The organism is Chelativorans sp. J32, from assembly GCF_000518985.1.
GTDB lineage: Bacteria > Pseudomonadota > Alphaproteobacteria > Rhizobiales > Rhizobiaceae > Chelativorans.
On sequence record NZ_JAEQ01000018.1, the window covers coordinates 58,309 to 103,332 of the forward strand.

At 60.9% G+C, this 45,024-nt stretch carries 33 protein-coding genes (1 of these 33 only partly in view); 10 read left to right on the forward strand and 23 right to left on the reverse strand.

Annotation, left to right across the window (positions count from 1 at the left end):
* The 9 genes from CHEJ32_RS0119335 to CHEJ32_RS25340 form a co-directional block, all read right to left on the reverse strand.
* Positions 1-597, reverse strand: partial view of an alpha/beta fold hydrolase gene (locus CHEJ32_RS0119335; RefSeq protein ID WP_028035267.1) — the 5' portion only. It extends 99 nt beyond the left edge of the window; only the first 597 of its 696 coding nucleotides appear in the window; it begins with the start codon at positions 595-597; its stop codon lies off the left edge, out of view.
* Positions 598-611: 14 nt separating this feature from the next.
* Positions 612-1,916: a TRAP transporter large permease gene (locus tag CHEJ32_RS0119340; RefSeq protein WP_028035268.1), complete on the reverse strand. Its 1,305-nt coding sequence runs from the start codon at positions 1,914-1,916 to the stop codon at positions 612-614.
* Positions 1,913-2,422 (reverse strand): TRAP transporter small permease, encoded by a 510-nt coding sequence (locus CHEJ32_RS0119345; RefSeq protein WP_028035269.1) that lies wholly within the window; start codon positions 2,420-2,422, stop codon positions 1,913-1,915. The genes CHEJ32_RS0119340 and CHEJ32_RS0119345 overlap by 4 nt, the downstream gene beginning before the upstream one ends.
* Positions 2,423-2,444: 22 nt before the next feature.
* Positions 2,445-3,443, reverse strand: a complete 999-nt coding sequence (locus tag CHEJ32_RS0119350; protein WP_028035270.1) for a TRAP transporter substrate-binding protein — start codon at positions 3,441-3,443, stop codon at positions 2,445-2,447.
* Positions 3,444-3,619: 176 nt separating this feature from the next.
* On the reverse strand, positions 3,620-4,528 hold the full coding sequence (locus tag CHEJ32_RS0119355; RefSeq protein ID WP_028035271.1) for an NAD(P)-dependent oxidoreductase: 909 nt from the start codon (positions 4,526-4,528) through the stop codon (positions 3,620-3,622).
* Between the two features lie 90 nt (positions 4,529-4,618).
* Positions 4,619-5,470, reverse strand: a complete 852-nt coding sequence (gene purU, locus CHEJ32_RS0119360) for a formyltetrahydrofolate deformylase (RefSeq protein WP_028035272.1) — start codon at positions 5,468-5,470, stop codon at positions 4,619-4,621.
* 5 nt (positions 5,471-5,475) lie between these two features.
* Positions 5,476-6,381: a methylenetetrahydrofolate reductase gene (locus tag CHEJ32_RS0119365; RefSeq protein WP_084032862.1), complete on the reverse strand. Its 906-nt coding sequence runs from the start codon at positions 6,379-6,381 to the stop codon at positions 5,476-5,478.
* Positions 6,382-6,508: 127 nt separating this feature from the next.
* Positions 6,509-7,915, reverse strand: a complete 1,407-nt coding sequence (locus CHEJ32_RS0119370; RefSeq protein WP_028035274.1) for an aminomethyltransferase family protein — start codon at positions 7,913-7,915, stop codon at positions 6,509-6,511.
* A gap of 117 nt (positions 7,916-8,032) precedes the next feature.
* Entirely contained in the window at positions 8,033-8,773 is a 741-nt protein-coding gene (locus CHEJ32_RS25340; protein WP_051469770.1) for an IclR family transcriptional regulator, read from the reverse strand.
* Between the two features lie 240 nt (positions 8,774-9,013).
* Here CHEJ32_RS25340 and CHEJ32_RS0119380 point away from each other — a divergent pair, with 240 nt between their 5' ends.
* Positions 9,014-9,688: a L,D-transpeptidase gene (locus tag CHEJ32_RS0119380; RefSeq protein WP_028035275.1), complete on the forward strand. Its 675-nt coding sequence runs from the start codon at positions 9,014-9,016 to the stop codon at positions 9,686-9,688.
* On the opposite strand, the gene CHEJ32_RS0119385 is transcribed toward CHEJ32_RS0119380, so the two are convergent.
* The gene (locus CHEJ32_RS0119385; protein ID WP_028035276.1) at positions 9,685-11,280 is read right to left on the reverse strand and encodes an ABC-F family ATP-binding cassette domain-containing protein; all 1,596 of its coding nucleotides are present in this window, start codon (positions 11,278-11,280) and stop codon (positions 9,685-9,687) included. The two genes, CHEJ32_RS0119380 and CHEJ32_RS0119385, sit on opposite strands and share 4 nt — an antisense overlap.
* A 278-nt stretch (positions 11,281-11,558) precedes the next feature.
* Between CHEJ32_RS0119385 and CHEJ32_RS0119395 the strand changes: the two genes are divergently transcribed.
* Positions 11,559-12,341, forward strand: a complete 783-nt coding sequence (locus CHEJ32_RS0119395) for an MBL fold metallo-hydrolase (RefSeq protein WP_028035277.1) — start codon at positions 11,559-11,561, stop codon at positions 12,339-12,341.
* Between the two features lie 22 nt (positions 12,342-12,363).
* Here the strand turns inward: CHEJ32_RS0119395 and CHEJ32_RS0119400 are convergent, their stop codons facing one another.
* Entirely contained in the window at positions 12,364-12,864 is a 501-nt protein-coding gene (locus CHEJ32_RS0119400) for a cupin domain-containing protein (protein WP_028035278.1), read from the reverse strand.
* Positions 12,861-13,769, reverse strand: coding sequence for a helix-turn-helix domain-containing protein (locus CHEJ32_RS0119405; RefSeq protein ID WP_051469771.1), 909 nt, complete (start codon positions 13,767-13,769; stop codon positions 12,861-12,863). Before CHEJ32_RS0119405 ends, CHEJ32_RS0119400 begins: the two co-directional genes overlap by 4 nt.
* 95 nt (positions 13,770-13,864) lie before the next feature.
* Here CHEJ32_RS0119405 and pobA point away from each other — a divergent pair, with 95 nt between their 5' ends.
* A complete protein-coding gene (pobA, locus tag CHEJ32_RS0119410) occupies positions 13,865-15,034 on the forward strand; it encodes a 4-hydroxybenzoate 3-monooxygenase (protein WP_028035280.1) in 1,170 nt (389 codons plus the stop codon).
* A gap of 154 nt (positions 15,035-15,188) precedes the next feature.
* Here the strand turns inward: pobA and CHEJ32_RS0119415 are convergent, their stop codons facing one another.
* The 4 genes from CHEJ32_RS0119415 to CHEJ32_RS0119430 form a co-directional block, all read right to left on the reverse strand.
* Positions 15,189-15,947 (reverse strand): response regulator transcription factor, encoded by a 759-nt coding sequence (locus CHEJ32_RS0119415; protein ID WP_028035281.1) that lies wholly within the window; start codon positions 15,945-15,947, stop codon positions 15,189-15,191.
* A 252-nt stretch (positions 15,948-16,199) separates the two neighbouring features.
* Positions 16,200-16,850 (reverse strand): Crp/Fnr family transcriptional regulator, encoded by a 651-nt coding sequence (locus CHEJ32_RS0119420; RefSeq protein ID WP_198023886.1) that lies wholly within the window; start codon positions 16,848-16,850, stop codon positions 16,200-16,202.
* Positions 16,851-17,147: 297 nt separating this feature from the next.
* Positions 17,148-18,359 carry a polysaccharide pyruvyl transferase family protein gene (locus CHEJ32_RS25345; RefSeq protein ID WP_051469772.1) on the reverse strand — a complete coding sequence of 404 codons (1,212 nt, stop codon included), beginning with the start codon at positions 18,357-18,359 and terminating at the stop codon, positions 17,148-17,150.
* The gene (locus tag CHEJ32_RS0119430; protein WP_028035283.1) at positions 18,356-19,804 is read right to left on the reverse strand and encodes a hypothetical protein; all 1,449 of its coding nucleotides are present in this window, start codon (positions 19,802-19,804) and stop codon (positions 18,356-18,358) included. The genes CHEJ32_RS25345 and CHEJ32_RS0119430 overlap by 4 nt, the downstream gene beginning before the upstream one ends.
* Positions 19,805-19,979: 175 nt before the next feature.
* Here CHEJ32_RS0119430 and CHEJ32_RS0119435 point away from each other — a divergent pair, with 175 nt between their 5' ends.
* The 5 genes from CHEJ32_RS0119435 to CHEJ32_RS0119455 all read left to right on the forward strand — a co-directional run bounded on the left by CHEJ32_RS0119435 (position 19,980) and on the right by CHEJ32_RS0119455 (position 35,474).
* A complete protein-coding gene (locus CHEJ32_RS0119435; protein WP_245261197.1) occupies positions 19,980-20,789 on the forward strand; it encodes a glycoside hydrolase family 16 protein in 810 nt (269 codons plus the stop codon).
* A gap of 271 nt (positions 20,790-21,060) precedes the next feature.
* On the forward strand, positions 21,061-23,007 hold the full coding sequence (locus CHEJ32_RS0119440; RefSeq protein ID WP_245261199.1) for a non-ribosomal peptide synthetase: 1,947 nt from the start codon (positions 21,061-21,063) through the stop codon (positions 23,005-23,007).
* Positions 23,004-31,028: a hybrid non-ribosomal peptide synthetase/type I polyketide synthase gene (locus CHEJ32_RS0119445; RefSeq protein ID WP_028035286.1), complete on the forward strand. Its 8,025-nt coding sequence runs from the start codon at positions 23,004-23,006 to the stop codon at positions 31,026-31,028. The genes CHEJ32_RS0119440 and CHEJ32_RS0119445 overlap by 4 nt, the downstream gene beginning before the upstream one ends.
* Positions 31,025-33,826, forward strand: coding sequence for a condensation domain-containing protein (locus CHEJ32_RS0119450; protein WP_028035287.1), 2,802 nt, complete (start codon positions 31,025-31,027; stop codon positions 33,824-33,826). Before CHEJ32_RS0119445 ends, CHEJ32_RS0119450 begins: the two co-directional genes overlap by 4 nt.
* A gap of 1 nt (position 33,827) precedes the next feature.
* A complete protein-coding gene (locus CHEJ32_RS0119455; protein WP_245261201.1) occupies positions 33,828-35,474 on the forward strand; it encodes a hypothetical protein in 1,647 nt (548 codons plus the stop codon).
* Here CHEJ32_RS0119455 and CHEJ32_RS0119460 read toward each other — a convergent pair.
* Both CHEJ32_RS0119460 and CHEJ32_RS0119465 read right to left on the reverse strand, forming a co-directional pair.
* Entirely contained in the window at positions 35,444-36,253 is an 810-nt protein-coding gene (locus CHEJ32_RS0119460) for a 4'-phosphopantetheinyl transferase superfamily protein (protein ID WP_028035289.1), read from the reverse strand. The two genes, CHEJ32_RS0119455 and CHEJ32_RS0119460, sit on opposite strands and share 31 nt — an antisense overlap.
* On the reverse strand, positions 36,243-37,421 hold the full coding sequence (locus CHEJ32_RS0119465) for a DegT/DnrJ/EryC1/StrS aminotransferase family protein (protein WP_028035290.1): 1,179 nt from the start codon (positions 37,419-37,421) through the stop codon (positions 36,243-36,245). Before CHEJ32_RS0119465 ends, CHEJ32_RS0119460 begins: the two co-directional genes overlap by 11 nt.
* A gap of 265 nt (positions 37,422-37,686) precedes the next feature.
* Here CHEJ32_RS0119465 and CHEJ32_RS25350 point away from each other — a divergent pair, with 265 nt between their 5' ends.
* Positions 37,687-39,348, forward strand: a complete 1,662-nt coding sequence (locus tag CHEJ32_RS25350) for a GMC oxidoreductase (protein WP_034658787.1) — start codon at positions 37,687-37,689, stop codon at positions 39,346-39,348.
* On the opposite strand, the gene CHEJ32_RS0119475 is transcribed toward CHEJ32_RS25350, so the two are convergent.
* Together CHEJ32_RS0119475 and CHEJ32_RS0119480 are read right to left on the reverse strand one after the other, a co-directional pair.
* Positions 39,345-40,166 carry a methyltransferase, TIGR04325 family gene (locus CHEJ32_RS0119475; RefSeq protein WP_028035291.1) on the reverse strand — a complete coding sequence of 274 codons (822 nt, stop codon included), beginning with the start codon at positions 40,164-40,166 and terminating at the stop codon, positions 39,345-39,347. The genes CHEJ32_RS25350 and CHEJ32_RS0119475 overlap by 4 nt on opposite strands.
* Positions 40,153-41,679 (reverse strand): oligosaccharide flippase family protein, encoded by a 1,527-nt coding sequence (locus CHEJ32_RS0119480; RefSeq protein WP_028035292.1) that lies wholly within the window; start codon positions 41,677-41,679, stop codon positions 40,153-40,155. The genes CHEJ32_RS0119475 and CHEJ32_RS0119480 overlap by 14 nt, the downstream gene beginning before the upstream one ends.
* 243 nt (positions 41,680-41,922) lie before the next feature.
* Here CHEJ32_RS0119480 and CHEJ32_RS27230 point away from each other — a divergent pair, with 243 nt between their 5' ends.
* Positions 41,923-42,075: a hypothetical protein gene (locus CHEJ32_RS27230; protein WP_156936749.1), complete on the forward strand. Its 153-nt coding sequence runs from the start codon at positions 41,923-41,925 to the stop codon at positions 42,073-42,075.
* A 5-nt stretch (positions 42,076-42,080) separates the two neighbouring features.
* On the opposite strand, the gene CHEJ32_RS0119490 is transcribed toward CHEJ32_RS27230, so the two are convergent.
* The 3 genes from CHEJ32_RS0119490 to CHEJ32_RS25355 form a co-directional block, all read right to left on the reverse strand.
* Positions 42,081-42,758 (reverse strand): sugar transferase, encoded by a 678-nt coding sequence (locus CHEJ32_RS0119490; protein ID WP_028035293.1) that lies wholly within the window; start codon positions 42,756-42,758, stop codon positions 42,081-42,083.
* A gap of 233 nt (positions 42,759-42,991) precedes the next feature.
* Positions 42,992-44,221 (reverse strand): glycosyltransferase family 4 protein, encoded by a 1,230-nt coding sequence (locus tag CHEJ32_RS0119495; RefSeq protein ID WP_028035294.1) that lies wholly within the window; start codon positions 44,219-44,221, stop codon positions 42,992-42,994.
* A gap of 8 nt (positions 44,222-44,229) precedes the next feature.
* Entirely contained in the window at positions 44,230-45,024 is a 795-nt protein-coding gene (locus CHEJ32_RS25355; protein WP_084032864.1) for a glycosyltransferase family 2 protein, read from the reverse strand.

The following is a 45,024-nucleotide window of genomic DNA, read 5'->3' on the forward strand; positions in this document are numbered from 1 at the left end:
AGGCAGGAGCGACTGCATCTCCTCATGCTGGGCCAGCGGGCTCCAGGCATCCTGTCGCCCGACCAGGAGCAGCGTCGGGCAGCGGATATCCTGTAGGCTCGGTCTTGCATCTGGCCGATCGAGCAAAGCCCGGATCTGCCGCTCGTGCAATTCCGGTGACATCCGCTCGACCATGGCGCATAACTCGCTCATGAGGACCCGGTCCGTATGGCGCGCCGAATGAACCATCGGCGGCAGCCACTGGTCGGCCAGCGCTTTCATGCCCTCCCGGTAAGCCAGTTCCACCAGCACCTGGCGACGTGCTTCCTCCCCTTCCTTGCGGGGGTGGATGCCCGTATCGCAGAGCGCGAGCCTTTCGATGCGATCGGGAGCGAGCCGCACCATTTCGAGCGCGACACGTGCGCCCATGGAATGGCCCGCCAAATAAAGAGGCCCCGGATGCGCCGACAGCGTATCCTCGGCCATGCGCGTGATGTGGTCCTGTGTCGAAAGATCGGCCACCGCGACCGGCAGCACGGTGGAAATGCTTTCGACGGCGCGGCGCCAGACGATACCGTCCGACAAGAGCCCGGGGATCAGGACCAGGGTAGGTTTCATGCCATTTTCTCTTCTTATCCGATCATCGTGCTGGGCAGATAAAGCGCGATCTGGGGGAACAGCACGAGGATGATGACCGCCAGCAGCATCACCAGCCAGAAGGGCGCCACACCGACGAAGATGTCACGCAACGGAACGTGCGGCGCGACCGATTTGACGATGAAGACATTGACACCGACGGGCGGACTGATGAGCCCCATTTCCAACGTGATCACGACGAGCACGCCGAACCAGATCGGATCGAAACCCAACGCCATCACGGCCGGGAAGAAGATGGGCATGGTCAGTACCAGCATGGCGAAGCCCTCCAGGAACAGGCCAAGCACCATGTAGCAGGCGAGGATCAGCGCCAGGACCACGGTCGGCCCGACATCGAGGCCGGTCAGGAAGCCGGCGATTTCGTGAGGGATGCGGCTGAGCGCGAGGAAGGGGTTCAACAGATGGGCCGATATCAGGATCAGCATCACCGTCGCGGTCGTGACGATCGAATCCCGAAGCGCCCTATAGAGCCCGTCGAATTTTAGCTGTCGCGTCACTGCGCCGGAGAGGATGACCAGGCCTGCGCCGACGGCCGCAGCTTCCACAGGCGAGAAGAAGCCCAGATAGATGCCCCCGATCGTAAGCAGGACGATGACCAGGATCGGGACAGCGCCAAGAAGGGCTGCCGATTTCTCCCTCCAGCTGGTTCGCGGGCCCGGCGGACCATAATCGGGCCACAGATAGGAGAGCGCCGTGATCAGGATGATGAACATGATCAGGAGCATGATTCCTGGAAGGACTCCGGCAAGGAACAGGCGCCCGATCGACTGCTGAGTCAGGATCGCATAAACCACGAAGCCGGTGGATGGCGGGATGAGGATACCCAGCGTGCCACCTGCCGCGACCGCCCCGGTGGATAGCTTCGGGCTGTAATTGAATCGGTCCATCTCCGCGAGCGAGACCCGTCCCATGGTGAGAGCGGAGGCGACCGAGGAGCCGCAGAGCGCCGCAAAACCGCCGCAGCCGATGATGGTGGCAGACGCCAGACCGCCCTTGACCGAGCCGATGAGCGCATAGGCTGCATCGTAGAGCCTGCGGCTCATGCCGCTTTCTGTGGCGACATTGCCCATCAAGATGAACAACGGAACAACGATAAGCTCCGCGCTGGAAGCAAGCGTGAATGTTTCGCTTGCCAGAAGGTTCAAGGCGTTGCTGGGACTGGCAAGAACGGAGACGCCCACGAGCCCGACCGTAAACATGGCAAAGGCCACCGGAACGCGCAGGGCAAACAGCACAAAAAGTGCGACGAGGCCGAGAAGGCCGATCACTGTCGCGCTCACGGCATCGCCTCCTTATGCTCCGCGCGGCGATCTTCTCGGAGAATGAGTTCGAGGCCGCGCAAAAACATGCCGAGCGCGGTGAGAATGGAGAACCCGGCCAGGGCCCACTGGAACCACGCTTTGGGAAGCTGGATGATGTTCGTCGCCAGATTGAGCATCAGCGAGAGCTGGGCGGATTGGATAACCTTCCAGGCGACCGCACCAAACAGCACGACTCCGAGAAAGGCGACGCAGATATCGATCACCCGGTTCATCCTCGGTGGAAACGCATTCTCGAAGATGTCGATCGCGATATGCCCCCCATGACGACCGCAGTAGGCCATGCCGCCAAAGACGATGATCACCATGCCCATCTGGCCGATGTCCTGGGCGCCGCGAAGAGGTGCTCCGAAGTAGCGCCCGATCACATCGATCAGGATCACGATCGTGACGAGTGCGAGCGCCACGCTTCCCAGGATGTTGGACAGGCCGATGAGCCTGTCCACAACGCTGCGCAAAGATCTCATGGCGCTCGCCCCACGCTCCCGATCAGTTCTTTTTCAGCATCGCGTCCAGGACGTCCTGCGCCCCCATATCTGCGATCAGTTTGGTGCGCAGATCGTCCGCGATCTTCGTGAAGGGAGCGATCTCCTCGGCAGTCAGGTCGATAACCGTGTTGCTCGGATCCGCGCGCACCTCCTGCAGCGTGCGTTCGGCGGCGGCATTCCAGCCTTCCTCGCCCTTCTGGGAGAGGGTGCGGCCGGTATGCTTGTCGAGAATCGCCTTGTGCTCGGGGCTCAGACCGTCATAACGGGCCTGGTTCATAACCAGATAGAACATGATGTTCCCGAGCGGAGCGCCGAGCGTGTAGGAATTCGCCACCTCGTCGAGCTTGAAGTCGTTGATCGCGCTGGAGCCGGTGACGATACCGTCGATGAGCCCCGTCTGCAGGGCGTTATACATTTCACCGGCCGGCATCTGCACCGGCGTGGCGCCAAAAGCCTCGACGAGCGCGCCCGATACGGAGCCCGAGACGCGGATACGCAGGCCCTTGAGGTCACCGGGTGAACGGATCTCGTGATCCTTCATGATGAAGACGTTCGGCTCCGATATCCAAAGCGCCAGCGGATGCGTGCCGGGGAACTCGCTCTTGAGATGGTCGTCGAAGGCGTTCCAGAGCATATCGTAGCCGGTCATCCCCTCCGGCACGGCGCCCGGCATCTCGACGATCATCGATTTGGGAAATTGCGACGAGGTGTAGCCGGACAGTCCCCAAGTGATGTCGGCGACGCCCTGGACAGCGCGCACATATTGCTCCATCGGCCCGGCGCCCAATTCCCCGCCGGGATAGACACGAATCGTAAGATCGCCGTTGCTATCCGCCTTCACGCCTTCGACCAGCGGCTCCACCACCGACGCGGTCACGACGTGAGCCGGCGCCACGAAATGCGCCAGCGACAGTTCCTCTGCCTGCGTCAGCGCCGGAACGGCGACCATGCTCGACGCGAGCATCAAGGAAGCGATGGATCCTCTCAACCAAGCTTTCATGATTTTTCCTCCCTGCAAAAGCGCTCCGGCGCAGCGCTGCCAAGCCGGACATACCCCTAAACACCGTTAGACAGAGCGGCTTGTCAAAACCAATTCAAAGTCCGTCTCCGCCATAAGCTTATGCTATAATAGCTTCCCAGGTTCACCGCCCAAGCTTCTGATTGTGATAAATATTCTCAGCCTTTTCTTGTCTGTCCGGCGTCAGACTTCTGCTGAAGAGCATCCGAGGCCCGCCTTGCCACCTCCGCCGGATCAGTGACCTTGCCGAGTTTCAAGCCAAGGCCGCCGACGCTTGCCTGCAATTCGGCGATCGCCGCGGCCAGCGCGCGCCCTTCAGGAAAACCGAGCTCGCTCATCGCAACGGCGGATTCCCGCATTTCGGCAGCCCGGCGGGTGCCGTGCGTCGCGACGCGCTCGAACTGGTAAGAAAGGAACCGGTCCCATTCGAATTGCGGGAAGCTCTCGGCAAGGGAGGCCTTCACCCGTTCCAGGCAGCCTGCCCTGTGGGCCGCCATCAGCATCTGCACGCTGATCGCTTCGAGTCCTTTCACGAAGAGGCTGCGCACCATCTTGATGGTTGCCGCCATGCCGGGCTCACGCCCCACCATCTCGAAGTCGAAGCCAAGTTCCTCGAGCTGCCCGATAAGAGCCGTATCGATCGAACCGGCCACCAACACCGGTGAGCGATGGCCTCGCGGGTGCACTGGCGACATCACGGCCATATCCACGTAGCGGGCGCCCGATGGCGCCAGAAGCGCAGCGGTCTGTTGCTTCACGCCAGCAGAGACGGAATTGATGTCGAAATAGACCTGGCCGGACCGGAGTGCGGTGGCCACGAACCGGCCGGCATCGAGGCTCGATGCAGCCGTGACCGCGGCAATAACCCAATCTGCTCCCGCCACCGCTTCATTCGGCGTTTTGGCAAGCCTGACGTCCGTCTCTTCCGCGGCTTTCCTGATCGGAGCGCCGTCGCCGGTGTCCAGAAGGATATCATAGGCGGAAAAGAGGAGTCCTGGCCGCGCCTCCTTGAGGCTGTTCGCAAAAGCACGTGCGGCCTCGCCAAAACCTATGAACGAAACATGCATCCGCTACCCCCTACTGCTTCGAACACCAGCGTCTCGGCCGCGCGGGCCAGAATTTGGATAATGTCAGGGATGGCGCTGCGGGCCCGCACGCTATTCCGGAAACACGATCGTCTTGCTGCCGTTGAGCAGCACCCGATCGTCCAGATGATAGCGCACGGCACGCGCGAGCACGCGGCGCTCGATATCCCTGCCCTTGCGGATCAGCCCCTCAGGCGTATCGAGATGGCTTATCCGCTCCACATCCTGCTCGATGATCGGACCTTCGTCGAGATCGCCGGTCACGTAGTGCGCAGTTGCACCGATAAGCTTCACGCCGCGCTCGAATGCCTGATGGTAAGGCTTCGCGCCTTTGAACCCCGGCAGGAAGGAGTGATGGATGTTGATGCAGCGGCCGTAAAGATCGGAGGCGAGTTCGTCCGACAGGACCTGCATGTAGCGCGCCAGGACCACGAGATCCGCCGTCGTCTCCTCGATCACGCCCCTGAGCTCCTGCTCCTGTTTGGGCTTCGTCTCCTTGGTGATCGGCAAGTGCCAGAAGGGCAGATCGCCCATCATGATGTTACTGTAGATATCGCGCGGATAGTTGGAGACGATGCCCGCGATCTCCATCGGGAGCTCGCCCGACCGCCATCGGTAGAGGAGATCGACAAGACAATGATCGAAACGGGAGACGAGCAGAAGCACCCTGCGGCGCTCGGCCTGGTCACGTAGGGCCCATTTCATGCCGAACCGCTCAGTCACCGGCGCAACGGCTCCCCGCACGGCCTCGCCCTGTAGGTTTGGTCCCCTGAAGACAATGCGGATGAAGAACTGGCCGGTGACCGTGTCTCCGAACTGCTGCAGGTCCTGGATATCGCAGCCCAGGTGAAAGATCGTGGTGGAAAGAGCCGAAACGATACCTGGCCGGTCGGCGCAATAAGCCGTGAAGACAAAGGACTGCATCTTCCCTACCTTACCGCTTCGAGGCCAGCGAAATGGGCAACCCACTCGGCCGTGTTCTTCACTCCACCGAAAGGATAGAAATGAAGCGCGACATCGCCATGGATGCGCGGATTTAGGCCGCTTGCAAATTCCTCTATGATGCGGTCCGGCCCGGCGGTCGTAAGAAGCTTGGTAATGGACACGCCATACTTCGCCATGACCTTCGCCGAAGCCCCGACGCCGCAACGGGCCGCGAAGCGAAGCAGCGTCTTGACGCTTGCCGGGCCGGCGACCCCGACGCGCACTTTGGCTTCGATCCCTTCCTCGCGCACACGCTCCAGCCATGTGAGCACCGGCCCCGCGTCGAAGCCGAACTGGGTGGTGATCTCGCATTCGTGCCCAAGGACCTTGAGGGCGGCATGCTTGTCCTTCAGGGCGCGCCAGAGCTTCTCCTCGGAAATCTGCGGATGTCCCTCGGGATAACCGGAGATGCCGACGCGACCGATACCGTGCTTTGCCAGCAGGCCGGACTGGATGACCGCAAGTGCATCCTCGAAAGGGCCTTCAGGCTGGGCGGGATCTCCCGCCACCACGAAGGCGCTCTCCACCCCGTGCTGGGCGAGCCGCGAGAGGAATGTTTCAAGCTCCGCCGTGGATTTCAATCGTCGTGCAGAAATATGAGAAACGGGACTGAACCCCAGGCGCTTGGCAGCACCGGCGGCAGCCACACGCGCATCGACATCCTCACCCGGCAAAAACGTGACGGAGATCGACGTTCCTGCGGGCACGAGCTGTGCTGCTTCGCTCAGGCTGTTCACGTCCTTTGCGGTGATCTCGATCGAGTGGCCGCGCAGAAGTTTGCGCATCCTTTCGCCCAGACCATGTCCCGAGTCTTCGCCGATATTTCTGCTATCCTGCGTGACCAGCGCCATCGCACATTCCTCCAATTGCCCAATGCCTGCCATCGCCGCACCGCGGGAGGGTAGACGGCAGCACCCTCTCTTGCGGCCCACGCTTCTCCGCGGGCCGCAAGCCCTTGTTCAATGATTGCCCTTGCGTTCAGGCCGCTCCCTGGGCCCGCCAACCGCCTTCGACATAGGTCTTGCGAACGGTTTCCACATAGGGAACGGGGCTCACGATCGCGCGGATCTCCATCTGCCTGTGAGGCTCGACGGTGGGCTTTGCCGTCCCACCACCTTCCTCACCCCAGACGAAGATCACTTCCTGACCAGGCTGCGCGTATTCTTCCTCGAGGATCGCGAGCGTGAGCATCTTGCGCTCGTTGGAGCTGTAGCCGACCCAGGTGGAAATGCCGACCGTCTCGCCGCTGCCGACGATCACCTTGTCATAGGGATGCATCGAATAGACTGCCGATGGAAATTCCATGAACTTGCCACGGCCGTCGCCTTTTTGGAGCTGTGAGGCAAAGACGCGGATAACATCCTCGTTTTCCAGCGCGAGCGTCACCTTCTTGCGGTGCGGCTGCTTTGCCCTTTCCTCAAGCGCCTCGCGGCCGATGAAGTCGTGGTCGAACTTCAGCACATGGCCATAGCCCAGATCCCAGGGCGTGAGATAGTAATCCTCGATACTGTCGGAAACGAAGCTGCCGCCGATCGAGGCCTTCGCTTCGTAACTGTCTTCCGTCAGCCACTGGCGATAAGCTTTCATCTTCTCGCCCGTATAAACGGCCGGCAGCGGTGACGGGACCCAGCCGGACTCCAGCGTGTTGGACGAATAGGCGCGCCCGCCGACCTGGAGCAGCCCAAACTCCTCACCCGCCCTGACGATCGCCTCACGCACCGCCTCGCCTTCGGCCCAGGGACCGAAAAGCTCATAACCGGGCTGGCCGGCCATGCCGTGGCGCAGCGCGCGCACCTTCTTTCCGGCGATCTCGATGGTCGTCATGTTGAAGAATTTGAGTTCCGGCGCGGGCTTGCCGGTCAGTTTCTCCACCACCTTCACGGCATTCGGGCCCTGGATCTGGAACCGATAGGACTTCCTGTTGAAGGGGTCGGGCCGTGCGGCCGAGCGCTCGTCGAGCTCAAGCTTCACGTCATAGCGGCCGGTTTCCGCATGGAAGCGAATCCAGTTCAACACTGGAATGCGGCCCACGAGATTGAAGCTGTTCTCGGCCAGATAAAACAGGATGACGTCGCCGATCACATAGCCGTCATAGGAGCAAGGAACGAACTGCTTGGCCTTGTCGACGGCGAAATTCGCAAAGCTGTTGATGCCCAGATGCGACAGGAGCTTCAGCGCGTCCGGCCCTTCAACGGCGAGATCAGCCATGTGATAGGACTGGTTGAAGAGCACGCAAGTGTTCTGCCAGGCAGCTTGCTCGTTACGCCAATTGGTGAATTCGGCCGGAACGCCCGGATAGACGTTCGGACCAGTCTTCTGATTGCGGAGGAGCTCAACAGGATTGCCACTCTCCTGAAGCAGGTCTTCAAGGCTGCGTTTCGACATTCCAGGCTCCCTCCCTCAATTTCATTATCGTGAAATTACACACTCATGAAGCATAGGGAAGGGAGCGCTGTCAAGCGGCGCTCTTCCGTGGTCACTCGCAAAACGAGGGGCGGGGATTCAGGCGGCGCTGTTCAACTCGTCCAGGCCGCGCCTGATCTCATCCGCGATCTTCCGCTCGGTCAGGTGATCGAACCGCGGAGAAGGAATGCCTACGCTCAGACTATGCTGGTGATCGAGAGCCACGCCGATGCCCATGACTCCGATCGTATGCTCCTCGCGCGAGAGCGCGTAGCCGCGGTCCCTCGTGCGCTTCAGATCGTCCCGAAGGCTCTGCTCTTCAACAAGCGTATAAGGCGTAAAGCGGATGCGCGGCGCAGTCGCGAAATACTCATCGAGAAGATCCGGCGGAAGCGCAGCAAGCAGGGCCTTTCCCGACGCAAAGCTGTGGAGCGGGACGCGCATGCCCTTTTGCGGCGTGAAGCGAAGGGCGTGGCTGGAAGCCTCTACGTCGAGCACTTCCACATCACTGCCGCGCCTGATGAACAGGGACGCCGTTTCGGCGGTTGCCCGCGCGATGGCGCGCATCACGGCAACTCTGCGCTGGGTGATATCCAGCGGATTTCCGGCAGCAAGACGAGAGACCGCCGGCCCGATGCTGTAGGTCCTGTCGGAGGCCGGAGACAGCCACTCCCGACTGACAAGCGTCGTCAGCAGATAGGAGAGACTGCTTTCCGGGATTCCCGTCGCACGGCTGATCTCACGCGCGGTCGCTGCCCCCTTGCGGGACACCTGCTCGACGATATCCATGGCTCGGGCCGCGGACTTCACAGAGGCTGAGGGCTTATCTTTCGTCAACATGCAATTTCATATACGTGAAGAACTTGTTTCGGTCAATTCAGTTGGGTGAAGCGAGCCAGCTGCAAAACTGTAACCGTAAGACGGAGATGCCGCATCCGCTGAATCGTCAAGGCCTCACAATGAGTGACAAGTCTGCAACACTTTAAAAAGGATATTCGGAGATGAAAGCCATGGCTCCAATCTTGCCACAAGCGCGTTGGAGATCGAAGCTGTTCTTACATGTAGAAGGAGTGCTTAAAGTTGCCTGTTCTGTCCCGCCGCGTATTCCTCCTTTCGGCAGCTTCCGCGCTCGCAGGTTGCGCGTCTACCGCGCAGCGGCCCCAGCCAGCGCCAAAGCCGGCGATCCCGCCACATTACTATACGATGTACGCACCGATCCACGACGAGCAATTCCCCATCGCGGCAGCGGACCTGACAAAGATCGACCCGAAATATCTCCGTCAGGAAGTTGATTATGATACGGCCGAGATGCCCGGCACGATCGTCATCGACACGCAGGAGCGCTTTCTCTACCTCGTGCGCGAGAACGGGCGCGCGCTGCGCTACGGCATCGGCGTCGGGAAAGAAGGCCTGGCTTTCGAAGGGCGAGCCGTGATCGGTTACAAGCGCAAGTGGCCCCGCTGGACGCCGACCCGCTCGATGATCGAGCGCGAGCCTGAGCGCTACGGGCCGCTCGCCGCGGGAATGGAACCAGGGATTCACAATCCGTTGGGCCCTCGGGCGCTTTATCTGTTCAAGAATGGCGCCGACACGCTTTACCGCATTCACGGCACGACAGAGGACTGGTCCATCGGCCGCGCCGTTTCCAGCGGCTGCATACGTCTACTGAACCATGACATTATCGATCTCTATGATCGGGTTCCGACCGGCTCCCGCGTCGTGGTGCTGCAGCAGGGTTCGTCGCCAAGCGTCTAGCTCTCCGGCCGATTCCCCAGTTCAACCCATCGTCCGATGCGGATCGCTTCGAGGAACGCCGTGTCGTGGCTGACGACGATAAGCGCACCGTCATAGGCCAGGAGGCCTGCCTCCAGCGCCTGGATGGAATCCAGGTCCAGATGATTCGTCGGCTCGTCCAGAAGGAGAAGCTGGGGTGGTTTCCCACCGCCGAGGACAGCGGCCAGCCCTGCCCTCAGCACTTGCCCTCCGCTGAGCGCCCCCACGGGCTTGAGCGCGGCATCCGCCCTGAACAGGAACCGCGCCAGCGCCGCTCGGCAGGCATTTTCATCCGCGTCCGGATTGAGCCGCAGAAAATTATCGCGAACGGAGGATTGGGGGTCCAGGAGGCTCATCGTCTGGTCGAGCACGGCATGACGCACATGGATCCGCGCCTCTCCCGCGACAGGCTGAAGCTCTCCAGTGACGAGGCGCAACAGGGTGGTCTTGCCGGACCCGTTCGGTCCGACAATCGCCACCCGTTCCGGCCCGACCAAAGCGAAGCTGAAATTTTGGACGACCGCCGTCCCGTCATAGCCGCCTGAAAGCTCCTGCGCCTCGGCAACAATCTTTCCATTAGCAAGCCCGGTCGGCTGGAACGTTAGCGACAGCTCCTTCAGCTTCTCGATTCGGGAGCGCGCCTCCTCCGCTTCGGCGGCAGCAGCCTGCCTAAGCCTGCTTGCAAGCTTCGCCTGGCCACCGGCGGTGCTTTCCGCCCGCTCCTTCATGGCATCGAGCATGATCTTCGGCATGTCTCCCTTGGCGCGCTTGCGCCTTCCTGCAGCATCCCGCCTCGCCTTGCGTTCCGCGGCTGTCTGCAGGCGCCGGTCCACCTCTTCGACCTTGCGCTCCGCCGTTTCAAGCTTGTGCCGCACCGCTTCGAGCTCGATTGCCTTCTGCTCTCGGTAATGGCTCCAGTTTCCACCATAGGTCTTGGCGCCGATGGTCGACAGCTCGACGATCTCGTCCATATGCTCGAGCAGCTCCCGGTCATGGCTCACGACGATCGCACCGCGCCGCCATTTGGCGAGAAGCTGCACGAGAGCCTGCCTTCCCTCGCGGTCGAGATTGTTCGTGGGTTCGTCGAGGAGGATCACGTCGGGTTCCTGGAACAGCACACTGGCGAGCGCGACCCGCGTTCTCTGGCCACCGCTCAACTCCTGCAAAGGATAGTCCGATGGAAGCGCAGAAAGGCCGGCTTGAACCAGGCAGTCGTAAAGGCGGGGGAGCAAAGTCCAGTCGGCCTCGGCAATTTCATCGGCAACCGCCTCTCCCGCCTCGATCCTGTCGAGGAGTTCCAGCGCCCCCGTTATGCCGAACCAATCGGCAACGGTCTCCCTCTCGCCGACCTGCACTTCCTGGCGCAAGACGGCAATGCGGCTGCTTGTCGAGACCGTTCCCTTTAGCGGAACAAGCTCGCCGGCGATTATCTTGAGAAGGGTCGATTTCCCGACGCCATTGCGGCCTACGAGCCCCGTTCGGCCAGTGCCGAAGGAAAGGTCGAGACCATCGAAGAGAGTGGTGCCGTCAGGCGTGGACCAGGAGATATCCTTGAGAACGATGGAAGCGGGCATGCATGGATTCCGGATGATGATGATCGTTGCGGGCGAAAATCATCTGGAACCGCATTGGCCTCGACCTCCTGTTCAATGGATATCGCTTTAACTAAGGACGATGCCTCTCTTCGTCAACTAGGCGTGACTCCCGACCCTCGTAAGCGCGGCGGGGCGTGTGATCGGGAAAGGGCCGCCTTCACTTTTCCGTTACTTTGATCCGACATCACCCTGACTTAATTTCGCTGTCATCCGCAGCAGATGAAGATAGCCAAACGGCAACCACGGAGGAGGAGACGATGATCCTTACGAGACGGAAAACCTTGCAACTTGGGGCAGGCGGCCTGGCTGCTGCCGGAGCAACACTCATCATGCCCTTCTCCGCCATGGCACAGGAGAACGCGGGCGATCGCTATGAGAGCGACAATGGAGAAATCGCCATCTCCCCCATCGCGCATGCTTCTTTCGTCATGACGGTTCCGAACATGGTCATCTATGTCGACCCCGTCGGAGGTGCCGCTGCCTATGATGGCCACCAGCCGGCCGACCTGATCCTCATCACCCATGAACACGGGGATCATTTCGAGCCCGAGACGCTCACGGCGCTGGCAGGCGAACAGGCTCGGCTCGTCACCAGTCCGTCAGTATTCGAAAAGTTGCCTGAAGAACTGAAGGGTCGGGCGACAGCCATTCGCAACGGGGAAAAGACGACGGAAGGGGAAATCGGGATTGAAGCGATCCCGGCCTACAACACCACCGAAGACAGGCTGCAATACCATCCCAAAGGGCGGGACAATGGCTACGTCGTTACGGTCGATGGGCGGCGCGTCTACATTGCCGGGGATACGGAAGACATACCGGAAATGCGTGCCCTCAAGGACATCGATATTGCTTTCGTGCCGATGAATCTGCCCTACACCATGGATGTGGATCAGGCAGCATCAGCCGTGGCCGAGTTCGCACCAAAAGTGGTCTACCCCTATCATTACCGCGGAAGCGATCCCGAGGCCTTTGCCTCGAAGGTCGCGGAAGCAAATGGTGAGATCAAGGTCGTTCAGGGACCCTGGTATAGCGAAGGCTGAAAACCAGTTACCGCCATCATCATCACCAGGCCCGCAGCAGCGGGCCTTCCTTTCCATAAAACGGGTCGGTTTGAGGACGTGGCACGTCCGGCATCGACTTGACCTCGGCCTTGCTACGGCAGATCGTGTAATCTTCCTGTCCAGCGGGGTAAGAGCCGATCACCTGAAGGTCACCGCTGGCAGAAAGGTTCTTATGGCCGGTGCCTGCCGGCAGGACGACGAGATCGCCCGCAGTGAGCTTGAAGCGCTTTCCAGTCTCGCCGCCGATCTGCACTTCGACGCTGCCACGCGCGATTCCCAGAGCCTCATGCGCATCCGGGTGAAAGTGGTGATACGGAAAGATGCCGTTGCGCCAGGTTCCGCGCCAACCACTCTCTGAAAAGTGCCGCTCGAACGCAGCCGCCTTGTCAGGCACTTCATCACCGAGCACTTGCGGGTAGATGAGAACGGGGAGTTCCGGATTGTTGGGAATGTCCGGATCTTCCTTGAGAAAGACTGTTTGAGGCTCGACTGTTCTGCTCATGCCGGTTCCAACGGCTTGCTGGGCAAAAGGTTCTCACGCATCGCAGACGGGGAACGGAAACGGCTCGGCGGAAACCCCGTCGCGCGCTGGAAAAAGCGCGAGAAGTAAGCCGGATCGGAATAGCCGAGGATGATGCCGATTTCCTTGACGCTCAAGGTCGAGAACTGGAGGTAACGTTTCGCCTCCAGCACGATGCGGTGTTCAATAACGGAAAGCGCGGAATGGCCGAGAACCTGCCGGCAGATGCGATTGAGATGGGTAGGTGTGATGCCGAGCGCATAGGCGTAATGCGGAACGGACCTCGTCTCACGATAGTCCCGCTCCACAAGGGCCTGGAAGGCGCGCGCAAGCTGGGCCGCCCTGCCCGCCGGGCGCCGTTCGCCGGGTGCCGCGCCATGACCGAGCCGCAGCAGGCCAACGAGGAGAAGCGCCATTCTTGCGCGGATTGCGGCGCCCCGCCCCGGGGAGCGATTGTCCGTTTCGAGAACCAGACCTCGGATCGTATTGTACAACTCCGCGGCTTCGCCTTCACTCGTCTGGAGGAGGAACGGCCGCAGCAATAATCCTTCCATTTGCGGGATTTCAGCAGCAAGGCTGCGGATATCGCGCTCGAAAAAAGTGAGCACAAGGCCGTCGACATCCTCGCTAAACACAAAGCCATGGACCGAGAGGGCGGGAACGGCGATCACCGATACCGGGCCGAGCTCCAGATCTTCGCCGTCGATCGAAACGCGCGCGTGTCCGCGCCGCAGGAACAGGACCTGGAAGAATTGCTCATGGCGGTGCGGCGCAATGCGAAAACCGTGCAGCCGACTTCTTGAGGTGATCGTCTCCCAATGAAGCCAGTCGGCCTCATCCGGATAGCGGTCTTCACCATAGAGTGCGTAGATGGGGATCGAAGCCATGTTTGGATTATCCAAGTCTTTGGCTGCACTGTCCATTGGCAATTCAGCGTCGCCGGTTCACTTTCTTCGCAAGAGGAAATCGGATTTTACGATCAATGCGTGTGCAGGTTGCAATCATCGGCGCCGGCCCTGCCGGGCTTACCCTCGGCCGCCTTCTTGAGCGTGCGGGTGTCGACGCGGTCATCATCGAAAGACGTAGCGCCGAATACGTCCTGGGGCGTATCCGCGCCGGCGTGCTAGAACAGAGTTCCGTCGATCTTCTGGAGGCCATCGGCGTCGGCGGGCGCATGCGCCAGGAGGGCATTCCGCACGACGGCGTTGAATTGTCCTTCGACGGCGACATGCTGCGCATCGTTTTCCAGGATCTGGTTGGCCGCAAGGTCATGATCTACGGCCAGACCGAAGTGACGCGTGACCTGATGGATGCGCGGGCAGCCACCGGCGCCAGAACCATTTACGAAGCCGAAAACGTGAGCCTGCATGATCTTGACGGCGCTTCCCCAAAGGTCCGTTATGTGAAGGATGGCGTTTCTCACGAGATCAGCTGCGATTTCATCGCAGGCTGCGACGGCTCTCATGGCATTTCTCGCGCCAGCATCCCCGAAAGCGCAATCCAGACCTTCGAGCGGATCTACCGTTTCGGCTGGCTTGGCGTCCTGGTCGACAAACCGCCCGTCGCGGACGAGCTGATCTACGCGCATCACGAGCGAGGCTTCGCGCTCTGCTCCATGCGTTCTCACACGCGCAGCCGTTACTACATTCAGGTAGGCACCGAAGAAAAGGTGGAGGAGTGGTCGGACGACCGGTTCTGGGATGAATTGCGTGCCCGGCTCAATCCGGACGTGGCGGAGCGTTTGCAGACAGGCAAAAGCATCGAGAAATCAATCGCACCGCTGCGCAGCTTTGTCGCCGAACCATTGCGCTTCGGGCGGTTGTTCCTTGCCGGAGATGCAGCCCATATCGTGCCGCCCACCGGTGCCAAGGGGCTCAATATGGCACTCCAGGATGTGCGGGTTCTCGCGGAGGCACTGGTCGAGCACTATACCGAGCGGTCAAACGCCGGCATTGATACCTACTCGGCGCGTGTGCTCAATCGCACCTGGAAGACGGAGCGGTTTTCCTGGTGGATGACCTCCCTCCTGCACACATTCCCCGAGACAGGCCCTTTTGGAAGGCGCATCCAGCGCGCCGAGTTCGACTACCTCGCCGCGTCTCGCATTGCCCAGCAGAGCCTGGCGGAAAACTATACAGGCCTTGAAACGTAACGGGCCCCGCAGCATCCTTGCTGCGAAGCCCTCTGACGTGTCCAGCGCGAACGCTGAAATTGGATCGCCATTGAAGCGAGCCGAGCCCGGTACGATAGACTGCAATGATGAAAGGCCCGCCCCGAATACCCAACGCCTCATTCGCGATGGCCCATCAGGACATCATTTCCCTGATCTTGTAGGCCACCTCGGTGCGATTGGTCGCATTGAGCTTTTTCATGATATTCCGGATGTGCACCTTCACCGTGCTTTCGCACAGCTGCAGTTCGTAGGCGATGATCTTGTTCGCCTTGCCGCGGCGCAACGCTTCGGCCACTTCCGCCTCGCGTGCGGTGAAGAGGTTGCCGAGCCCTGCCGCGCGATTGGTCGTCGAATTGATGACGTCACGCATCGCCAGCACCCCGCTCGCGGGAACGAAGACCCCGCCAACCTGTGCAAGGTGAATTGCCTCGGCCGCGACGCTCACGCCGACATTGCTCGGAATATATCCGCGCGCACCGGAATCGAGTGCGGTCAGGATCTGGCCGAGATCGTCGGAGTCAGCGACGACAATGACCGGGCTGTCCTCGAACTCCTCGGCAAGTTCTTGAATCTCGTTTCTCACTGCGGAGTCAGCGATCTTCCGGCTGCCCACAATGAAGAGAACGGCTGAAGGCTCCCGCCCATGCCCCAAATCGCGCCACTCACTGGCCGACCCCACAGCCACAATTTCCATTTCGGGGCTTTGCGACCTCAAGCTTTGCGCCAGACATTCCCTGCCGAGCGCGCGAGGGTCAATCAAAAGGATGAGATCCTCCCTAGCCCCCCTGTTAAGTCCTGTTTCTGCCGTGAAACCACCCGCTTGCAGATCGAGTGGCAATGTAGACGCCGATTTCAGGCTAGGCGCCTGGGAAAAGCCATTTTCCAGTTCCACAATACACTCCCCTTTACTTGTGTGTACCAAAGAGCCGCAGCAGCTGACGTACGACAGCATCGTCCCGTCCCAACTGCCGCACTTCTGCGGCGGCTCCGGGTGGCCAGCAATGAAATACTTGTGCTGATCATCCGAGGGAAAGTATCTGCATAATTGGGGATAAAGCGCACTAACCTAGATTAAGCCCTTGTCAAAATATTCACCATTTGATAAAAAAAGTTAAATTCAACTTACAGTTGCAAGAATATAAACCTATCGCGCCGCTCTGAGCGCAAGATAAGACGCATCGAAAGCTACAAATTCCGCCAAGCGTAGAACATCCTGGATTTCTACGACTCCGCTTCGGAAAGAAGCAAAGCCACCTTCCCTCAGCTCTTTCAGGACCCGGTTCACGTGCACTGCCGTCAGGCCCAGGGCGTCGGCCAAATCCGCTTGGGTGAGAGGGCATTGAAACCGTACCCGCCCCTTCTCAGGCTTGATCTCCAGCCGATAGGCCAATTCTAGCAGGAGATGCGCCGTGCGCTCGACGGCACCCCGGCGACCAATGCTCACCATATGTTCCGCAATCCTGGCATTTCGCCGGGCAATGCTCTTCAGAAGCGCACTGGAGAGAGGCTTGGGTGCTTTGAGGAGCGTTTCGAGCGGAGCGCCGGGAAGCTCCATGATTGTGACGGGCGACAGCGCCGTGACGATCTCCCGGGCCCATTCCGTTGCGCCGATCCCGATGACATCCCCTGGAAGCAGGAAGTCAAGCACGATGCGCGCGCCATTCGTAAGCATCTTGCCTGATGCCACCCATCCGGACGAAATCAGGAAAAAAGCCTGCTTGTTCTCGTCTCCGTCAGCAATCGTGTCGCCAGCGGCATAAATACGGCGCCAGATATTAGGGTTGGCCCCTTCCATCCGGCGATTTCCGCCCGGCGATAAAACGCCCGCCTCGAGAGCCTTCAAAAAGTCCTCGAACTCTCCCGCCATGCAGCAAGTATACCCTTCATCCACAAATTAGGATATGCCTGCCGCTTTAAATTCTTTTATACCAAATATGTCCAGGTCTCGTTTTAAGTTTAAACTAAAGAGGTAGGCAGCCCCGGGAATGAGCAAGGCGCAAGCAGGGGCGCCACCAATCACAATTAAGTGAAGACTTCTCTGCCGCCGCGCCTTCCGAAATTCAGCTTGGTTATTTTAATATTTCCTAATAAATTAAAGTTTGACGTGTTTCGATTCATGTTCTGCGCTTCGAAATTTTTCCACCAAATGGGATAGGCAAAATCTCGTCTTCCTTATGTGTTTGCGTTGCTCTGCCGGGTTCAATCCAGCTTCCAACGCGCGCAGCGTCATTTCTCCTATATGGGATGGGCTCACTTGGGCGCCTTGCAGGATATATTCCTGACGGTTCGTCTCGTTGAAGAAATGGTCGACTTTCCGATCCCAGCCCAAGCCTATCGAAGGTATTCCAAGCGCATAGGCGATGATATTGGCGTGCAACCGATGTGCGACGATCACGCCGGGCTGACTGATGATATTCACCAGATCCTGCGGCGTCCTCGCTCGGGGCGTCACGGTCAGCGACCCATCCCGTAGATTGGCTTTGCAGCCCCCGTCATCGAGGATGCGCTGCAGGAAACGGTCATCCTCATCCGCGCCATTGGTGAACAGCATGACGCGGCAACCGGCATCGATGAACCACCTGATCAGCAGCCGATAATCACTCTCCTTGTTCAAAGGGATTTGCCCGGGAGCGATCCCAGCATGCCGCCGCAGCACCAAGGGATGGGTAACGCCGAGCCCCACCAGGGGCAGCCCCCTGTAAGAGTGCACCGCTTCCAGAAGACTTGCAGCGAGGAGGCCCGGGTCGGGGCAGACCTCCACAGGCGACGCATTGCCGAAATGGCTGATCCAGTTCTCACGCGCGCCTTGGTCGCGCACGGAGGCATGGACAAGCCTGCAATCGTGCAGAACGGAGAAGAGTTTTCTGGCGCGCTCTGACCAGTTGCCCGTCACGCCGACCGCAAACACGGCAAGCGGCTTCCCGGCACGCTGAACGCCCTCCAGAACGACCGCCAGCTTCAGCGGAAAATTCAGATCGTCATCCTGGAAAAGGTTGCCGCCCCCGATGATCACCGCATCGGCCCCTTCGATCCTTTGCCACCACGATGTCTTGAGCGCCGACAGCCGGCGCTTCAGCGCAAGTTCCACCACCCGGGCCCTTGCGGGCCTTGGGAGCATACGAAGCACGGATAGAGCATAGAGCCTGCGGGAATGCGACATGCCGAAATCGCTCCGCCCTGCAAGGTCCACCGTCTCTACTGAAATGTCGGGACCACCTTGCATCAAGCCGCGTTCCAGACATGCGGCCAAGACGCCGTCACCGAGATTGGGACTGTATTTGACATTGAAGACGAGGATCTTCACCGGCCGCTTCTCCGGAGAGGAGCCAAACCGGAAAAGGTCTCGACAGGTGGCTGGGGCGATTTTGCCTGCTGCAGAGCAGCCGAATGGAGCACCGCCACCGTTCCTGCCAGCACATAGAACAACAGCCCGAGATCATAGACGGTGCCGGAAACGAACGCCTCTGCGAGGCCCGCCACGATCCCCGCCTTGCAGGCCCTGCCTATTTTTGCCTCCAGGTCGATACCGTCCCCTCTGCTCACGCGAGGTAGGAGAATGGAGCCGACAAAGATCACGAACAGAAGAGTACCGGGCAACCCGATATTGGAAAGCAGCACGAGCAGGTAGCTTGAAGCCCGCGCGCTACCCAGGCCGGCGCCCCAACCCCAGGTATCCAGGAAGACCTGATATGCGACCGCATTCCACATGAAGCGCTCGCGGCCCGACTGGCTATCAAGCTTGGAAAAGAGGATTTCATTCAGATAGCTTGTCACGCCCTCCAGCACGTCGGGCATGGCCAGCAGAACGAGAAGCACGAAGAGGGGAATGGCGAGGAGGGTTGCGCTGATGAAAGCCGGCCTCCCGATCGAGCTCTTCAGGACGGAGCCCCCGGCAGACCTCATGCCGAGATAAATCGACAGGACGGCCAGAACAACCATACCGGTCGCCGAGGTGGAAAGGACGAGTGCGGCGAGCAAAAGGAGCGCGACAATGCCCGTCAAAAGGGACCGTACCCGGTCCAGCCACAAGCTGCCGATAAAGGCAAACAGGACAGAGGTGTAACCCGCAAACGCGGACGCTTCGGAGAACGTGCCCGAAATGCGCTTGAAGCCCGCCTTCTCCGAGCCGGTCAGCAATGCGTAATTGGCGGTGCGAACGAAGTCGAAGATCTCCGCTCCACCCGCATAGTAAGTGGCGACATCCAGCACCGCGAAACCGAGATTGGCGGCAGCCAGCACGAGCATCGCCCTGATCAGGCGTGCAGGCGCTTCCGTCATGCGCAGATAGGCGAAGGTGACGGCGAAACAGGCCAGCCCTCCCAGCGCATAGAAGGCTTGCGTGATGTTGTTGGTCGACGGGGTGAGCGGCGTGAGCGAAATGGAGCTGCGGCCGGCAGCGAGCCGCTGGACCGACATGGTTTCCGTCAGGTCCTCCATCAGGCGGGGCAGGAAGAAAGCGGTCGCAACGGCATAGACAGTCAGCAGAAGCAGCCAGAACCCAGCGCGAGGCGGCGCAAAGGCGCCAAGGATCGGTCCCTCCCCGTAGGCGACATAGATCCGCAGACCGTAGAAGACGAGGAATACGCTCGGGACAAGCACCGAGGCGCCCCCGAGGCCTGGCAGGCTGAATGCGGCTCCGGCACCGAAGAGGGTCGAGAAGACCATGATGGCGAATGCGCGATGCACAGGCGCGAGGAAAATGGCCATGCCCAGGGCAATGGTCAAAAGTCCGATCAGTTCGATCTTCATCCGAGCCACCCCCGCGACCGTCCTTATGTGCAGGATTACGCTAGCATGGGGTGGCTTCGCAGTCCTTCCACCGCCCACTACTTCTTATGTCGGACCAATGCGAAGCTTTTCACCGACTGTTTGTGGGTTGCGGCCTCTCTATACTGATGGAGGCTTGCAGTGAGGAACCGCCCAGATGTCTTTCGTCGGTATGGCACGCGCGACTGCGCCGATCGCACGCTTTGCTTTGCTCGCCCTCGCGCTTCTTCATCTACCTGCTGCAGCTGCTGAAGATGAGCTGGATCTTACCCAGATGAGCCTGTCCTTCGAGGAGGAATTCGACACGCTCAGCGTTTCGGCGTGGGGGCCCGGCACGCGCTGGATTGCCCATACGCCCTGGTCGGGCGACTTTGGGGGCGCGCGGTTTGCCGATCCGGAAGAAGGTTTTCCGTTCACCGTAGAGGACGGAATTCTCCGCATCGAGGCACGAAAGGACGCGGAAGGCGCGTGGCAATCCGGACTGCTTGCCTCCGTAGACCCGAAAGGCAACGGCTTCTCGCAGCAATACGGCTATTTCGAAATCCGTGCCCGGCTGCCGGAAGGACCGGGGCTCTGGCCCGCCTTCTGGCTGATCGGCAAAGACCGTTCGGACTACACGGCCGAGATCGACGTGCTGGAATTTTATGGCGACAAGCCTGAGGGCTATTCCTCGGTCGTTCACATCTGGTACCGGGATGGCGAACATTATTCGCGTTATGCGCGCAATGAGGTCTTCAACGACGCCCGCCCGGGAGACTTCCATACCTATGGCGTGCAGGTGGATCAGAACTGGATCCGCTTCTATTTCGACCGCGAGTTCATGTGGAAGACGGAGACGCAGGCCGAGCATCGCCAGCCGCTTTATATCCTCCTGAACCTGGCGATGGTGGACGGCCCCTCGAAGGACCAGGCTCCGAGCCCGTCCTTTATGTATGTGGACTATGTCCGCGCCTATCGCGCGGACTGAAGGGCGCCGGAATACCTCTTACCACAGCTCAGCGCAGATGCCATTCGCCGAAGGGCCTACCTCTTCGGGGGCGTACAGCTTCCGGTCAGTCGACCTTAATCCGGATGACTATCTGTTTCTTTTCCATCCCGCGTGAAATCCTTTGCAGGCACGGCATGGAAGTGTCTCTCCGAAGTCTTTGATTTCCAACGAACCATGCCGCTTTCGACCGGGGCTCTTCAGGCATTTTTCGCAGCCAAAACGGGGCACCCTACCAGGTGCTGGAATGAACATGAGCGAGCGGCAATACGAACTCAAGCGGCAAGATGCGGCTGCAATAGCATCGGCTGTCTACAGCGCGGGCTCCACCGCCCCGGACAGCGGCTATCACCGGAACAGGAACCTGCATGACCAGGTCAGCCAGCACGCGACGGCACGGCCGGAGGCAATCGCCGTCGACTTCGGCGAGGACAGGCTCACCTATGCCGAATTGGATCGGCTCTCCTCCCATCTCGCGTCAGAGCTCATAGCGCTAGGTGTCGTAAAGGGCGATGTTGTCGGGCTGCTCCTGCCGCGGTCGCTCGAGACGATCGTCGCCAAGCTTGCCATCCTGAAGGCGGGGGCAGCTTACGCGCCATTTGATCCGGCCTACCCCGCCGAACATCTGCGCTACATGGCGGATGATTGCCGACCAAAATTGATCCTGACCAATGGCAAGGAGGCATCCGCGTTTCAGGAAATCGCGCCAGCGCACGAGGTGGTCGATCTCGGCCTGCTCCTTGCCCGCTCGGCGAAGAGGCCGATCGCGGATCTGCCTCGGGTAGAGGGCGGAGATCCCGCCTACATCATGTACACCTCAGGCTCGACCGGGCGCCCCAAGGGCGTGATCATCCCGCATCGCGGCGTGGCGCGCCTGGTCCGAGATCAGAACTATATCAGCTTCCTGCCGCAAGACGCGGTGCTGCATACTGCGACGATCTCCTTCGACGCGGCCACCTTCGAAATCTGGGGCGCTCTGCTCAACGGGTGCAAGCTGGTCGGGATCGGCGACGGCACCCTCTCGCTCGACCGTATCGCCGACGTGATCGGAAGGAAGAAGGTGACGGTGATGCTCCTGACCACCGGCCTCTTCCACCTGCTGGTCGACTACAGGCGAGACGGCTTTCCATCGCTCAGGCATGTCCTCTTCGGCGGAGAGGTCGCCTCGGCCGACCATGCGCGACGCTTCCTGCGCGCAAACCCGACCTGCCTTCTCACAAATGCCTATGGCCCGACGGAAGTGACCGTGATGGCTTCGGCCTACGCGATACCGCGGGACCATGTGGGCGACGAAATTCCCATCGGTCACAGCATCGCCCACAGCAAGGTGCATATTCTTGACGAGGAATTGAGGGAACTGCCCCCCGGAACCGAGGGCCAGCTTGCGGTTTCCGGGGACGGCCTGGCGATCGGCTATCTCAACAGGCAGGAGCTCACGAACGAGCGGTTCGTGACGATAAGAACGGCAGGCGGAAGCCCGACCAGATGTTATCTGACGGGCGATCTCGCCGTAATGGATGCCGACGGCCTTCTGCATTTCCATGGCCGCCGCGACCGCCAGATCAAGATCGACGGAAAGCGCATCGAGCTCGACGAAATCGAGACCGCCTTAAGGCGTGACGAACGGCTCGCCGACGCTGTGGTGGTTTGCCGGCAGACCGAAGTGTCCAAGCAGATCATCGCCTATCTCAAGCCTCGGCTCCCCGCCGATGCGAAGAGCGAGACCTTCCCGGGCATGGTCCTCTCGACCCTGCGGACCATCCTGCCGAAACACATGATACCGAGCCGCGCCATCGTGCTCGAGCAATTCCCGATGAATCGGGCGGGCAAGATCGACCGCTCCAAACTTCCGGCGCCACCGGCAGAAATGGCCCCGGAACAGATCACCCCGGCCGAGGGCACCCAAGCGCTCCTTCGCGGGATTTGGGAGCGGGTGCTCGGGCGGCCTGGGATTGGCCTTGACCAGAACTTCTTCGATCTGGGCGGGACCTCGCTTCAGCTCATGCGTGTCCATTCCGCCCTGGAAGAGGCCGCAGGTCGGCAGGTGGATGTGGTGACGGTGTTCCAGCATCCCACGATCCGCGCCCTTGCTGCTCACCTGGATGACGCCGGGCCGGCCGAACAGATGGCGACAGCCGTTCGGTCGCGCGCCGAGCTGCGCAAGAGAAACATGGCGCATTTCCGCCGGAGTGCCTCATGATCGACGACAGCAGGCAGCCGGAAAACATCGAAGAAACGTTCGGGAGAATTGCGATCATCGGCATGGCCGGCCGGTTTCCAGGGGCACCGTCCGTGGATGCGCTCTGGGATCTGGTGAGCCAAGGCAAGAATGCATTTGCTCATTTTCGGCCCGACGAACTGGAAGATGCGTTCGACGACAATGTCCGCGGCTCGAAAGATTACGTCCCTGCTCGCCCCTATCTTGAGAATGTGGATCTTTTCGATGCCGAGTTCTTCGGCATGTATCCACGTGAGGCCGCGCTCCTCGACCCGCAGTTTCGGGTGTTTCTCGAAATCTGCTGGGAAGCCATAGAAGGCGCGGGCTACGACCCTTATAGGCTCCCTGGTCAGGTCGGCGTCTTCGCCGGATCTGCGCTCAGCACCTATCTCATCAACAATGTCCTGTCAGACCGGGAGAAGGCTGAAAGCTTCGCCTCCAATTACCAGGTCGGCATGTTCTCCGAGCTGATCGGAGCGATCAACGACACCCTCGCCACGCGGGTCGCCTATAAGCTCGACCTGCGCGGTCCCGCCTTCACGGTGCAGTCCGCTTGCTCGACCTCCTTGCTTGCCGTCGCCCAAGCCTGCCAGAACCTGCTCACCTATGCATGTGACGTGGCGCTTGCCGGCGGCGTCTCGATCACCTTTCCGCAGAAACGGGGCTACATTCATCAGGAAGGCGGAATGGTCTCGCCGGACGGATTTTGCCGTCCCTTCGATGCCGATGCGGGGGGCACCGTTTTCGGCAGCGGCGCCGGTGTCGTGGTGCTGAAGCGTCTTGAGGACGCGCTGCGCGACGGCGATCATATTCACGCGGTGATCCTCGGTTATGGCGTCAACAATGACGGGTCCGGAAAGGTGGGCTACACAGCACCGAGCGTCGACGGCCAGGCCCAGGCGATCTCGACGGCGCATGCCAGCGCCGGCGTAGACCCCTCGACCATCGGCTATATCGAGTGTCACGGCACAGCCACGCCACTTGGCGATCCGATCGAATTTGCGGGGCTTAGGAAGGCATTTGGCGACGCATCGATGGAGCGCGCCGCCTGCGCGCTCGGGTCCGTTAAGGGAAATCTGGGACATCTGGATGCGGCGGCAGGGGTGGCGGGGCTTATCAAGGCGGTCCATGCGCTCAGACACGCGCAGATCCCGCCGATGGCAAATTTCAGCAGGCCCAATCCGCGCATCGATCTCGAAGAAAGCCCCTTCTACATCCCGCGCGACCTGCATGATTGGCCCGGCAGCGAAGATCACCCGCGCCGCGCGGGCGTAAGTTCGTTCGGGGTCGGCGGCACCAATGTTCACCTGGTGCTCGAAGAAGCCCCGCCCTCAACCGACCTGCGAATGGAAGAGGAAAAATCAAGCCACATCATCGCCCTGTCTGCCCGTAGTGAATCATCGCTTCGGGCGATGCAGCGCAATCTCGCGGCGATGCTGAAAGGCAATCCGCATCTGCCGTTGGGTTCCGTCGCATACACGCTTCAGCACGGCAGGCACCATTTCGCCCACCGCTCGGCTGTGGTCGCCGGCAGCACGGAAGATGCGGTAGCCGGGCTGGAAGCCGAGCGGATGCTTGTCGGGAAAGCGGCCGAGACACCGCCGCCCGTCATCTTCATGTTCCCGGGCCAGGGCGCGCAATATGTAGGCATGGGCTTCGGCCTTTATGAAAGCGAGTCCGAATATGCCCGATGGATCGATCACGGTGCACGACTGCTGGAGGAACGCGCGGGAATAGACATCCGCCGCTTTCTCTGCCGTGCCCCCGAGGCAAGCGAGGAACTTTCCGCCGCGCTCAAGGACACGCGGATCACCCAGCCGGCGCTTTATCTGGTGGAATATGCGACGGCGCGTCTATGGATGAGCCGCGGTCTGAAGCCGGACGCGATGATCGGCCACAGCGTGGGCGAGTTCGTGGCCGCGACGCTCGCGAATGTGATGTCCTTCGACGACGCCCTGCTTCTGGTCGCCGCCCGCGGCAGACTCATGCAGGAGCAGCCGAGGGGCGCGATGATCTCCGTTCGCGCCGATGCCGAGACGGTGCGGGATTATCTGGAAAGCGGGGTGGAAGTCGCCGCGATCAATGCGCCGAAGCTCTGTGTCGTGGCCGGTACGTTCGAGGCCACAGACGCCATCTGCGAGAGGCTGCAAGCAGCCGACATCGCTTTCAGCCGGCTTCACACCTCCCATGCCTTCCATTCGGCCATGATGGACCAAGCTGCTGCCGCCTTGCGGAACCACACGGACAGGATCGCCTATGGCAAGGCGACCATTCCGTATGTTTCCTGCGTTACGGGAGACTGGCAGAACGATACGCTCGGAACCTCGCCCGAATATTGGGCCCGGCATTGTCGGGACGCCGTACGTTTTGCAGATGGGCTTGTCACCATCTGCCGTGACCGAAACCCAGTGCTCCTGGAAGTGGGGCCCGGCCGCACCTTATCGACATTCGCCGCTCAGACGATCGGCAGGAACGAGCTTGGTGCGGTCGTCCAGTCCCTGCCCGAGCACGACCGGGCGTCCGAAGCGAGTTCCGCCTTTGCCGCAGCCCATGCCCGGTTGTGGATCGCCGGTTGCGCACTCGAATGGCCGGCGCTGCCTCAGGATCTTCGGCGGCGCGTGCCTCTTCCGACCTATCCGTTCGATCGCAAGCGGCACTGGATCGAGGCGCCGCCACCGATCCGCAGATCGAATCCCAAGATCGACGCCGGAGAGGCCGCGGCCCTACGCAGCCTGCCCCATTCAACACCCTCACAAGGGAACGAACCCATGAATGCCATCACCCCTCCTTCGCCGAGCAGAACCGAAAGGCTGGAAGGCGCCCTCCTGGCACTGCTGGCGGAAATGTCCGGCGAGGGGATCACCCCGGATTCTGTCGGGCTTACGTTCCTTGAGCTTGGCTTCGACTCGCTCTTCATCGGCCAGTTCGCGCAGAAGATCGAGAAGGACTACAAGGTAAAGCTCTCCTTCCGCGAACTGTTGGGCAACATACCCTCGGTTTCCGCTCTTGCCCGGCATCTGGATGGCGAGATGCCACCGGAGGCGCCCCAAGCCCCCGTAGCGCCTCAACCGGTGCAGGTTGCAGCCCAGCCGCCTTTTGCTGCGATTGCGCAGCCGGCGGCTTCCGCGCCAATACCGTCCGCCGGCGGTCTGGATGCGATCTTGCAGTCGCAGATGCAGATGATGCAACAGCTGTTTACGCAACAGCTCCAGGCGATCCAGGCCATAGGCACAGGACAGAACGCGGTGCCGGCTCAGCCTGCCGCTCAGATCCCGGTCCAGGCAGCCGCTCCTTTGCCTTCCCCCCCTGAACCGGTGAAAGTCGCGGATGGCGAAATCGGCTCGGGCCGCGTTCGGCTCTACAAACCCGGCGCGCGCGCCAGCGATGCTGAGCTTTCGCCGGAAAAACGCGACTTCATTGCAAAACTTGCCGAACGGTATGCAGCCCGGAATGCCCGCTCGAAAGCCTTTACGGCAGCCCATCGTGGCCACTTGGCCGACCCGCGCACGGCAGCCGGCTTCCGGCCCGAATGGAAGGAACTCATCTTCCCCGTCGTCGCCGACCGCTCGAAGGGCTCGCGCATCTGGGACATCGATGGCAACGAATATATCGACCTCGTCAACGGCATGGGCCAGACCGCCTTCGGCCATGCCCCCGATTTCGTCGTGGAAGCGATCAAGCAGCAGGCAGACAAGGGCTTTGCCATCGGTCCGCAGGCACCGCTTGCCGGTGAAGTGGCAGAACTCATCGGCGAGATGACCGGGCACGAGCGGGTTACCTTCTGCAATACCGGCTCGGAAGCCGTGATGGCGGCCATGCGCGTCGCCCGCGCCGTCACGGGACGCGAGAAGATCGTCGTCTTCGGCAATGACTACCATGGCCAGTTCGACGAGGTGCTGGTGAAAGGCCGCACGCGGAACGGCACGCCCGTTGCACTGCCGATCGCACCAGGCATCCCCGCAAGCTCATTGTCCAACATGGTCGTGCTTCCTTATGGGAGCCCGGAAAGCCTCGATTGGATCCGTGCCAATGCGGAGGAAATCGCCGCGGCGATCATCGAACCGGTGCAGAGCCGCCATCCGGAGCTGCGCCCCGTCGAATTCGTGCGCGAGCTGAGGCAGATCGCGACGGAGCGCGAATTCGCACTGGTGTTCGACGAGGTCGTGACCGGCTTCCGCGTGCATCCCGGCGGCATCCAGGCCGTCTGGGGCATCAGAGGCGACATGGCAACCTATGGCAAGGTGCTGGGAGGCGGAATGCCCATCGGTGTTCTGGCCGGCGACAGCCGTTTCATGGATGCGCTGGATGGCGGCCACTGGAATTATGGCGATGCCTCCGCGCCCATGGTCGCGCCCACTTTCTTCGCCGGCACCTTCGTGCGTCACCCCCTGGTGCTTGCTGCGGCAAAGGCCGTTCTGAAGCACATAAAGGGCGACGGCCAAGCCCTTTACGGCCGTGTTGCCGATCGTACGAAATTGCTCGTCGAAGAGCTCAACAGCGATCTGGAGGCGCGCGGCATCGACGGCAGGATCAACAGCTTTTCAAGCTGGTTCGTAACCGATTTCGGCAGCCTGGATCCGCTGGGGATGCTCTTCTACCCGCAAGCGCGGATGTTGGGCGTCCACGTTCAGGATGGCTATCCCTGCTTCCTCACCACCACCCACTCTGAAGAGGATTTCCGCCACGTCGCCGAGGTGTTCCGGGAGAGCCTGGATGCACTTCAGAAGGTGGGCATTCTCGCGCCGACTCGGGAAAGAAGAGCAATCGGGGATCGACCTACGCGGGCCGGCGGTTCCCTGGTGGAACAAGAGACCAGCTCCGCAGAGCTCACGGAATCTCAGAAGGAGATCTGGCTGGCCGCACAGGCGGGCGACGAAGCCTCCTGTTCTTTCAATGAATCTTTCAGCCTCACGCTTCAAGGGATTCTCGACAAAGATGTTTTTGCCCAAGCGCTTGACATGGTGGTCGCGCGCCACGACGCGCTTCACATCCGCTTCTCCAAGGCGGGGGATCGTTTCGAGATGATTCCGGATTTCCGGATCCCGCTCGACGCAATTGATTTGACTCACAATGTCGCGCCCGAAGCAGCGCTTGAGGAAATCGTGGAAGAGGAAGCTTCCACGCCCTTCGACCTGACAAACGGGCCGCTTGCGCGCGCTCGCCTTCTGAGCCTAGCGCAAGATCGCCACGTTCTGGTGTTCACCGCCCATCATATCGTTTGTGACGGCTGGTCGGCGAATGTGATCCTGGAGGAGTTGGCGGAGGCTTATTCTGCGCTCCGCAACGGGAGGCCCCCCGATCTTCCGCCGGCGCTCTCCTTCGCGGTTTATGCCCGCGACCTTGCGAAGCCGGAAGCTCGTCCGGCCACCGAAGAATACTGGCTCAAACAATTCGAGACGATCCCGGATCTGCCGGAAATGCCGACCGATCGGCCGCGCCCCGAGCGCCGGACTTTTGCCGGAGGGACCTGCACGTCCTTCATCGGAAAAGACGTCTATAAGCGCCTGAAGAAGGCGGGCGCACAAGGCGGAGCCACCCTCTTCTCAACGCTCCTCGGGGCGGTGCAGGTGATGGTCTCGCGACTGTCGGGCAGCACAGACATAGTCATCGCGATCCCCTCCGCCGGCCAGAGCCTCGTTCCGGACCAGACGCTGGTCGGGCATTGCGTGAACCTCCTGCCAATCCGCCAGCAGGTCGATCCGAAGGCGAGCTTCAACGAGCACCTTCGGCAGACGCAGCAACTTGTGCTCGGAGCGTTCGAGCACCAGGACTACACCTATGGCACCCTCGTCCGTAAGCTCGGCCTGAAGCGGGATCCAAGCCGCCTGCCCCTGACAGAGATCCAATTCAATCTGGAGCGTGTTGCTCGCAATGCTGCCTTTGAGGGACTTGCAGCCAAGGTCACGCCCAACCCGAGAGCTTTTTCGAACTTCGACATGTTCCTCAACATGGTCGAGGCAGACGACGGGATACGCATCGACGTCGACTACAATGGCGACGTGTTCGACCGCGCAACCATCGAACGGTGGCTCGGCCATTTCGGCACGCTTGCCGGAGCTCTGGCCGACGGCATGGATCGGAAGATCATGGATCTTCCCCTGCTCTCCGAGTCCGAGACACGGTGGCTGATCGCAGAACTCAACGAAACGGACGCCGATTATGACCGCGACCGCTTCATGTTCGAACTCTTCGCGGCAACCGCTGCCGAGCAGCCCAAGGCCATTGCCGCCGTTCACGAGGGCAAATCTGTCACCTACGGCGCACTGGAAGCCCGGAGCAATCAACTTGCGCGGCATATCCAGGCGAAGCTCTCGGTTCCGGGCCTTCGCGTGGCGCTCGCGCTCGACCGCTCGATCGACATGCTCGTGGCTCTCCTTGCCATCATGAAGGCGGGCCACGCCTATGTCCCGCTCGATCCTGCCCATCCGCCGGCGCGTCTCAGCCAGACGCTGGAGGCCGCACGCGTCTCCGGCATCATCTGCGCGAGTGACGAGATCGCGAAGCTTGCCGGGACTGATACCAGCGTGATCCGCATGGACCTGGAACGGGAGGAGATTGCGCGTCAGGACACGCGCCCCCTGGACCTGCAGGTGCTCGACACGGAAGCGCCCGCCTATGTGATCTTCACCTCGGGTTCGACGGGAACCCCCAAAGGCGTGGAGGTCTCCCATAGGGCGCTGGTGAACTTCCTGGTCTCCATGGCGATGGAGCCCGGTTTTTCATCGGAAGACACTCTGCTTGCGGTGACAACCGTTTCGTTCGATATCGCCGGCCTGGAACTTTACCTGCCCCTGATCATGGGAGGCCGGGTGGTCATCGCCAACCGGACGGAGGTGCAGGACGGTTTCGCCCTGGTGAAGCTCCTGAAGGCGAGCGGCGCAAATGTCCTGCAGGCGACGCCGACGCTCTGGCAGATGCTGGTGGAAGCCGGCCTCAACAACCAGCCGAAACTCAAGATGCTCTGCGGCGGCGAGCCTCTGCCGAGGGAGCTTGCGAAGAAGCTGCTCGCCATCGGCGGAGAACTTTGGAACATGTATGGGCCGACGGAGACGACCATCTGGTCATCCGTGGCGCGCATCGAGGATGGGGACGCTCCAATCCATATCGGCCGCCCGATCGCGAACACACAATTGTACATTCTGGACGCCCATGACCGCATCGCGCCCATCGGCGTGACCGGTGAACTCCATATCGGCGGCGACGGGCTGGCGAACGGCTACTTCGACAGGCTCGATCTCACGCAGGCAGCGTTCCGCTCCGTCAAGATCGACGACGGGACCCCGCGCCGTCTCTACAGGACAGGTGACGTCGGCCGCAGAATGCCCGACGGCACACTGCAACTCCTCGGACGGCGTGACAACCAGATCAAACTGCGCGGCTTCCGCATAGAGCTCGGCGATATCGAGGCAGTTATGGGCAAGAAGTCCGGCATCCGCCAATGCGCCGTGGTCGCCGCCCAGAACAAGAATGGCGATCGGCAACTCGTATGCCATTTCGTGGCAGAGGGGCAGGAGCCTTCTGCCGACGAGCTTGCCGCCCACGCCAAGGCGCATCTGCCCGTTCATATGGTTCCCAGCTTCTGGGTCGCCACAGCGGACCTGCCCAAGACGGCCAACGGAAAACTGGACCGCAAGGCGCTCGAAAAGCTGGGGGTCCCGCAGCGCCAGAATGCTGCTCCCACCCGGAGCAAGCCGCGCACGCCGATGGAAGAGAAGCTATCGGCGATCTGGAAGGAAGTCCTCCAACTGGGCGATATCGGCGTCGACGAAAATCTATACGCGCTTGGTGCCGATTCCCTCAGCATCTTCAGGATCGCAGCGCGCATGATGGATGCCGGCCTGCCGCTGGAGGCCAAACATCTTATGCGGCACCCGACCATCGCCGATTTGGCGGGCTTCGCCGAGGAACAAGGTACCGCCGCAGTCAACGGCGCCATGGCGCCGGTCCCCTCCCTCCGCGATTTCCGATACGGCGCCCGCCGCCGGCTTGAGAGGCTCACATGAACAGAACAGATCTTGCCGGCACGGTTGCGGGAAGCCGGTATCGCGTCATCGCCGAGTTCCCCTGCACACAAACGCAGCTGCGCTGTTGGTTCCTGGATCAGCTCGAGCCGGGCAATCCCGCGCTCAACGTGGCCGTCCGTTGGGAAGTCCGCGGAAATTTCAGGATATCAAGCATCGAGGAAGCCTTTCGGCAGGTCATCGAGCGGCACGAGATCCTGCGGACGCGCTTCGTGGACGTGAACGGCCAGCCCATGCAGCAAGTGGTCGACAGGGTCGACTTCCGCATGTCGGTCATTGACCTGAGAAACGTGCCGGAATCCCAGCGTGGGGAACGTGTCCAATCGATCAGCCGCGAGACGGCGGCCATGCCGTTCGACTTGCAGGAGCCCGGCCTCTTCCGCATCACCTTCCTGATCGTCGAGAACAATCGCGGGTTTATCCTGATCACCGCGCACCAGACCTGCTTCGATGGCTGGTCGATACGCGTGCTTGGGCGCGAGGTGGGGGAGATCGCTGCCGCGATCGATGCCGGCAGGAACCCGAACCTGCCCGAGCTTCCACTCCAGTATGGCGACTTCGCCCTATGGCAGGCCGAATACCGGCAGAGCTACGGGTTCGAGGCGGAGAAGGAATATTGGCGCAGGCAACTTGCCGATGCCCCCTATTTCGAAATCCGGCCGGATCGCCCACGCGGGAATGTTAAAACAAATCGGGGCGATATCGTCTCGGTCGCCATGCCGTCCGAATTCAGCGACCGGATAGACCGTGCTGCCCGAGGGCTGGAGGTTTCGCTCTTCAGCTATGGGGCGGCCGTAATCAGCGCTACGCTGCAACGCTTTTCAGGCGAAAGGCAAATCCTTTTCGGAACCCAGATCGCCGGGCGTGAGGACGTCGATCTGGAAAATCTGATAGGCGTGTTCATCAACAATCTCGTGCTGCGCCTGGATATCCCCGAGGGTATTTCCTTTGCAGATCATGTGCGCCGGGTGAGCGAGACGGTGGAGGCGGCCCTCAACCACCAGAGGATGCCTTTCAACAATCTGGTCGAGCTCATCAATCCGGTGCGCGATCCGGCCCGCAATCCGCTGGTTTCCATCAATTTCAACCAGCAGAAGGCGTTTCTTGAAGATGCACGATATGGCGAGTTCGAGCTGATCAGTTCGCCATCGCAATCGCCCGGCGTGATCTACGACCTCAACTTCATCATGATCGGCAGGCCGAGCGGTTGGCGTATGTCGGTCGAATACAATATGGATCTTTTCGATACCGCGACCGCCAAGGAACTGCTGCGCATCTGGCAGGAGACTTACGAGGCTGCGCTTGAGAATCCTGAAGCCAGTCTGGCTTCCTTCGGGACACCTGCGACTGCGCGTCTCGGGCCAGCTACCGCGCCAGGCAAGCTCGGCCTCCTGGAAGCGGCGCTTGCGGAACATCCAGATGTTGCGCAAGCGGTTGCGATAGAAAGCGGCGATGGGAACATGTATGCTTTCGTCTCGCCATCGCCTTCCCTGGCACGGCCGCTCGAAAGGCTTCCGGCGCATCTCACCTCTTATCTGGCAACGCGGCTGTCCTCGGAGGATATGCCCGACGGAATCAGCGTGCTGCTCGCGTTCCCTCGCACCCCCGCAGGGGATATCGATCGGCAGGCGCTGACAGCTCCCTCGCCGGGTCCGCTACCGGCGAGGGAGCGCCCAGTTCTGAAGCCAGCGCCGAACATCGAAGCTGAGCCTGCCCGCGAGCGGGAACTTGCGAAGATATGGGCGAATATACTCGGCCTGGAGGACGTAAAAAGCTCCGACGATTTCTTTGCTCTCGGTGGACATTCCCTCCTGGCGCTACGCATGTTTTCAGCGATGCGGGACACCTTTGGGGTGAAGCCGGAATTGGCCCTTCTCTTCAAGGCCCCCACATTGGGCGCCTTCTGCCGCGCCGTTTTCGGCGAGGAAACGACAGCGCCGGAGGAGGAGCTTCCATCGAAACCCGAGACATCCGCTCCGCGCTACTGGGAAAAGTCGGTCTATCGCCAAGGCAATGGAGATTGCACCGTCTTCACGCTGAACCACCCCCTTCTCTATTACCACATGGCAAAGGCGATGGCCGACGGTCCCTCAGTGGTGAACCTTCATATGTTCGGGGCCGAGTTGAACGGGGAGCTTCGGTCACGCTCGCTCGGGGAGATCGTGGCCGATGCCATAGGCGCCATGGATCTACGTTCGATCCCCGGACCGGTCGCGCTGGTGGGGCTCTGTGTAAACGGCATCCTCGCGATAGAAATGGCCCGGCAGCTTCGCGACCTCGGCCATGAAGTACAATGCGTAGCAATCATAGACAGCTGGGCGCCCGGCTATTTCCGCTCGCTGCCGCGCCTTCGTCAGGCGCGCTGGAAGATGGAAAGACGGATCAAGCGCGCATGCTACTTCACGGGAAAGCTCTTTCGGCGGCGCATCACGCTCGTCGATTATCTCAAGGAGTTCAATTTCTCCCAGAGGGCCCTGCAGCGCGTAAGCAAGGCGGGAAATTTGACGGAGGAAGAAGTCCTCACCGAAGCGGTCACGGACCTGCTCGTCGATGCCTCAAGGGGATACAAGCTCCGCCCGGTCTTGGACGAACGGGTCATCCTGTTCCGCAGCCAGGCCCATCACCGCAGAGCGAGGAAGCTCCTGTTCGGCTGGCAAGGCATCATCGCCGAGGGCTCGCCAGTTTACGACATCGACGGTTGGCACGAGGACTCGTTGACCTCCGCCGGCATAGACGGTCTCGCCACAGTTCTATCGAAGCAGCTGGCCGCCGGAGGCTGACATGGGAAATTCCAGTCACAACTACGTTCAGCCCTTCTCGGAATGGATCAGGACCGACGATAATCCCCGGCTTCGGATTGCAGTGCTCGTCGGCCGCGACAAGGGGCTGGAGTGTTGGGAGCTGCAGCTTCTCGACCGCCTGCTGGCAGATCCACGGTTTGAGTTGGTAGCGCTGCTGGTTCATCCCCGTGCGCGCGCCAAACCGACGACTGCCCTATTCGGGGTGGTGGCCGGTCTCGACCGCCGCCTTTTCGCGCGGCTGCCTCCCTATAGTCCGACCTACTTCACGGATATCCGCGAGCGCGTCGAACGCGTTCGGCTCACGGACTCGAAGGCAGGCGGGAGGGCCGATCTTCCGCGCGGCGTACTGGAGCGGCTGCGGCTCGATCTCGTCCTGCGCACGATCCCTGAGGGACTGCCCGATGAAACGGTAGCAGCGCTTCCTTTCGGGGAATGGGCGCCGAATGTCGCCGATTTCCAATCCGGCCGGGCCGAGTGGTGCGGTTTCTCCGAAGTGGCCAGCAACGCAGCGACGGTAAACCTCTCGATCTATGCTCGTCGCGGCCAAAACCGCGCCGCTGAGGAGATCGATTCCGCTTCCTTCAATCCGAAATTCAGCGCCGCGCGGAGCGCGGCTTTCCTCAAGGAAAAATCGGTGTTCCTCATCATGAGGGAATTGCGGAGACTGGCCGACACGCGGCGACTGGACGCAAAGCCGAAGACCGCGGCGTCTACTTCACCGCCGAGGAATGCCGAAGTGGGGCGCTATATCGCTGGTTTCGCGCGAGCAGCGGCCAGGCGGCTGCGCAAGGAAATTCTGAAGAAGGCGGGATGGGACGCCGCGGTCTGGACGCTTTACGCCGGCGAGGGAACGATCGAGGATTTCGAGCCGGGCGAGAGCACCGAACTGCCCCCGGCCAGGAACTCCATCAAGGCGGATCCCTTCCTCTTCCATCACAACGGCCAGTGCTATGTGTTCTACGAGAACTACGCACTGGGCGATACCAAGGCCCATATCGCCGTGGGAAAGCTGAAGCACGGAAGCATTGTGCCGCTCGGCGAGGCGATAAGGAGCGATGTCCATCTCTCCTTCCCCTTCGTATTCCGCAGCGGTGGCGAAATCTACCTGATGCCGGAAACGCACCAGCACCGGCGCATCGAGATCTGGCGCTGTGTGAAATTCCCTCTCGAATGGGAACTCCACGCCACTGCCATGGAAGGCTGCTCGGCTGCCGACAGCACCCTTTTTCGCCACCGAAACAAATGGTGGCTGCTCACCAACCTCTCCGATCACCACGCTTTCGAAGACCATTGCAGCGAACTCTATGCCTTCGAAGTCGACGGGCCTTCCCTCTCCCGCATCGAGCCTCACCGCCGCAACCCGGTCGTGATCGGCAGCAATGTGGCACGAAACGCCGGTCGCGTGTTCTTCCGTCACGGACGCCTATTCAGGCCCTCACAAAACAACGCCTATGGCATCTATGGCTATGGGCTGAACATCATGGAGATCGAGGAGCTTACGCGCGAGACTTACCGCGAGCGCTGCATCAGGACGATACGGCCGGACTTCAAACCGGGCCTGATCGGCTGCCATCATTTCGATGCGAGCGGCGGCCGCTACATCCTGGATGCACGATTGAACAGCTGATCGTCGCATAGCGGCGGAGCGCGCCTGATGGGGCGGAGAGGCTCAGGCCAGTCGCTCCCCATATCGTCGGCGAGGGCACGATAGCGCAGCGAAATCTTGTTGCCGGCGGTCAGCGCAGCCACCACGCCCACGAACCCGTGAGGCATGGCAATTTCGGCGAACCTCCATTGCCGAGGAGCCTCGGAATCCTGTTCCAGCCTCAGAAGCTTCGGTTCGCCCGCTTCATCAATGGAGACGTCGAACGAGTCGAGCGGTAGAGACAGGCCCGCCCCATGCGCCTTCACAAAGGCTTCCTTCCGGGTCCAGCAGCGATAGAACGCCGGCAGATAATCCTCCCTGGGCAGCTTTTGGAGCGCCTTGCGCTCAGCTTCAGAAAAGAAATGCCCGGCGACATCCTCCTTCAGCGGCAATATCTGCTCTATGTCCGCACCGACTTCATATCGGTCGGAAATGGCGAGGGCCGCCATGCCCCCGGAATGGCTAAGATTGAAGCGAAGCGGCGGTTTGGATCCGGCAAGTCGCGGCTTGCCGAATGCGTTGTAGGAAAAGACAAGCCGCTTTGCCGAAACACCGAGATAGCGCGAAAGGATCTCCCTGAGCCCTCCGCGCCCGACAAGGAAATGCAGCCGGTCGCGCTCGCGAAGGAAGCGGCCGGCGCGCGCAAACTCCGCATCGCTCAACGCTTCGACATAGCGCGGCAATTCGCCCGCGATGACATCGAGCGGCCAACGCCAGACATCGATGATGTCCGGACCGATGGCGACAGATCTATACCGCATAGGACAACTGCCTTGCGGTCTCGCGATCGCTGGCAAGCCGCCGAGCAACGATAGCCACAAGCGGCAGTGGATAATTCTCGCCGAGGCTGATCCGGCAGGTGCGCTGAAGGATGTCGAGCGAGCGAGCGCACATATCCGGAGTGTACTCGACTTTTTGCGACGCCCAGGTGAAAGGGTTCATCCGCGGATGTGCCGCACGCTGCTCGAGCACCGGCAGCCAGTTCGTGTAGACGTGGCGGCTTGAGTCATAGAGCCGATATACGCCCCGCTTATGGCGGGAAGCGAATGCCGCCGCTTCATCGGCCGTGTCGAAGATCACGTGCAGCCCTACGGCATTGTCCACGTCGTTGTGCGGACCGATCCTGAAGGCCTGTGAGCCTGCGAGCGCCCGCGACATCATGCGGTAGCGGACCCGCATGCGGGCCAGCATCGGGTCGAGCTTCGCGAGCTGGACATTGAGCATGGCGCCTTGGATCTGGCTGGCCTTAAAATTGACCCCGAAGAAATGCGGCTCGTTCTCATTGTCGAGATGACCGCGGAAGATGGAGCCGACATCGTGATACATGCGGGCCCGCACATAATAGCGGTCGTCATTGGTGACGAGCGCACCCCCCTCGCCGACATTCATGTTCTTGAATTGATTGAAGCTGAATGCGCCGATGTCGCCGATCGTGCCCACGCGGCGCCCCTTGTATAGCGCCCCCACCGCCTGGCAGGCGTCCTCAATGACGAGGAGCCCTCGATCGCGTGCGATCTCCATGATCCGGTCCATATCGCAAACCATGTTCGCCATATGGACAGGAATGATGGCGCGCGTGCGCGGCGTGATCTTTCGCAGGATGTCGGCCGGATCCATCGTAAGCGTCTGGTCGATATCGACAAGGACGGGCACGGCTCCGACCGCCAGCGGTGCGGCCGCGGTGGCGATCCAGGTATAGGCAGGAACCAGAACCTCGTCTCCCGGGCCCACACCGGCGGCAGCGAGCGCTGAAATGAGCGCGGCCGTGCCATTGCTGACCGCCAGCGTGTGCTTGATGCCGAATTTTTTTGAATAGTCGGCCTCGAACCGGGTCAGCGGTCCCTCGCCCACGCCGCTGTAGCGGGCAAGATGCCCCGAAGCGATTACCCGCCCAACCGCCAGCCACTCCCGCAAACCAACCTTTGCCATTACTTTGACATCCCAATCTCAATGGATCAATGCGCCGAGCGAAGGATCGTCCGGCGAAAACACCAACCCGCAATCAGTTTTGATGTCCCAGCCTATTTCCAAGGGGAGATTTATTCAAATAAGCCTATGATCTAACTCACTTGTCAGCCGCTCTAATCCGCTTGACCGAAAAGACTAGCAACTCTCTTCCTGTAGGGAATTAGGCTGAGTTCGGCAGGAAGTTGTCCTTTGTTACTATCGTGAAAACGAAACGGCAGCACGGGGCATGAAAATTCTTGATCTGCGAGCCATGCCTGCGGGAACAACCCTGAAGGCCGATCTTGCCATAGTGGGCGCTGGGCCGGCGGGGCTGACCATCGCGCGCGAACTGGCGGGCACGAAGATACGCGTGCTTGTTCTTGAAAGCGGCGGCCTTGATTTCGACGCCGAACCGCAAAAGCTGAATGAGGTGGAGAATATCGGCGAGCCGGCGGACCGCGGCGTCGGGAAACCCGGACGTGGCTACTCCGACGATCTTTCGTGGCTGAACGAAGTGCCAGCCTTCGAGCTGCGCAATCGTGCTGTGGGCGGAAGCACCCATACCTGGGTAGGTAAATGCGCGGCTTTCGACGAGATCGATTTTGCCCGCCGCGCCTGGTTGCCGGGTTCAGGCTGGCCGTTTGACCGCAGATCCCTCGCAGATGCGCTCGACCGAGCAGCCGCGCTGCTCAATCTAGGGCCGAACATCTATGACGAGAGACTGGACGGACTGCTGCGCTCACCACCGGAAAAGCTTGGGATGGACCGAGGTCTCCTGCGGCCATTCTTCTGGCAGTTCAGCCATTCGCGGGAAAGGCCCGGTGAGCCGCTTCGTTCCCGGGACGAGTTCGCCAAAACGGATGCCGGCAATGTCGAAACCGTGATCAACGCCACGGTAACCCGCATCAACGCAGAAAAAGGAGGCCACGGGCCGATCTTGCTTCAACTGCGGAAGCTCCAAGGCGGGCATGCGATCGTTGAGGCTCGCGCCGTCGCCCTCTGCGCCGGCGGCATCGAAAATGCACGACTCCTGCTTGCCTCAGGCATCGGCAATCAGCACGATGTCGTCGGACGCTACCTTGCCGATCATCCCCGCGCGGTCATCGCTCGGTTCGGCAGCACGGATGCTTCTAGAGTTGCCCGGCATTTCGGCTTCTTTGGCCTTGCCGAGGGCCAGCCCACCCGCTTCTACCTGCGGGGGCTGGCATTGAGCCCTCAACTGCAGGAGCGAGAGGGCCTTCTCAACTGCGCTGCCTATCCGGTACAGGAACTGGCGGAGGACGATCCATGGATCGCGATAAAGCGCTTCCGGCGCCACGGCGGGCTGCGCCATGCGGTCGATGCCCTCTCATCGCCAGGCATCATTACGACGGGCCTGTACCGCCGGCTGGTCCAGAAGCGAGGCCTGCCGCGCAAGCTCACGGGCCTTCGCTTCGATTCCATGGTGGAGCAGCTCCCTAACCCGGAAAGCCGTGTCACCCTTTCGACGCGGCTCGACCCATTGGGAGTGCCGCTCGCGCGTGTGGACTGGAAGATCTCCTTACAGGAAACGAAGAGCATTGCCCGGCTCGGCGAAGTGATAGCGGACGAATTCAGGCGCTTAGGCTTGCCGCAGCCTCGGCTGGCCGATTGGATCGCCAACGACGAGCCCACCGCGGCTTCATTTGCCGACATGGCGCATCCGGCAGGCACGACGCGCATGGGGCTCGATCCGGCGACAAGCGTGGTCGATGAGGATGCGCGTGTCCATGGAATGGAGGGGCTTTATGTCGCCGGAAGTTCGATCTTCCCGACGCCGGGCCACGCGAACCCGACATTGATGATCGTCGCCCTCTCCATCCGGCTCGCCGATCACTTGAAGGACCGGCTCATCCGTCCCAAACCCCCAGCTCGGCTGGCGGTTGTCTAAAGCTGGCGAAAATAAAACCCTTCGCTCCTACTCGCACCGAGTTCGGGGTGCGTTTCTATCGTGTGGGAAAGCGAGGGGATCACCCAACTGTCGACAAGGGCATATCCGAGCCCCTTCACCTCGCCGAGAAAGGCAGCCTCGTTCCTGATCTGGTAGGGCACGAGCGCCTTACCGATTTTCTCGAGGGTTACGACGGTGCGGCCTTGGCGTAGCGCCACCTTGTTCAGAATGAGGTGACGCGGACGTATGGGGAGGCGCTCGAGAAGCTCGGAAAATGAGACATCGAGATATTGAAGAAGGCCCGATCCAAGGAAGAGATCGATGGGCGCGACCTCCTCGATCTTGTCGGTGAAAAGAAGATTAGCCAACCCGTCTGCTTTGGCGCGCTCGCGCCCGGCGCGCACAATGGCCGGCAGATCGTAGACCGTCCAGCTCAACTCCGGTCCGATCGGCAAAAGATCCCGAAAGGCCCGATATTTGGTCCCCATATGCCCGCCCGCATCAAGCAGTGTCGAAACCTCACCGGAAAGACGCCGCATCCAGAAGAGCACGGGATAGTCCCAGGGTGCCACTTGGCACATCTTTTCGAACGCGACCTCGGCCACCTCCTCATGATCATATCCGGCCATCCCCCGACGCATCGCCACCTTCAACGCATCGGCGTGGGAAGGATACGCACCCGAGAAGCGGCGCGGGAGAGGCGAGAGATAACGCAAGCGCCCTCGCGCAACATTCAAGGGCAGGAGAGCGCCACTCAGAGTAGCCACCGCGGCTTTCGGCAAAGCCTGCGGGCGCGAAAGAACATTAGAGCGGATCATCGCTTCCTCTCGTTGACCAGTGGAGCCAGGCCAAGCCGGCGAATTTCCAAAGACTGAGGACGGCAGCAAGGTAAGTCACCGCGCCAGCCCCCACCTGCAAAAAGAAGACGAAGACCGGTCGCAATTCCAGAAGATCGGCGAGCCGGCCAACATAGAACACAACGGCGACCATGGCGCCGAGCGCCAGGAGAAGAAGCGCGCTGTTCTTCGCGATCTCCCGCCAGTCCACACCTCCATATCGCTGTTGCACCCAGATGGAGGTCGCCGATGCGATGGCTGCTGCAACGCACTGGCCGAGCGCAACGGCAACAACACCGAACGTGGAAAGCAGCATGATGAGGAAGACCGAAACCAATGCATTGAAGAGTGCTACCGGTGCAAGCGCCCGCAAATTGCCTCGAACGGCAAGAAGAGGCTCGGTCGCGTAGGTTGTGGCGAGGAGAAGCTGTTTTGCAGCAAGCACACCCACCAGCAGAGCCGCTGGTCGCCATGCCTCGCCCAGCGCGACCTCAACAAAACCACCCGAGACCATGGCCAGGCCGAGGTAGACCGGTGCGGCGATGGCAATGAGGATAGGGAAAAAGATTGAACCGGCCTTAGACACCTGATCCTCTCGGCTTGTTCCCTTGTCCTGCTCCTCCCGAGCGCGACGGAAAACGAGCCAACCGAGCATCCGCGCCGGCTCTCCGACGAGTTCGGAAAATGCCGCCACGATGCGCTCGGCCGCCCGGTAATATCCGGCTTCCGCCAGGCCGAGAAAGCCGCCCACGGCAAGGGTTCCGGAATAGGAGCGGAAAAAGACGATGAGCCGATTGAAGATGATCTGCTGCGAGAAACGCAGCACCTCGCGAACAACCGGCCGCGAGGGCTTGGCAAAGCCTATGAAGCCGATCGCCATTATCGAGCCGGCGAGGATCACAAGCTGCATCATGAGCCGCCCGGCAGCCAGAGCAAAAACATTCCAGCCCGTCCTGAGGCCGAAGACGGTCAGCGCGAGGCCTGCCGCTTCGGCAGCGATGCGGATCATGGCCTGCCGCTTCAGTTCTCCCCGATGCACGAGGACGCCGTCATAAACAGTGGTAAGGCCGGCCGGCAGGATCCAGCAGGCAAAGAGCGCCAGCAGCGATGCCTCCCAGCTGTTGTCGAAAACCTCATGAAGGATCCCGGCGGCAAGCAGGCCGACGATCATGAAGAAGAGGCCGCTCACCATCGACATGCTTGCGATCTGGTTGAGATGTGCCTCGCCCTCCGATGACTTCATGACGAATTCCGCCCACCCTCCCTCGGCGAGCATCACCAAGAAGACCGCGACTGCGGAACAGAAGGCGAAAAGCCCGAACTGGGCCGGAGTGAGTACGTGGGCTGCGACGATGAAGGCGGTGAGCTGCGATACCTGAGAAGCAAACTTGGCGGACAGCGCCCAAAGGCCGCTACCGATGATGGACGGAAAGCGAAACGAGAAGGATCTTCTCCGCTTCGGGGCGCCTTCCAGACGCTCAGTTTCGATTGCCATTTTCCACACCCCCGCCTTGCTGCTTTTCAACATCCTCGCCGGTATCCAATGCCTCCGTATTCACGGTTGTCCCTTCATCAGCTAGATTCCGCTGCAGGTTGCTACTGATTCGTCGTGGTCAGTCGCAGAGGAGCGGGTGCATGCGAATTCCTATCGCGAAGCTCGAAATGGGACGGGTTGCCGCCAATGCGCGGTCGGCAGGCAGCTGCCTCACCCCACCAATGGCGAACGGATCCTGATCGGATGGCGCGGGATCTCGGCAAGGAAACTTTCCTGGAACGCATCTTCCCCGCATGGTCGATGAAGACCGTAAGTCCCAAGGTCCTGGCCCGATGGGTGGTCATCCTGTTCTGTCTCGCCGTCTGGACCGCCATCCTCGTCGCCCTGCTCCGCTGAAAGGGTCAGCAGCCGTTCCGGTCGAGCAAGAGCACGCGGACCGTCCGAAATATGATCCACAGATCGAGCGACATCGAGCGGGTGGCGTAGTAGCGGGCGTCGAGTTCGATGCGATCGTCATAGGACGTGTCGTTGCGGCCGGACACTTGCCAAAGGCCGGTGATGCCGGGCGTCAGCAGCAGATAGCAGTGGGCCCGGTCGCCGTAGCGCGCAAGCTCCTCCTCTACCACCGGACGGGGACCGACAATGCTCATTTCGCCCCTGAGCACATTCAGGAATTGGGGAATTTCGTCCAGGCTCGTCATCCTCAGCAACCGGCCGATCGGATGAACCCGCGGGTCGCTGCGCAACTTGCGATTCATCTCCCACTCCCGGCGGGCGGTCTCATTGGAAGCAAGGAATTCCTGCAGAGCACGATCCGCATCCCGCCGCATCGTGCGGAACTTCAGACAGTCAAATTCCCGGCCATCGCGCCCAATGCGCTTGTGCCGATAGATCAATGGCCATCCGTCCTGCACCAAAAGAAGAACACATATGACGGTTATTGCGGGAATGAGAAAGACGAGCGCAAATATAGAGAATGCGTAATCAAATACAGACTTAAAAATTTCTCCAATACTTCTTCTTTGCCGGATACGTGAACGAACTGAATCACGAACCGCGCCTTCCAGCGCAGAAAGCATAGTTGATCCCCAATATTGACCCCGCCGACCGCACTGTCAGCTTCAGTAGAAATATTATCGCGGGGGCGGTTGTGCGCCTATAATTCTATTGGTGTATCGCTACAGATATTTCGATGCGCATTGGCGACCACCATACCCCTCTTATCATTCCCCCAACGCACGAGGCCGGTCCGCAGGAGCCACATTGGATTTTCGTGCCCAAAAGGGTTACCCATTGCGGCTGGCTTCATCCGCTAGTGCAGGGTGGCCTGAGATTGCAGGATCGTGCCATAGAGGGCCATCAGCGCATCGGTCCAAGTCTGTCCGGTATGCCCCATCCGAGGGGCTTCGCGAAACCCGATCCGACCCATATCGCGCGTTTCATGATCATCTTCTGCAAGGCGCCGCATGGCGGCCGTCAGCTCCGCCACATCGCCTGCCTTGAAGCTCAAGCCGCAGCCAGCTTCAACGATTTCGCGGCTGAGCAGAGCCTCTCTCGGCAGGATGACAGGAATGCCGCTCCCGAGGGCTTCCAGCGCCGCCAGCCCGAATGGTTCCGGTACGCGGGAGGAAATAACCACGGCGCGGGCGTCGACGACGAGACCCGCGATCTCCTCATGTTTTCTCCAACCGTGAAGCACCACTTCCGGATAGCGCTTCTCCAGCAGGGCACGCCCTGCGCCCTCGCCGATCACGTGCAGCGGAACGCCTGCCATCCGTGCGGCGCGCGCGGCATCCTCGAACCCTTTTTCCGGCTCCAGCCGGCCAATGAAGAAGAAATTCCGGCGATTGGCCGGATCCGCCATTTCTTGGAGAAATGGCTCGAAGGGATTCCGAACCGTGACCATTTGGTTGCGCGCCACGCCTGCCAGATCGAAGTAATGCTGCATCGCCTCATGCACCAGAACGATGTGGGCCGGGCGGCCGCGAATATCGAAAACCATCTGGCGCAGGCCGTGCCGCACCGACCGCCAAAGCTTCTGGTGAAATCCGCGCTTGTCGCACTGGGTTGCAAGACATGCGAGCGACATGGGCGTAAGATTGCAGACCGACAGTCCTGGATAATTGACGAACCCCCCATTGGGGCAGACTAGAAAATAGTCGTGCGCATGGAGGACCACCCGCTCGCGGACGTCCCGCAATGCGCGAAAGATGGCGGGCGAAAGGATCTTCGACCATCCATGAACATGATAGATCGTGGACGCCGTGTCGGACGACCGGATAAACCGCTCCAGTGCTGCGTGGGCCGGAGCATTGTAGATTCCGGCTACGAATGCCGCCGCCCTGCCCCTCTCCAGCAAAGGCCGACCATCCAGATTGATCCTGCCCGGATCCGAACCCGCAGAGCCGGCCTGATCGCCTGCAAAGAAGGTCACAGGCACACCTCTTTCCTCAAGGAAGCCGCGAAGCAGAAGCGAAAGGTTGGAAGCTCCGCCGACCGCGGTGGAGCGGTCATTGATGATGACAACGCGATCTGGCTTCATAGGCAGGGCTATTCGAGCGAGAGGATGTTTTGCGGGGCGAGCCGCCCTCGCGCGAGATCCGCCAGGGCGCGCAGATTGCCGTAAAAACGCCCGCGTCGGTCCACCCATGGTTCGGGCGCGAAAAGCTTGATCGTGTTGGCGGCGAGATTGCGTGCGATCTGCGCCGATGCGTGTTTCAGGCTCATCGTCCGCTTGCCCATGAGGTAGATGGGATTTGCGATCTGAGAATATCCGAAGCGCAATCCCGAGGTGCGGCCCGCTTTCGTACCAAGGTGCACGCCGATGAGCCTGGCCGAACGCACGATCCTTCCGTGAGATGCCATCTGCCGGCTGAAGTCGACGTCTTCCAGCCAGCCATAGAGGGGCAAATTCTCATCGAATGCCAGGTCGTGCACGCGGACGGGCGCCATGCGCAGCGCCATGTTGCAGCCATATCCGTTGTAGATGGGCGAGGTTTCGCCCGTCGCGGTCGCCGGCTGCCGATCAAGAACCGCCAGTGCATCAGTAATGGCGAGACCAGGGCCGGTGATGCCGTCTGCCTTGACCGTGCCCGTGCACATCACGATGGAGGGATCGGCGCAAAATACCCGCTCCATCTCCTCGAGATAAGAAGGGGCCATCAGGAAGTCGTCATCGAGGAAGAGGACGACATCGGCATTGGAAGCTGCCCGCAGGATCTGATTCCGCTGACGACAAAGTCCCCGCTCAGAGAACAAGACGCGAACGGGAAGGCCGCTTTGATCAAGGGCTGCCGGATCGACATCGTTCTTGTCGGCGGCACATATGATGACTTCGTCCGGCAA

Coding starts and splice junctions, on each gene's coding strand:
- CHEJ32_RS0119345 (WP_028035269.1), bottom strand. CDS start 2,422: ATGAGATCTTTGCGCAGCGTTGTGGACAGGCTCATCGGCCTGTCCAAC.
- CHEJ32_RS0119350 (WP_028035270.1), bottom strand. CDS start 3,443: ATGAAAGCTTGGTTGAGAGGATCCATCGCTTCCTTGATGCTCGCGTCG.
- CHEJ32_RS0119355 (WP_028035271.1), bottom strand. CDS start 4,528: ATGCATGTTTCGTTCATAGGTTTTGGCGAGGCCGCACGTGCTTTTGCG.
- purU (WP_028035272.1), bottom strand. CDS start 5,470: ATGCAGTCCTTTGTCTTCACGGCTTATTGCGCCGACCGGCCAGGTATC.
- CHEJ32_RS0119365 (WP_084032862.1), bottom strand. CDS start 6,381: ATGGCGCTGGTCACGCAGGATAGCAGAAATATCGGCGAAGACTCGGGA.
- CHEJ32_RS0119370 (WP_028035274.1), bottom strand. CDS start 7,915: ATGTCGAAACGCAGCCTTGAAGACCTGCTTCAGGAGAGTGGCAATCCT.
- CHEJ32_RS25340 (WP_051469770.1), bottom strand. CDS start 8,773: ATGTTGACGAAAGATAAGCCCTCAGCCTCTGTGAAGTCCGCGGCCCGA.
- CHEJ32_RS0119385 (WP_028035276.1), bottom strand. CDS start 11,280: ATGCCCGCTTCCATCGTTCTCAAGGATATCTCCTGGTCCACGCCTGAC.
- CHEJ32_RS0119395 (WP_028035277.1), top strand. CDS start 11,559: ATGATCCTTACGAGACGGAAAACCTTGCAACTTGGGGCAGGCGGCCTG.
- CHEJ32_RS0119400 (WP_028035278.1), bottom strand. CDS start 12,864: ATGAGCAGAACAGTCGAGCCTCAAACAGTCTTTCTCAAGGAAGATCCG.
- CHEJ32_RS0119405 (WP_051469771.1), bottom strand. CDS start 13,769: ATGGCTTCGATCCCCATCTACGCACTCTATGGTGAAGACCGCTATCCG.
- pobA (WP_028035280.1), top strand. CDS start 13,865: ATGCGTGTGCAGGTTGCAATCATCGGCGCCGGCCCTGCCGGGCTTACC.
- CHEJ32_RS0119420 (WP_198023886.1), bottom strand. CDS start 16,850: ATGGAAGGGGCCAACCCTAATATCTGGCGCCGTATTTATGCCGCTGGC.
- CHEJ32_RS0119430 (WP_028035283.1), bottom strand. CDS start 19,804: ATGAAGATCGAACTGATCGGACTTTTGACCATTGCCCTGGGCATGGCC.
- CHEJ32_RS0119435 (WP_245261197.1), top strand. CDS start 19,980: ATGTCTTTCGTCGGTATGGCACGCGCGACTGCGCCGATCGCACGCTTT.
- CHEJ32_RS0119440 (WP_245261199.1), top strand. CDS start 21,061: ATGAGCGAGCGGCAATACGAACTCAAGCGGCAAGATGCGGCTGCAATA.
- CHEJ32_RS0119445 (WP_028035286.1), top strand. CDS start 23,004: ATGATCGACGACAGCAGGCAGCCGGAAAACATCGAAGAAACGTTCGGG.
- CHEJ32_RS0119450 (WP_028035287.1), top strand. CDS start 31,025: ATGAACAGAACAGATCTTGCCGGCACGGTTGCGGGAAGCCGGTATCGC.
- CHEJ32_RS0119455 (WP_245261201.1), top strand. CDS start 33,828: ATGGGAAATTCCAGTCACAACTACGTTCAGCCCTTCTCGGAATGGATC.
- CHEJ32_RS0119460 (WP_028035289.1), bottom strand. CDS start 36,253: ATGCGGTATAGATCTGTCGCCATCGGTCCGGACATCATCGATGTCTGG.
- CHEJ32_RS0119465 (WP_028035290.1), bottom strand. CDS start 37,421: ATGGCAAAGGTTGGTTTGCGGGAGTGGCTGGCGGTTGGGCGGGTAATC.
- CHEJ32_RS25350 (WP_034658787.1), top strand. CDS start 37,687: ATGAAAATTCTTGATCTGCGAGCCATGCCTGCGGGAACAACCCTGAAG.
- CHEJ32_RS0119475 (WP_028035291.1), bottom strand. CDS start 40,166: ATGATCCGCTCTAATGTTCTTTCGCGCCCGCAGGCTTTGCCGAAAGCC.
- CHEJ32_RS0119480 (WP_028035292.1), bottom strand. CDS start 41,679: ATGGCAATCGAAACTGAGCGTCTGGAAGGCGCCCCGAAGCGGAGAAGA.
- CHEJ32_RS27230 (WP_156936749.1), top strand. CDS start 41,923: ATGGCGCGGGATCTCGGCAAGGAAACTTTCCTGGAACGCATCTTCCCC.
- CHEJ32_RS0119490 (WP_028035293.1), bottom strand. CDS start 42,758: ATGCTTTCTGCGCTGGAAGGCGCGGTTCGTGATTCAGTTCGTTCACGT.
- CHEJ32_RS0119495 (WP_028035294.1), bottom strand. CDS start 44,221: ATGAAGCCAGATCGCGTTGTCATCATCAATGACCGCTCCACCGCGGTC.